The sequence below is a fragment of the Brevundimonas sp. genome (assembly GCF_027484365.1).
Classification (GTDB): domain Bacteria; phylum Pseudomonadota; class Alphaproteobacteria; order Caulobacterales; family Caulobacteraceae; genus Brevundimonas.
Genome location: NZ_JAIXTC010000018.1, coordinates 54225 through 110120, shown reverse-complemented (window position 1 = coordinate 110120; position 55896 = coordinate 54225). Strand labels below are relative to the sequence as shown.

55 protein-coding genes (2 of these 55 running past the window's edge) are annotated in these 55896 nt (G+C 67.6%); 27 read left to right on the top strand and 28 right to left on the bottom strand.

Annotated features, from left to right (window positions below; all coding sequences use genetic code 11):
• From Q0044_RS08595 to Q0044_RS08585, 3 genes are all read right to left on the bottom strand, one after another.
• On the bottom strand, nt 1-12 hold the 5' end (the start) of the coding sequence (locus Q0044_RS08595) for a VOC family protein (RefSeq protein WP_298161483.1). Its footprint begins 354 nt before the window's first position; the window shows 12 of its 366 coding nt (coding positions 1-12); it begins with the start codon at nt 10-12; the stop codon falls past the left edge of the window.
• 40 nt (nt 13-52) lie between these two features.
• Complete coding sequence (locus Q0044_RS08590; protein ID WP_524536159.1) at nt 53-1474, bottom strand: Ppx/GppA phosphatase family protein; 1422 nt, start codon at nt 1472-1474, stop codon at nt 53-55.
• A 62-nt stretch (nt 1475-1536) separates the two neighbouring features.
• Nucleotides 1537-3753, bottom strand: a complete 2217-nt coding sequence (locus Q0044_RS08585) for an RNA degradosome polyphosphate kinase (RefSeq protein ID WP_298161481.1) — start codon at nt 3751-3753, stop codon at nt 1537-1539.
• A gap of 101 nt (nt 3754-3854) precedes the next feature.
• Between Q0044_RS08585 and Q0044_RS08580 the strand changes: the two genes are divergently transcribed.
• The gene (locus Q0044_RS08580; protein WP_298161480.1) at nt 3855-4667 is read left to right on the top strand and encodes an IPTL-CTERM sorting domain-containing protein; all 813 of its coding nucleotides are present in this window, start codon (nt 3855-3857) and stop codon (nt 4665-4667) included.
• A gap of 11 nt (nt 4668-4678) precedes the next feature.
• Here Q0044_RS08580 and Q0044_RS08575 read toward each other — a convergent pair whose 3' ends face one another.
• Nucleotides 4679-5353, bottom strand: a complete 675-nt coding sequence (locus Q0044_RS08575) for a P-loop NTPase family protein (protein WP_298161479.1) — start codon at nt 5351-5353, stop codon at nt 4679-4681.
• A gap of 395 nt (nt 5354-5748) precedes the next feature.
• Between Q0044_RS08575 and aspS the strand changes: the two genes are divergently transcribed.
• A complete protein-coding gene (aspS, locus tag Q0044_RS08570; RefSeq protein WP_298161477.1) occupies nt 5749-7575 on the top strand; it encodes an aspartate--tRNA ligase in 1827 nt (608 codons plus the stop codon).
• Nucleotides 7576-7633: 58 nt separating this feature from the next.
• Here aspS and Q0044_RS08565 read toward each other — a convergent pair whose 3' ends face one another.
• From Q0044_RS08565 to Q0044_RS08550, 4 genes are all read right to left on the bottom strand, one after another.
• Complete coding sequence (locus tag Q0044_RS08565) at nt 7634-8545, bottom strand: pentapeptide repeat-containing protein (protein ID WP_298161476.1); 912 nt, start codon at nt 8543-8545, stop codon at nt 7634-7636.
• A 62-nt stretch (nt 8546-8607) separates the two neighbouring features.
• A complete protein-coding gene (locus tag Q0044_RS08560; protein ID WP_298161475.1) occupies nt 8608-9090 on the bottom strand; it encodes a pentapeptide repeat-containing protein in 483 nt (160 codons plus the stop codon).
• A gap of 86 nt (nt 9091-9176) precedes the next feature.
• The gene (locus Q0044_RS08555; RefSeq protein ID WP_298161474.1) at nt 9177-9578 is read right to left on the bottom strand and encodes an acyl-CoA thioesterase; all 402 of its coding nucleotides are present in this window, start codon (nt 9576-9578) and stop codon (nt 9177-9179) included.
• Between the two features lie 6 nt (nt 9579-9584).
• Entirely contained in the window at nt 9585-12353 is a 2769-nt protein-coding gene (locus Q0044_RS08550; RefSeq protein WP_298161473.1) for a TSCPD domain-containing protein, read from the bottom strand.
• 205 nt (nt 12354-12558) lie between these two features.
• Between Q0044_RS08550 and Q0044_RS08545 the strand changes: the two genes are divergently transcribed.
• Nucleotides 12559-12951: an NADH:ubiquinone oxidoreductase subunit NDUFA12 gene (locus Q0044_RS08545; RefSeq protein WP_298161472.1), complete on the top strand. Its 393-nt coding sequence runs from the start codon at nt 12559-12561 to the stop codon at nt 12949-12951.
• On the top strand, nt 12948-13616 hold the full coding sequence (locus Q0044_RS08540; RefSeq protein ID WP_298161471.1) for a DUF2155 domain-containing protein: 669 nt from the start codon (nt 12948-12950) through the stop codon (nt 13614-13616). Before Q0044_RS08545 ends, Q0044_RS08540 begins: the two co-directional genes overlap by 4 nt.
• Here Q0044_RS08540 and aat read toward each other — a convergent pair.
• From aat to Q0044_RS08520, 4 genes are read right to left on the bottom strand one after another with little or no spacing between them, the layout of a single operon-like run.
• The gene (aat, locus tag Q0044_RS08535) at nt 13583-14278 is read right to left on the bottom strand and encodes a leucyl/phenylalanyl-tRNA--protein transferase (RefSeq protein WP_298161470.1); all 696 of its coding nucleotides are present in this window, start codon (nt 14276-14278) and stop codon (nt 13583-13585) included. The genes Q0044_RS08540 and aat overlap by 34 nt on opposite strands.
• Nucleotide 14279: 1 nt before the next feature.
• A complete protein-coding gene (accC, locus tag Q0044_RS08530) occupies nt 14280-15632 on the bottom strand; it encodes an acetyl-CoA carboxylase biotin carboxylase subunit (RefSeq protein ID WP_298161469.1) in 1353 nt (450 codons plus the stop codon).
• 5 nt (nt 15633-15637) lie between these two features.
• Entirely contained in the window at nt 15638-16150 is a 513-nt protein-coding gene (accB, locus tag Q0044_RS08525; protein WP_298161468.1) for an acetyl-CoA carboxylase biotin carboxyl carrier protein, read from the bottom strand.
• A 25-nt stretch (nt 16151-16175) separates the two neighbouring features.
• On the bottom strand, nt 16176-16637 hold the full coding sequence (locus Q0044_RS08520; protein ID WP_298161467.1) for a type II 3-dehydroquinate dehydratase: 462 nt from the start codon (nt 16635-16637) through the stop codon (nt 16176-16178).
• 130 nt (nt 16638-16767) lie between these two features.
• Between Q0044_RS08520 and thiS the strand changes: the two genes are divergently transcribed.
• The 4 genes from thiS (at nt 16768) to Q0044_RS08500 (ending at nt 20149) form a co-directional block, all read left to right on the top strand.
• Nucleotides 16768-16965: a sulfur carrier protein ThiS gene (thiS, locus tag Q0044_RS08515; RefSeq protein WP_298161466.1), complete on the top strand. Its 198-nt coding sequence runs from the start codon at nt 16768-16770 to the stop codon at nt 16963-16965.
• 40 nt (nt 16966-17005) lie between these two features.
• The gene (locus Q0044_RS08510) at nt 17006-17812 is read left to right on the top strand and encodes a thiazole synthase (RefSeq protein WP_298161465.1); all 807 of its coding nucleotides are present in this window, start codon (nt 17006-17008) and stop codon (nt 17810-17812) included.
• A 57-nt stretch (nt 17813-17869) separates the two neighbouring features.
• Nucleotides 17870-18370: a DUF3224 domain-containing protein gene (locus tag Q0044_RS08505; protein ID WP_298161464.1), complete on the top strand. Its 501-nt coding sequence runs from the start codon at nt 17870-17872 to the stop codon at nt 18368-18370.
• 69 nt (nt 18371-18439) lie between these two features.
• Nucleotides 18440-20149 carry a hypothetical protein gene (locus tag Q0044_RS08500; RefSeq protein ID WP_298161462.1) on the top strand — a complete coding sequence of 570 codons (1710 nt, stop codon included), beginning with the start codon at nt 18440-18442 and terminating at the stop codon, nt 20147-20149.
• An 81-nt stretch (nt 20150-20230) separates the two neighbouring features.
• Here the strand turns inward: Q0044_RS08500 and Q0044_RS08495 are convergent, their stop codons facing one another.
• From Q0044_RS08495 to Q0044_RS08480, 4 genes are all read right to left on the bottom strand, one after another.
• On the bottom strand, nt 20231-20410 hold the full coding sequence (locus tag Q0044_RS08495) for a hypothetical protein (protein ID WP_298161461.1): 180 nt from the start codon (nt 20408-20410) through the stop codon (nt 20231-20233).
• Between the two features lie 12 nt (nt 20411-20422).
• Nucleotides 20423-20803: a hypothetical protein gene (locus Q0044_RS08490; RefSeq protein WP_298161460.1), complete on the bottom strand. Its 381-nt coding sequence runs from the start codon at nt 20801-20803 to the stop codon at nt 20423-20425.
• Nucleotides 20804-21032: 229 nt separating this feature from the next.
• Nucleotides 21033-21863 carry an IPTL-CTERM sorting domain-containing protein gene (locus Q0044_RS08485; RefSeq protein ID WP_298161459.1) on the bottom strand — a complete coding sequence of 277 codons (831 nt, stop codon included), beginning with the start codon at nt 21861-21863 and terminating at the stop codon, nt 21033-21035.
• Between the two features lie 334 nt (nt 21864-22197).
• Complete coding sequence (locus Q0044_RS08480; protein ID WP_524536158.1) at nt 22198-22995, bottom strand: hypothetical protein; 798 nt, start codon at nt 22993-22995, stop codon at nt 22198-22200.
• A gap of 105 nt (nt 22996-23100) precedes the next feature.
• On the opposite strand from Q0044_RS08480, the gene Q0044_RS08475 reads away from it, so the two are divergent.
• Nucleotides 23101-24147 (top strand): AraC family transcriptional regulator, encoded by a 1047-nt coding sequence (locus Q0044_RS08475; protein ID WP_298161457.1) that lies wholly within the window; start codon nt 23101-23103, stop codon nt 24145-24147.
• A gap of 22 nt (nt 24148-24169) precedes the next feature.
• Here Q0044_RS08475 and Q0044_RS08470 read toward each other — a convergent pair whose 3' ends face one another.
• The 3 genes from Q0044_RS08470 to Q0044_RS08460 are packed head-to-tail and all read right to left on the bottom strand — an operon-like array spanning nt 24170 to nt 29156.
• A complete protein-coding gene (locus tag Q0044_RS08470) occupies nt 24170-24967 on the bottom strand; it encodes a DsbA family protein (protein ID WP_298161456.1) in 798 nt (265 codons plus the stop codon).
• Between the two features lie 20 nt (nt 24968-24987).
• Complete coding sequence (locus tag Q0044_RS08465; protein ID WP_298161455.1) at nt 24988-26412, bottom strand: M48 family metalloprotease; 1425 nt, start codon at nt 26410-26412, stop codon at nt 24988-24990.
• A gap of 56 nt (nt 26413-26468) precedes the next feature.
• Nucleotides 26469-29156, bottom strand: a complete 2688-nt coding sequence (locus Q0044_RS08460) for an Rne/Rng family ribonuclease (RefSeq protein WP_298161454.1) — start codon at nt 29154-29156, stop codon at nt 26469-26471.
• 523 nt (nt 29157-29679) lie between these two features.
• Between Q0044_RS08460 and Q0044_RS08455 the strand changes: the two genes are divergently transcribed.
• Nucleotides 29680-30906 carry an N-acetylmuramoyl-L-alanine amidase family protein gene (locus Q0044_RS08455; RefSeq protein ID WP_298161453.1) on the top strand — a complete coding sequence of 409 codons (1227 nt, stop codon included), beginning with the start codon at nt 29680-29682 and terminating at the stop codon, nt 30904-30906.
• Here the strand turns inward: Q0044_RS08455 and Q0044_RS08450 are convergent, their stop codons facing one another.
• On the bottom strand, nt 30907-31452 hold the full coding sequence (locus Q0044_RS08450) for a hypothetical protein (protein WP_298161452.1): 546 nt from the start codon (nt 31450-31452) through the stop codon (nt 30907-30909).
• Nucleotides 31453-32426: 974 nt separating this feature from the next.
• Between Q0044_RS08450 and Q0044_RS08445 the strand changes: the two genes are divergently transcribed.
• Both Q0044_RS08445 and prfB read left to right on the top strand, forming a co-directional pair.
• Nucleotides 32427-34826, top strand: a complete 2400-nt coding sequence (locus tag Q0044_RS08445) for a penicillin-binding protein 1A (RefSeq protein ID WP_298161701.1) — start codon at nt 32427-32429, stop codon at nt 34824-34826.
• 138 nt (nt 34827-34964) lie between these two features.
• Nucleotides 34965-36087, top strand: a protein-coding gene (prfB, locus tag Q0044_RS08440; protein ID WP_298161450.1) for a peptide chain release factor 2 whose coding sequence is annotated in 2 segments (ribosomal slippage) — nt 34965-35033 and nt 35035-36087 — 1122 coding nt in all. Because the reading frame shifts where the segments join, the coding sequence is not laid out codon by codon here.
• Nucleotides 36088-36154: 67 nt separating this feature from the next.
• Here prfB and Q0044_RS08435 read toward each other — a convergent pair.
• From Q0044_RS08435 to tyrS, 4 genes are all read right to left on the bottom strand, one after another.
• Nucleotides 36155-36739 carry a bactofilin family protein gene (locus tag Q0044_RS08435; RefSeq protein WP_298161449.1) on the bottom strand — a complete coding sequence of 195 codons (585 nt, stop codon included), beginning with the start codon at nt 36737-36739 and terminating at the stop codon, nt 36155-36157.
• The gene (locus Q0044_RS08430) at nt 36729-37880 is read right to left on the bottom strand and encodes a M23 family metallopeptidase (protein ID WP_298161448.1); all 1152 of its coding nucleotides are present in this window, start codon (nt 37878-37880) and stop codon (nt 36729-36731) included. The genes Q0044_RS08435 and Q0044_RS08430 overlap by 11 nt, the downstream gene beginning before the upstream one ends.
• 198 nt (nt 37881-38078) lie before the next feature.
• The gene (locus tag Q0044_RS08425) at nt 38079-38534 is read right to left on the bottom strand and encodes a peroxiredoxin (protein ID WP_298161447.1); all 456 of its coding nucleotides are present in this window, start codon (nt 38532-38534) and stop codon (nt 38079-38081) included.
• 14 nt (nt 38535-38548) lie between these two features.
• On the bottom strand, nt 38549-39817 hold the full coding sequence (tyrS, locus tag Q0044_RS08420) for a tyrosine--tRNA ligase (protein WP_298161446.1): 1269 nt from the start codon (nt 39815-39817) through the stop codon (nt 38549-38551).
• Between the two features lie 192 nt (nt 39818-40009).
• Between tyrS and Q0044_RS08415 the strand changes: the two genes are divergently transcribed.
• Nucleotides 40010-40657, top strand: coding sequence for a DOMON-like domain-containing protein (locus tag Q0044_RS08415; protein WP_298161445.1), 648 nt, complete (start codon nt 40010-40012; stop codon nt 40655-40657).
• Nucleotides 40654-41853: an exo-beta-N-acetylmuramidase NamZ family protein gene (locus Q0044_RS08410; protein WP_298161443.1), complete on the top strand. Its 1200-nt coding sequence runs from the start codon at nt 40654-40656 to the stop codon at nt 41851-41853. Before Q0044_RS08415 ends, Q0044_RS08410 begins: the two co-directional genes overlap by 4 nt.
• On the opposite strand, the gene Q0044_RS08405 is transcribed toward Q0044_RS08410, so the two are convergent.
• Complete coding sequence (locus Q0044_RS08405; protein ID WP_298161442.1) at nt 41850-42500, bottom strand: alpha/beta hydrolase; 651 nt, start codon at nt 42498-42500, stop codon at nt 41850-41852. The two genes, Q0044_RS08410 and Q0044_RS08405, sit on opposite strands and share 4 nt — an antisense overlap.
• 158 nt (nt 42501-42658) lie before the next feature.
• On the opposite strand from Q0044_RS08405, the gene Q0044_RS08400 reads away from it, so the two are divergent.
• The 13 genes from Q0044_RS08400 to Q0044_RS08340 are packed head-to-tail and all read left to right on the top strand — an operon-like array spanning nt 42659 to nt 52698.
• On the top strand, nt 42659-43129 hold the full coding sequence (locus Q0044_RS08400; protein ID WP_298161441.1) for an Rrf2 family transcriptional regulator: 471 nt from the start codon (nt 42659-42661) through the stop codon (nt 43127-43129).
• Nucleotides 43126-44268: a cysteine desulfurase family protein gene (locus Q0044_RS08395; RefSeq protein WP_298161440.1), complete on the top strand. Its 1143-nt coding sequence runs from the start codon at nt 43126-43128 to the stop codon at nt 44266-44268. The genes Q0044_RS08400 and Q0044_RS08395 overlap by 4 nt, the downstream gene beginning before the upstream one ends.
• Nucleotides 44269-44272: 4 nt before the next feature.
• Nucleotides 44273-45739 carry a Fe-S cluster assembly protein SufB gene (gene sufB, locus Q0044_RS08390; RefSeq protein ID WP_298161439.1) on the top strand — a complete coding sequence of 489 codons (1467 nt, stop codon included), beginning with the start codon at nt 44273-44275 and terminating at the stop codon, nt 45737-45739.
• Nucleotides 45740-45768: 29 nt separating this feature from the next.
• A complete protein-coding gene (locus tag Q0044_RS08385) occupies nt 45769-46047 on the top strand; it encodes a hypothetical protein (RefSeq protein ID WP_298161438.1) in 279 nt (92 codons plus the stop codon).
• Between the two features lies 1 nt (nt 46048).
• Nucleotides 46049-46798, top strand: a complete 750-nt coding sequence (gene sufC / locus Q0044_RS08380) for a Fe-S cluster assembly ATPase SufC (protein WP_298161700.1) — start codon at nt 46049-46051, stop codon at nt 46796-46798.
• Nucleotides 46795-47808 carry a Fe-S cluster assembly protein SufD gene (gene sufD, locus Q0044_RS08375; protein WP_298161437.1) on the top strand — a complete coding sequence of 338 codons (1014 nt, stop codon included), beginning with the start codon at nt 46795-46797 and terminating at the stop codon, nt 47806-47808. The genes sufC and sufD overlap by 4 nt, the downstream gene beginning before the upstream one ends.
• On the top strand, nt 47787-49040 hold the full coding sequence (locus Q0044_RS08370; protein ID WP_298161436.1) for an aminotransferase class V-fold PLP-dependent enzyme: 1254 nt from the start codon (nt 47787-47789) through the stop codon (nt 49038-49040). Before sufD ends, Q0044_RS08370 begins: the two co-directional genes overlap by 22 nt.
• Before the next feature lie 5 nt (nt 49041-49045).
• On the top strand, nt 49046-49432 hold the full coding sequence (locus tag Q0044_RS08365; RefSeq protein ID WP_298161699.1) for an SUF system Fe-S cluster assembly protein: 387 nt from the start codon (nt 49046-49048) through the stop codon (nt 49430-49432).
• A gap of 7 nt (nt 49433-49439) precedes the next feature.
• Nucleotides 49440-49838 carry a HesB/IscA family protein gene (locus tag Q0044_RS08360; RefSeq protein WP_298161435.1) on the top strand — a complete coding sequence of 133 codons (399 nt, stop codon included), beginning with the start codon at nt 49440-49442 and terminating at the stop codon, nt 49836-49838.
• Between the two features lies 1 nt (nt 49839).
• Nucleotides 49840-50835: a methionine ABC transporter ATP-binding protein gene (locus Q0044_RS08355; RefSeq protein WP_298161434.1), complete on the top strand. Its 996-nt coding sequence runs from the start codon at nt 49840-49842 to the stop codon at nt 50833-50835.
• Entirely contained in the window at nt 50835-51497 is a 663-nt protein-coding gene (locus Q0044_RS08350) for a methionine ABC transporter permease (protein WP_298161433.1), read from the top strand. Before Q0044_RS08355 ends, Q0044_RS08350 begins: the two co-directional genes overlap by 1 nt.
• 24 nt (nt 51498-51521) lie before the next feature.
• A complete protein-coding gene (locus Q0044_RS08345) occupies nt 51522-52325 on the top strand; it encodes a MetQ/NlpA family ABC transporter substrate-binding protein (protein WP_298161432.1) in 804 nt (267 codons plus the stop codon).
• 4 nt (nt 52326-52329) lie between these two features.
• Entirely contained in the window at nt 52330-52698 is a 369-nt protein-coding gene (locus tag Q0044_RS08340) for a TfoX/Sxy family protein (RefSeq protein ID WP_298161431.1), read from the top strand.
• Here Q0044_RS08340 and Q0044_RS08335 read toward each other — a convergent pair.
• The 3 genes from Q0044_RS08335 to Q0044_RS08325 all read right to left on the bottom strand — a co-directional run.
• On the bottom strand, nt 52688-53473 hold the full coding sequence (locus Q0044_RS08335) for a lysophospholipid acyltransferase family protein (protein WP_298161430.1): 786 nt from the start codon (nt 53471-53473) through the stop codon (nt 52688-52690). The genes Q0044_RS08340 and Q0044_RS08335 overlap by 11 nt on opposite strands.
• 64 nt (nt 53474-53537) lie before the next feature.
• Complete coding sequence (locus tag Q0044_RS08330) at nt 53538-54593, bottom strand: GGDEF domain-containing protein (protein ID WP_298161428.1); 1056 nt, start codon at nt 54591-54593, stop codon at nt 53538-53540.
• Between the two features lie 114 nt (nt 54594-54707).
• Nucleotides 54708-55896: the 3' portion of a DEAD/DEAH box helicase gene (locus tag Q0044_RS08325; RefSeq protein WP_298161427.1), read on the bottom strand. 386 nt of this gene lie beyond the right edge of the window; the window shows 1189 of its 1575 coding nt (coding positions 387-1575); its start codon lies beyond the right edge, outside the window; the stop codon is at nt 54708-54710.

Sequence of the window (55896 nt, the reverse complement as noted above, 5' to 3'; positions counted from 1 at the left end):
GGTGACAGCCATGGTCGCCTCCCTGTGACGGCGCACGATGGGCGCGGTCGTGTCAGATTTCCAGCTTCAGTCCCATCGCCTCGGCCAGGGCCTTGGCGCGGCGCCGCGTCTGCTCGCCCAGCAGGACGTCGGCATAGCCCGGCGAAGCCGTCAGCTTCAGGATGCCGTTCGTCACCGTGACCGAGGCGTTCGCCAGCAACTGCGGCGAACGCCCCGACAGGTCGCAGCCCAGCCGCATGGCCAGACCCAGGGCCCGGGCGCTGGCGCGGGCGTCATCGCTCAGCAGCCGGTCGACGACCGCGGGGGCAGGGGTGGACGACCCGCCACCGTAGCGGCCGTTCAGTGCGCACGCGAGCCAGACCCGCTCGGCATGGGTCTGGCCGGGGATCGGCGCGCGCAGAACCTGGTCGAACACCAGTTCCAGCCGGTGATCGGGATGCAACCGTGCGCCCAGGTCGGCCAGCCGGCAGGCGGCGGCGGCGAGAACCGCATCGCGTTCGCGGCCGAAGGCCTCGGGCAGGGCGGCGATGACATCGCCCAGCCAGGCGTTCAGGGCGGCGGGCATGGACGGCGAGATGCCCTGACGCGCGCCCAGGGCGGCGGCCCCGGCGATCAGCGGATCCGCAGGCGGCTCATCCCGGTCGAGGGTCTCGTAGAGCAGGCCCTCGCGCAGACCCCAGGCGGAGAAGGTGATGGTCTTCAGCCCGAGGGTGTCGATCAGCCCCTCGAGCACGAGGGCGGCGTAGGGCAGGGTTTCCGCGCGGCGTTTGGACACTCCGGGCAGACGGTCGAGGGATGTCCTCGACTGCTGCGCCACCAGACGGGACACCGCACGGGCGTCGTCGGCGCTCATGGCGTACTGGTGGACGATGTGCAGCGGATAGTCGCTCATCGCCATGTGCAGCTGGGCCAGCGAGCGCCAGCCGCCTCCGACCGCGTGCAGTTCACTGGCGGAGAACCGTCTGGCGGCCGGCTTCAGGCGGTCTGCGATCGCGGCGCGCAACCGTCCCGCGTCGAATCCCGAAGGGTCCGCCAGGCTGAACGGCCCGAGGGGCAGGGTAATGCCGGATGACGCCGTCCTTTCCCCGACCTTGATCAGTTCCAGGCTCGATCCGCCCATGTCGGCGGCGACCCCTGTCGAGCGCGGCTCTCCGGCCAGCACGCCGAGCGCGGCGTATCCGGCCTCTTCTTCCCCGGTCAGGACGCGGACGCGCAGGCCCGTGGTGGCGGCGACCCGGTCGCAGAAATCCGGACCGTCCCGGGCTTCGCGCACGGCGGCGGTGGCGGCGACGAAGGTATAGGCCGGCCGAACGCCTTCCAGCACGGCGGCGAAACGACGAAGCGCCGTCATCGCCATCTCCACCCCCGACGGCGAGAGCCTGCCGGTTTCGGGCAGGTCGCGGCCCAGCCCGGCCAGCACTTTCTCGTTGAACACGGTCCAGATGGCGCGGCCTTCCAGCCGGTACAGCACCATGCGGACGGAGTTGGAGCCGATGTCGATCACCGCGGCCTCGCGCGGCGTCGTGTAGAGTTCGTTCACTGACCGGGCCGATCGTAACGCAGCGCTTCCGGCCGGGTCTTCACCTTGCGGCCCCGGCCGGACAGGCTGGGGTTGGTCATGAAATACTTGTGGGCCGAGAAGGGCCGTGCCGGATCGGCGGGCGTGACCCGCGTGTAGCCTCCGTCGGCCCCCAGGACCCAGCTCTGGGCGTCGTCCTTCAGGTTGGCGACCATGATCTGATCCAGCACCTGGTCGTGAACGGTGGCGTTGAAGACCGGGGTCATGATCTCGACCCGGCGATCCAGATTGCGGGTCATCCAGTCGGCGGAACTGATGAAGACCTTGGCCTTGTCGTGCGGCAGATCTTTTCCGTTGGCGAAACAGATGATCCGGCTGTGCTCGAGGAAACGGCCGACGATCGACTTGACCCGGATGTTCTCCGACAGACCCGGCACGCCGGGTCGCAGACAGCAGATGCCGCGCACGACCAGTTCGATCCGCACGCCCCACTGGCTGGCCCGGTACAGGGCGTCGATGATCTCGGGATCGACGAGGGCGTTCAGCTTGACCCAGATCGCCGCCGGCTTGCCCTTGGCCGCCGCCGACATCTCCTTGCCGATCAGTTCGATCAGGGTGGACTTCATGTTCAGGGGGGAGACGACCAGCGCCTCCAGATCTTCGGGCTGGGCGTAGCCGGTGATGTAGTTGAACACCCGCGACGCATCCCGGGCCAGGACGGGATCGGAGGAGAACAGGCTCAGGTCGGTGTAAATCTTGGCGGTGATCGGGTGATAATTGCCCGTTCCGAAGTGGCAGTAGGTCTTCAGTCCGTCGCCCTCGCGGCGCACGACGACGCTGAGCTTGGCGTGGGTCTTGTATTCGACGAAGCCGAAGACGACGTGGACCCCGGCCCGCTCCATGGCGCGAGCCCAGCGCAGGTTGGCCTCCTCGTCGAACCGGGCCTTGATCTCGACGAGGGCGACGACGTTCTTGCCGTTCTCGGCCGCCTCGATCAGGGCGGCCACGATCGGACTGTCCTTGGACGTGCGATACAGGGTCTGTTTGATGGCGATGACGTTCGGGTCGCGGGCCGCCTGACGCAGGAACTGCACCACCACGTCGAAGCTCTCGAACGGGTGGTGGATCAGGATGTCCTTCTCGCGCACTGCGGCGAAGACGTCCCCGCCCTGGTCGCGCACCCGTTCGGGATAGCGGGGCTCATAGCCGGGGAATTTCAGGTCCGGATGGCCCGACGGGATGAGTTCGCCCAGCTGCGCCAGGCCGAGCATGCCGTCGACCAGAACCACGTCCTGGGGCGCGGCCTCCAGTTCGCCGACGATGAACTCGCGCAGGTCGTCGGGCATGGACGCCTCGATCTTGACTCGCACGACCGAGCCCAGGCGACGCTGCTTCAGCGCCTCCTCGAACTCGAGGACCAGGTCCTCGGCCTCTTCCTCGATCTCGATGTCCGAATCGCGGATCAGACGCAGCACGCCCTTCTCCAGCACCTCGTGACCGGGGAACAGGTGCTCGATGAACAGCAGCAGGACGTTCTCGAGCGAGATGAACCGCCTGCGCCCCTTCACCGAGCGCCCGTCGCCGGTCAGCTCCCAGAAGCGCCGCACCTGGGTCGGGACGGGGACCAGGGCATAGAGGGTCTTGTTGTCCCGCTCGCGGCGCAGTTTCAGCGCGAGGGAGAAGCCGAGGTTGGGCAGGAAGGGGAAGGGGTGGGCCGGATCGATGGCCAGGGGGGTCAGGACGGCGAACAGCTGGTTCAGGAACTCGGGCTCCAGCCGTTCCTTGTCGGTCTTGGTGATCTTCCCCGCGTGGACGACCTCGATCCCCGCGCCGACCAGTTCCTTGCGCAGCTGGCGCCAGCGCCCCTGCTGTTCGGCCATCAGTTCGCCGGCGGCGATGTTCAGCTTTTCCAGCTGTTCGGCGGCAGTCAGGCCGTCGGCGGACAGGACCCGGACACGCTCGCGCACCTGGCCTTTCAGACCGGCGACCCGGGTCATGAAGAACTCGTCGAGGTTATTGGCCGAGATCGACAGGAACCTCAGCCGTTCCAGCAGGGGGTGGCTGGGGTTCGCGGCTTCTTCGAGAACCCGGGCGTTGAAGGCCAGCCAGCTGATCTCGCGATTGAAGAACCGCGTGGGCGAGGCCATCAGATCCTCGTCCAGATGAAGCTGGGGCGCACGGGAGGAGGGGACTTCCTCACCCCGGGTGGCGTCGGATATGGCGGCGTCGGACATGGGCCGGTTGTGGGACGCGTTTGTTACGGCTGCAAGCGTGAAGGACAAGCGTCACCGTATTGACTCCGGCACTGCGCTCCCGAAGATAAGGCAAGGGGCGGGTGTTCGAGCCGCCGTGGGGACAGACCATGAAATTGATCTTGAAGACGGCGCTGACTGCAGCGTCGTTCGGCGTGTGCGTGCTCGCTTCGACGGCCCAGGCCCAGAATCTGGTTACCAATGGAAGCTTTACCGGCGGCCTCACTGGCTGGACGCCCGCCGCCGCGACGACCAACGTCGCAACCGGCACCTGTAGCTTCAACGGAGCCGCCCAACCCGGAACCGAAACCGCATCGGGATCGGCGGGGTTTACAACGGCGAACGCAGAACTCGCTCTCGGAAGCGTCATCCTGACCAGCGCAGGGTCTCGCAGTTGCGTGCTTTATCAGGACATCGCCATCCCGGTCGGCGCGACGACCCTGACACTGTCAGGTGATTTTGGAACAAGGGCGGGTGGCGCAGGCGTTGTGTCGACAAGCGACCGTGCGATGTGGGTGGGTGTCTATCCAACGACCTCCGTTCCGAACTATCAGCAAGCCCCGCTGTCGGGCACCAACCGCATCATTGTCAGCGGCGCCAATAACACCGCTCTGACTCCCGCCGCGATCGCCTCTTTCTCCGTGGCTCCTTATGCGGGCACGACGATCCGGCTGGCGATCATCAACGCGATGCAATCCCCTGGCTCGGGCGGCCTGGCTCCTGTGGCGAACGGCTATTCTGTCGCAGGCGCCAGCAATGTCCAGGCGGTCGTGGCCGTGTCTCCGCCTGCGCCGGTTCCCACCCTGTCCGAATGGGCGATGATCCTGCTGGGGATGACGCTGGCGGGCGCCGCAGCCTGGCAGATATCGCGCAAACAGGTCGTCAGGACGGCCTGATCCGTACGCGGTTACTCGAACAGCTCGTCCGTCGCGTCCAGGACCTGACGGGCGAGCGCCCGCGAAATCGGTCGATGCTCGGCATCCAGCCGCTCGACGATACGCGCCACAGCCTCCGCTGACCGATCAATGCGGCGAACCAGATAGTCGATCACTCCGTCTCCCGGGGTGATGCTGCGCTCGGCGAACCGGGCCGCGAGGATGGCCGACAGGACTGCGTCGTCCGGAGCCTCCAAGGCCACGACCCGGACGGCGTCGAGCCGCGAGCGCAGATCGGGCACGGCGACCTGCCAGCGCCGGGGTGAGGGGCGCGACACCAACAGAAGGGCGCCGCCGTCCTGCTGGGCCAGGTTGATCAGGTGAAACAGGGTCTCGTCGTCGGCCTCCTGGGCGATGTCGAGCAGGACCGGTCGACCTTCCAGCTCCAGCGGATCGGCCAGGGCGGCCTCCGACCCGTTCAGGGGGATGGCCCCGACCCGTTCGGCCCAGACGGCGGCGAGGTGGCTCTTGCCGCAGCCGGCGGGCCCGCAGATCGCCATGACCTGGCCCGCGCTGTCCGGCCAGACGGCGAGGGCGTCGACGGCATAGGCGTTGGAGGCCGAGCGCACGAAGGCCGCCGCGCCCTGGGGCGCTTCCCGGGTCAGGGGCAGCCTGAGCTGTTCGCGAAGGGGACGGCGCGCCGACATGGGATCACCATAGCAGATCGGCCGGATTGTCCTGATACGGGATCATGATCCGACGTGGACAGACGAACCGGCCCTGTGGACCGCTGCGACCGCTTCTGACGTCGAGCGAATAAAGTCATTCGACCTGGAAAACGTCTCCACGACCCGCCAGACGGGTCTCGACCTGTTCCGAACGCGCCTGGGTTTCGCATGGCGCTACACTCGAGGGGCGTCCAGGCGGCGGCGTGTTTCCCAAGGGCGGTGCGAACGCTTCGGACGCTTCGGACGCTTCGGACTGGGTTTTGGAGTCCGCAGACCCCGCCGATCCGGCCGCGACCTTGACTTTCCGGGGCGCGGATGCGCCTTACGCCGCTTCCAATTCCCGCCGTTTCGCGGCCGATTCAGACGATTTCACCATGCACGCCTATCGCTCCCACACCTGCGGCGCCCTCCGGTCTTCGGACGCAGGCTCCAATGTGCGCCTGTCTGGCTGGGTGCACCGCAAGCGCGACCACGGCGGTCTGCTGTTCATCGACCTGCGCGACCACTACGGCCTGACCCAGCTGGTCTTCCATCCGGAGACCCCGGGCTTCGCCGCAGTCGAGCGCGTGCGCGCCGAGAGCGTGATCCGCGTCGACGGCGAAGTGGTCGCCCGCGACGCCTCCGTCGTGAACCCGAACCTGCCGACCGGCGAGATCGAACTGCGCGTCACCGGCGTGGAGATCCTGTCCGAGGCCGCCGAACTGCCGCTGCCCGTCTTCGGCGAGCCGGAATACCCCGAGGAAATTCGCCTCAAGCACCGCTACCTCGATCTGCGCCGCGAGACCCTGCACAAGAACATCGTGCTGCGCTCGAAGGTCATCTCCTCGATCCGTCGCCGCATGGTCGACCAGGGCTTCCTGGAGTACCAGACCCCGATCCTGACGGCCTCGTCGCCGGAAGGCGCGCGCGACTTCCTGGTGCCGTCACGTCTGCACCCGGGCAAGTTCTACGCCCTGCCGCAGGCCCCGCAGCAGTTCAAACAGCTGCTCATGGTCTCGGGCTTCGACCGCTACTTCCAGATCGCCCCCTGTTTCCGCGACGAAGACCTGCGCGCCGACCGGTCGCTGGAATTCTACCAGCTCGACGTCGAGATGAGCTTCGTCACGCAAGAGGATGTTTTCGCCGCAATCGAACCCGTCATGCATGGCGTGTTCGAAGAGTTCGCCGACGGCAAGCCTGTGTCGCCGATCGCGGGAACCCACACCTTCACCAACGACTTCGGCCAGACCCTGGAACACACCGGGTTCGAGCGTCTGACCTACGAACAGTCGATGAAGTGGTACGGCACCGACAAGCCGGACACCCGCAACCCGATCAAGATGCAGGACGTCTCGGAGCATTTCCGCGACGGCGGCTTCGGCCTGTTCAACAAGATCCTCGGCGCCGATGCGAAGAACGCCGTCTGGGCCATTCCGGCCCCGACCGGCGGAAGCCGCGCCTTCTGCGACCGCATGAATTCCTGGGCCCAGGGCGAGGGCCAGCCGGGCCTCGGCTATATCTTCTGGTCAGACGATAACAACGCCTGGGGCGGGCCGATCGCCAAGAACCTCGGCGAGGCCACTGATGCCCTGATGGCCGCCCTCGGCCTCGGAAAAGGCGACGCCGCCTTCTTCGCCGCCGGCCTGCCGTCGGTCTTCGCGAAGTTCGCCGGCCTGGCGCGCACCCGCGTGGCCACCGAGCTGAAACTGGTCGACGAGGAGCAGTTCAAGTTCTGCTGGATCGTCGACTTCCCGATGTTCGAATGGTCGGAGGAAGAGAAGAAGGTCGACTTCTCCCACAACCCGTTCTCGATGCCGCAGGGCGGGCTGGAGGCTCTGGAGACCCAGGATCCCCTGACCATCCGCGCCTATCAGTACGACATCGTCTGCAACGGCTACGAGCTGTGCTCGGGCGCGATCCGGAACCACAAGGCCGAGATCATGCTCAAGGCCTTCGAAATCGCCGGCTACGACGCCTCGGTCGTTGAGGACCAGTTCGGCGGCATGCTGAACGCCTTCCGCTACGGCGCGCCGCCGCACGGCGGCCTGGCTCCCGGAATCGACCGCATCGTCATGCTGCTGGCCAATCAGGTCGCCATCCGCGAGGTCATCGCCTTCCCGCTGAACCAGCAGGGTCAGGATCTGCTGATGAGCGCGCCCGCCGATGCGCTGGAGCGCCAGTACAAGGAACTGCACATCCGCCCCAGTCTTCCTCTGAAGTAAGCCTTCCGCTCAGGTAACCCTGCCGTTCAAGGAGCGGCAGGAAGGCCGATCGTCGTGGTCAGTGGCGGTCGGCGCTGGCGATGTCCCGCCGCGGCGAGGGTGCGGCCGGCGGCGCGGGCGGAGCCGGGGGTGACGGCATCCGGACCATCCCCCGTGAGCCGCAGGAGCGGACGCTGAGTCCGCGCGGCAGACGGGTCGAGGAATCGCCGCAGGCCTGCGAGATCTGGGTCTGGGTCAGGCCCCGGGCGCCGGACAGGTCGGCACCCCGGATATCGGTCCGGCGCAGCGAGGCGTCGGTGAAGACGGCCCGCCCGAAGCTCGCCTGGGACAGGCGGGCACCGTCCAGCTGGGCGCTGCTCAGGTTGGCCGCGCCGAAGTCGCCGCCGGCCATGTTGGCGGCGTTCAGTTCGGCGTTGGCGAAGGAGGCTCCGCGCGCGCTGACGTTCGCCAGGGTCGTGCCGAACAACTCGGCGCCGGACAGATTGGCCCCGGTAAGGACCGCGCCGTTCATGTTGGCGCCCATCAGTTCAGCACCTGACAGATTGGCCCGACTGAGATCCGCGCGACTGAAGACCGCACCCTGGGCTTCCGCGCCGTTGATGTTGGCGTCGCGAAAAGCCGCCCCGGTGAAGTTCGATCCCACGAGTTCGGCGCCGGCCATGTTGGCGCGGCTGAAATCGCTTCCGGAGAAGTTGGAGCCGACCAGTTCGGCGCCGCGCAGGTCCGCGCCGACCAGGGTCGCGCTGGTGAAGGTGGCTCCGGTGAAGGTGGCGCCGGCGAGGTTGCGGCCCGACAGTTCGCAGCGGTTGCAGGATCCGCCCAGCGAGATCATCCGCGTCACGTCGCGATCCTGGATCGACAGGCTGACCTCTGCCGTAGCCGGCGCTGCGAGCGCCGAGAGGCCCGCGAACAGCGCCAGCGCGGGCAGGGCGACGGAGAGGCGGCGGGAAATGAACACGATCTGTTTCACGCCCTCTAGATGATCCCTGGGCAACCGAAACCCTACTTAAATCGCGGTAAGAATGAAGGTCTTCAGCAGGCGGGAATGCGCAGGCTTCCGGGCAGGATGGTCGACGTGTCGCCGCAGGCGCGGTTGAGCTGACTCTGGGTCAGGCCCGTTGCGCGCGACAGCTGGGCTCCCGAGAAGTTGGCCCCGGTTAGGGTCGCGCCGGAAAAGCTGGAACCCTCGAGATAGGCGCCGACGAAGCTCGCGTTGGTCAGGTCGGCCCGGCTGAAATTCGAACTGGAGAAGACACCGCCATAGGCCTCGACGTCGCGCAGGTCGGCGCCGGAGAACCGGGTCCGGTTCATCACCGAGAGACTGAGATCGGCCTGACGCAGGCGCGACCCGCTCAGGTTCAGGCCTCGCGCCTCCAGCCCCGAGAAATCGCCCTGGAACAGGTTGCAGCCGGAACAGCTGGCGCCGCCGCGCACGCGGGCGATCTGGCCGGCGTTCTGGGCGAAGGCGGGGGTGACCAGAAGGACAAGGGCGGCAGCGAGGATCAGGCGTTTCACGGCGGTCGTACTCCGAAGCCGGCGGGCCGGCGGCAGTCGTCTCTTCATCTCTACTGCACAGGAGCTTACGATCTGCTGAACCCAGCTCAGTCGGGTGTGACGACGCGGGCGAGCATGGCGCGATAGCCCTCGGACAGGGGTTCGGACCGTCCTTCGAGAGCCCGGACGTAGGTCAGCGACACCTCGGTCAGGAGCTGGCCGTCGCGCAGGATGTCGACGCGCAGGTCGTAGCTGGAGCGGCCGATCCGCGAAACGGAGACCCGGATGTCCAGGAGGTCGTCGAAGCGGGCCGATGCGCGAAAGCTGGCGCGCGCATCGACGACATAGCTCTGGCCCATGTCGGGATGGTCGCCGTTCATCACACCGGCGGCGCGGAAAAACTCGGTCGCGGCCACATCGGCGTAGACGAAATAATTGGGGTTGAAGACCACGCCCTGGGCGTCGACCTCGCCCCAACGAACGCGAAGGGGGCAGCTGAAGGCGGTCACCAGGCCTTATCCCCGCATCTGGGGCGCGATCCCGCAGGTGTCGCAGATCCAGGCCCCGCCGCGTTGCTGAAGCGTGAAGTCACCGCAGGCGGGGCAGGCGTCAGCCTCGCCGTGATCACCGCTTCGGCCCGGCGTTTCGGCCTTCCGACCGAACGGCAGGACCACGAGATTGTCCGGCGTTGCGCCCCGGGCAAATCCCTTGGAGATGAAGCGGGCGGCGGGGACCAGTTCGTCGGCCTTGCCCGAACCGAGACCGTCGGCGTCCAGCGGCTCCGCGTCGGCGTTGGCCAGTTCGTGGCGGTCCAGGTAGGACACGCCGAGTTCGCGGAAGATGTAGTCTAGGATCGAGGTCGCGGATCCGATGGAGTCGTTGCCCGTGACCCGCCCCGCCGGCTCGAAACGCGTCAGCAGGAAGGCGTCCACGAACTCGTCCAGCGGCACTCCGTATTGCAGGCCGATAGAGATCGCGATGGCGAAATTGTTCATCAGGCTGCGGAAGGCGGCGCCTTCCTTGTGCATGTCGATGAAGATCTCGCCGAGTTCGCCGTCCTCGTACTCGCCCGTGTGGATATAGACCTTGTGGCCGCCGACAGCGGCCTTCTGGATATAGCCCTTGCGGCGGTCGGGCAGTTTGCGGCGGGTGCGGACCCGTTCGATGACCCGTTCGACAACCCGTTCTGTCGGTGCCGGCCTGGGCTGGGGCGGGGGCTCCGGCGCGCGACGGGCGGGTTCGAAGTCCGGTAGATGAAGCAGGGGCTGGTTGGAGGCCTGACGGCGAGACAGCCGGATTGCCCGACGACCCTCAGACGCGGCCTGGGCCAGCAGGGCCATCGCGGCGCCGATCCCCGCCCGGCTGGGCAGCTCGACCGAGGTCATGTCCGCGACGTCGCTGAACATCTCGGCGGCACGGACCAGGTTTGCGGAGGCAAGGTCCAGGTCGGTGAGAATGGCCTTCAGACGGACCGGTGCGCTGGGCCAGTCGGACAGGTCGCGGCGGCCGAACACATGGTCCGTCGCGGCGGCGATCTCTTCCGGGGTGGCCAATAGCGCCAGCAAACCGCCGTGGCCCACGGTCTCCTGATCGAAGCCGAGGACATCGCGGATGAATCCGGCCTCCAGGGCGGGCGGGGCGAAGGCCTCGTCCAGTCTTTCGACATGAGCCAGAGCCGCCTCGACCGCCTCCAGCTCCACCTCGGTGAAGCCCTTCGCTGCGAGTTCGGCATGACCGAGCGCGGGTGAGTCGATCAACGTGCGTCGGCCCAGAAGCCAGCGTTCGGCGCCCTCCACATCGCCGCCCTGGGCGGTGATCGCGGCAGCGAGGTTCGGGTGCAGACGGCGGACCATATCGCCGTCGCGGGTCTGGAAGACCTCGATTCCGGAAAGCGGAGCAACGCCGAGTCGCAGGTCCCGCTCGGCGTCGGCCCCCAGTGTGGCGATCAGGCATTGCCGTCGACCCGAAGTGCTCGCCGCGGCATGGGCCTGTGCCGTTCGCAGTGCGGCCGCTTGCCCAAGCTCGCTGGTCAGGTCGGAGAGCCGAGCCTCGCGCCGCTCCAACGCGGCCAGGACGGTTTCGGCTGCGACGGGCCAGTCGGCTGCAGGACGCAGCGTTTCGGCCAGTTCGCTCGACGCAAGAGAGGCCGCCGCAGCAAAGAGGCCGGATGCGGCTGTGAATTCGGTCTCGCTGATCGCGCCATCGGCTTCGGCGATCAGCCAGTCGAGACCGTTTGTCAGGGTGAGAACCACCGGACGCACGGCGTGACGCCGGCGCGCGAGCCGTCCGTCCGGGGCGAAGCCGCAGGCCACCTCGATCTCCAGCGCCGTCGTCCACAGTCGGGCGAGGCGGTCGAGGGCCTCGACCATGTCGGGCAGGGCGGCGGCCACGGCCGGAAGGGCGATGGCGCAGCCGGGCGCGATGGCGAGATCCGCAGCGGCTTCGGCATCACGCACGGAAAAGGCGACGATGAGGTCGTCGGCCAGGCATCCGTCGGCGGCGGCCCGAAGAGGGGCGTCCATCGGCGAGGCGGGATCGGCAACGGCAACCACCCGAATCTGCTTCAGCGGCTCCGGTTCCGGCGCGGAGAAGACCCGTCCGGCGATGGCGTCCAGGATCGCGGTGTCATCCGCGCCGGCCCGACGCGCGGCCAGGGCGGCGCGGCCCAGAGCCGGGTTGGCGGCAGGGTCGGCGCACACCGAGGCCGGGCCTTCACAGCGCCTGACGGCGTCTGTCACTGCGCGCAGGGTTCGGGTGACGCCCGACAGGGCATGGGCGGTCACACGCGCCGTGCGGCGCCGCGCGGTATCGCTTTCGAATCGGGCGCGGACACCCGCGTCGCCGAGGTCGAAGACGGTTGCGTTGCGCGAGGGGCCGGGCTGGTCTTCGGCAGCGGGCGGCGTCCGGGCGCCTTCCAGCAAGACTGACGACGGCGCGGCGAGACCCAGAAGAACGCTGGCGACCAGTTCCGAGGCGAAGGTCTCTGCGTCCGATGTGGACGGAAACACCCCGGTCGAGCGTCCCCAGGCCGCGAGACGGGCGGCCCACCGATCGAGGGCCCCGTCCAGCACGGGCGGCCCAGCAGACGCCGTGCGCGACGGTGCGCCTTCGAGACGAGGCCAGTCCTCAGGGGACTGGTCGTGCCAGTCCAGCCACGCCTCCACGCGCGCATCGCTCCAGCCGGCCGGCGCCATCACACGGATCACACGGTCCGCCCGCTCGATCTCGCGCGCTTCGCACACGACGGAGGCGGAGAGGTCGGTCAGGAAGGGGGTGAAGCGCATACGCAGGCCCGGACAGGATCGTTTCGACAGCCTAGGGCGCTCCGGGCCATCGCCGCAATAGATGTAGCGGTCCATCCAGGGGTTACCCCCAAGATGTTGCTGAAGTCGATTTGGGCTGGACGCTGGACGTGGACGCGGCCGGTTTCTATGATCGGACGACTGGATCGGGCCTCCCGCCGATCCGAATCTGGACTGGAAACGCCTCGTGCTCGGCAGAATATTCGGTTGGACGTCCGGCGCGACGATCGGCACCCTCTTCACAATCGCCAAACGCGCCGACCTGATCGGGACCGACGAGCACGGCAACCGCTACTACCAGTCGCGGGACAACATCAGCTACGACGGCCGCAAACGCCGGTGGGTCGTCTATGAGGGCTATGCCGAGGCCTCCAAGGTGACGCCGGACTGGCACGGTTGGCTGCATTACACCTTCGATGAGCCGCCGACCGAGGCGCCGCTGCCCCGCCGTCGCTGGGAACTGGATCACCGTCCGAACATGACCGGCACGCCGCTGGCCTGGCATCCGCAGGGCTCGTTGCTGTCCGAAGGCGTGCGACCAGCGGCGACAGGCGACTATGAGGCCTGGAAGCCCGAATGAGCCGCGCCCGCATCCTGCTGGTGAGTACGGCGGTCGTCGGGCTGGCCCTTTCGGGCGGCGTCGTCGCCGGAGGCTGGCAGAACGCGCCGGCCCAGGACGCGACCCCGGCATCCGGCCCGATCGGCGACGCCCTGAGGACCGAGCCGATGCAGGAGGCTGCTCCGGCCGGCGACCCGGCTCCGGCCACGCCCATCGCTATCACGCCTCCGACACCGGCCATCGAGACCGCTGCGCTGGAGGAGGGTGAGGTCCCGGACGCCGAGGCTGACGATGAAGCCAAGGACGATGAGGACGGCGAATCCGAAGAGGACAAGGCCAAACGCCTCGCCGCTGACACGCCGGTCCCGCGCCAGCGTCGTCGCGTCGCCATCATCGAGGCGATCGACAAGATCACTGCGGAAAGCATGCGGTTCGAGGTCGAGGTCGGCGGACGTCCGGTGCGGTTCAACCAGGCGCTGATCTTCACCGCACGTGCCTGCGAGGTCTCGGCCGAGAACGAACTGGTCGAGGACGCCATCGCCTATATCGATGTGACGCTGCAGCCGAAGGCGGCGGGCGCCTCGCCGCGTCAGATCTTCCGGGGCTGGATGTTCTCATCGACTCCGGCGCTCAGCGGCCTCCAGCACCCGATCTATGACGCCTGGGTCGTGGGCTGCAAGGCGTAGGTCACCGCTTCCGCGCCTGACAGCGGGCGGGCGAGAACGGCCTGGTCGGGTATCGATTCAAGCGCGCTCGCCAGCTGCGTCAGATAGGCGCGCTGCGGGATTTCCAGCAGCCCGAACTGGTCCAGATGCGGCGCGCGGAACTGGGCGTCGAGCAGGCGCCAGCCGCCGAGCCTCAGACGGGCCACCAGGTGCACGAGAGCGACCTTGGACGCATCGGTCGCCCGGCTGAACATGCTCTCTCCGAAGAAGGCGCCGCCGAGGGTGACGCCATACAGGCCGCCGACCAGCACTTCGTCCCGCCAGCATTCGATGCTGTGGGCCTGACCCCGCATGTAAAGATCCCGATACAGGCCCATGATCGGAGCGTTGATCCAGGTCGCCTCTCGACCCGGACCAGAGGCGGCGCAGGCGTCCAGGACGGCGTCGAACGCCGTGTCCACACGCACGACGAACGGCTCGTTCCGGATCGTGCGGCGCAGGCGGGCGGGGATGTGGAAGGCGTCCAGCGGGAGGACACCCCGTTGCTCAGGTTCAACCAGATAGACGCGCGGGTCGTTCCGGTCCTCGCCCATCGGAAAAACCCCGTGGGCGTAGCACTGCAACAGGGCGTGGGCGTCGAACGGGTCCGGCGGCGAAAAGGCGCTGGCCGCTGGATCGGTCACGTCAGCCGTCGGACTTCTGACGCTTCGCCCAGTTCTCCAGCCAGTGGATGTCGTAGTCGCCCGACAGGATATCCGGCTCAAGCAGGAGTTTCTGGAACAGCGGGATGGTGGTGTCGATGCCGCCGATGACCATCTCGTTCAGACTGCGCTTCAGCCGGGCCACGCACTCGGCGCGGTCGCGGCCGTGGACGATCAGCTTGCCGATCAGGCTGTCGTAGTAGGGCGGGATCGAATAGCCGGCGTAGATGGCGCTATCAAGCCGCACGCCCAGCCCGCCGGGGGCGTGGAAGTCGGTGACCGTCCCCGGGGACGGGGCAAAGGTTTCGGAGTTTTCGGCGTTGATGCGGACCTCGATGGCGTGACCTTCGAAGTGGATGTCGTCCTGGGTGAAGGACAGCGGCAGGCCGGCCGCGATGCGGATCTGTTCGCGGACCAGATCGACGCCGGTGACAGCCTCGGTGACCGGGTGCTCGACCTGCAGGCGGGTGTTCATCTCGATGAAGAAGAACTCGCCGTCCTCCCACAGGAACTCGATGGTGCCGACGCCGAGGTAGCCGATCTTGCCGATCGCCTTGTTGACCGTCTCGCCGATGGCGACGCGCTCCGCGGCCGAAAGGGCCGGCGAGGGGGCTTCTTCCAGCACCTTCTGGTGACGACGCTGGAGCGAGCAGTCGCGCTCGCCGAGGTGGACGACATTGCCGTGGCTGTCGGCGACGACCTGGATCTCGATGTGGCGCGGCTTCTGGAGGTAGCGTTCCATATAGACCGCGCCATTGCCGAACGCGGCCTTGGCCTCGGTCTGGGCGGTCTGGACCGCTTCAACCAGGTCGTCGGCGGTCAGGGCGACCTTCATGCCGCGCCCGCCGCCGCCCGCCGCCGCCTTGACGATCAGGGGGAAGCCGATGGCCTTTGAGGCCTCGATGGCGGCCTCGATGGTCTCGACCTCGCCGGCCGAGCCGGGGACGCAGGGGATGCCGGCTTCCAGCACCGTCTGCTTGGCGCTGATCTTGTCGCCCATGATCCGGATGTGCTCGGCCTTGGGACCGATGAAGGTCATGCCGTGGGCTTCGACGATCTCGGCGAAGCGGGCGTTCTCCGACAGGAAGCCGTACCCCGGGTGGATCGCCTGGGCACCGGTGATCTCGGCCGCCGCGATGATCGAGGGGATGTTCAGATAGGATTTGGCGGCCGGCGCCGGGCCGATGCAGACGCTTTCGTCGGCCAGCCGCACCCACATGGCACCGCGATCGGCCTCGGAGTGCACGGCGACCGTGGAGATGCCCATCTCCTTGCACGCCCGGTGAATGCGAAGCGCGATTTCGCCGCGGTTGGCGATCAGGACCTTGGTAAACACTGGGCTCAGGCCTCGAGAACGACGAGGGCTTCGCCGAACTCGACGGGCTGGGCGTCGCCGACGAGGATTTCCTGCACGACGCCGTCGCGCGGAGCCTGGATCGGGTTCATTGTCTTCATGGCCTCGACGATCAGGAGGGTCTGGCCCTTCTTGACCTTGTCCCCGGCCTTGGCGAAGGGCGGGGCCTCGGGCGAGGCCTGCAGATACACAGTGCCGACCATGGGCGACTTCACCGTCTCGCCCGACCTTGCGACGATGGTGGCGGGGTCGGAGGGCATCGACACAGGCGCTGACGCGGCGGCCGGTGCCGGGGCCGCCTGCGGAGCATAGGCCGGCGCGGGCGCATACTGCGTCACAGGGGCGGCGGTGATCTCGCGGGCGACACGGATCCGCAGTTCGCCGCGTTCGACCTCGATCTCGGTCAGCGAGGTGTCGTTGAGGATGTCGGCCAGCTGGCGAACCAGTGTGGTGTCGATCTCCACCGAGGGCTCGTTATCCAGTTTCTTGTCGGTCGCCATGAGAGCTATGCCTTGTGGTCTGGTTTCAACGGGCGGGCATTGCGGAGCGTTCCCGCGCCAGCCGGAGGGCGGCCCTGACGGCCAGTTCATAGGAATGGGCACCGAAGCCCGAGACGATGCCGGTGGCGGCGAGAGAGACGTAGGAATGACGCCGGAATTCCTCGCGCGCCGCCGGGTTCGAAAGATGGCACTCGACTACCGGAATGGTGAGGACCTTCAGGGCGTCCAGAAGGGCCACCGACGTATGGCTGTAGGCCGCCGGGTTGATGACGAGGGCCACGGCCGCCGTGCGGGCCTCCTGGATCCAGTCGACCAGTTCGCCTTCGTGATTCGACTGACGGAAGACCACAGTCGCGCCTTCCGCGGCCGCCTCGCAGAGGGCCTGGACGTCGGCCAGGGTCTCTCGCCCATAGATATGCGCCTCCCGCACCCCCAGGAGGTTGAGGTTGGGGCCGTTCAGGACGTAGAGGACGGGGGTTTCGGGCATTCGCTCCGGACGAGTTGGCGGCGGGCCAATGGATGTGGTCGGCACCGCTTCGGTGGGCGGGCCTTTTAGCGGAACGGCGTCGCTCGTCAAAGCCGAGGTTACGCCGCACAGGTCAGGTTGACGTAACGACATGCGCATCCAAGTCAACGGAGATACGCGGGAGGTGGCCGCGCGGACCGTCCTGGCCCTGGTCGAGGAACTGGGATTCGACGTCCGCAAGGTCGCCGTGGAGCGGAACCTGGCCATCGTACCGCGGTCGCTGCATGCCGGGACTGTGCTGGAAGACGGCGACCGGATCGAGCTGGTCCAGTTCGTCGGCGGCGGCTGAACGGGTTCCGTTTCCGGGCGCACAAGCCTAGATGAAGGCGATGAACGCTCCCTTCGTCGCCCCGACCGTAGCCACTCCGATCGACAGCTGGACCGTCGCCGGCCGCACCTTCAACTCGCGCCTGATCGTCGGCACCGGCAAATACGCCGACTACGCCCAGAACGCGGCCGCAGCCGAGGCGGCGGGCGCCGAGATCGTCACCGTGGCCCTGCGCCGGGTGAACCTCTCGGATCCGTCCCAGCCCATGCTGGTCGACTATCTCAAGCCTGACCGGTTCACCTTCCTGCCCAACACCGCCGGCTGTTTCACCGGCGAGGATGCGGTGCGGACCCTGCGACTGGCGCGCGAGGCGGGCGGCTGGGATCTGGTCAAGCTGGAGGTGCTGTCGAACTCTGCGCACCTGTATCCCGACATGATCGAGACGCTCCGGGCACTGGACCTGCTGGTCAAGGACGGGTTCGACGTCATGGTCTACTGCACCGACGACGTCGTGATGGCGAAGCGGCTGGAGGATGCAGGGGCGGCGGCGATCATGCCGGCGGCCGCGCCGATCGGATCGGGGCTGGGGCTGCAGAACGCCGTCAATGTGCGGCTGATCGTGGAACAGGCCGGCGTGCCTGTGCTGGTCGACGCAGGCGTGGGCACGGCCTCGGACGCGACCGTGGCCATGGAGCTGGGGTGCGACGCCGTCCTGACCAACACCGCCATCGCCGGGGCCAAAGACCCTATCCGCATGGCGCGGGCGATGAAGCATGCGGTCATCGCCGGGCGCGAGGCCTATCTGGCCGGGCGAATGGCGAAGAAGATGTACGCCGACCCGTCCTCGCCGCTGGCCGGCCTGATCTGAGCTTGACGGAACCGCGCCCCGGAGACAGGATGTTCCTGTAATGTTCCGGAGCGACCGATGCGGACCCTGACTGTTCGAGGCTATGTCGCCGTGGCGGTGCTCGGCCTGCTGATCGCGCTCGGGGTCATGGTCGCCGGAAGCGTCAAAGCCCAGGAGACCGTCGTGCATCACGCCACAGGAATGTTCGAAGTCTCGGTCACGCCCGCCGATCCGGAGGTGGTCGAGGCGGGGCTGGGCCTGTCCCGATACACGCTCGCCAAGACCTTCAGCGGCGGAATGACCGGCAGCGCGACCGGCCAGATGCTGGCGGGCGGGGTCTCGGCCGAGGAGGGGACCTATGTCGCGCTGGAGCGGTTCGTGGGCACGCTCGACGGCCGGGAGGGCGCCTTCCTGCTGGCCCATCGCGGCGACATGAATGCGGGGGGATACACCCTGTCGATCACCGTCGTGCCGGGATCGGGGACGGGTGAGCTGGCGGGGATCCGCGGGGACTTCGCCCTGATCCTCGAAGGCGGGGCGCACCGCTACGACCTGGGCTACAGCCTGCCCAACCCCTGAGACGGTCGGGGCGCTTGGAACCGCCCCTCGACTGGTGCAGGATCGTCGCCTCGGATCGAGGGGAAGACGATGCGACTGAAGCTGCTGACGTTCACCGCCCTGGCCCTCTGTCTGGCGGGACCCGCCGCCGTCGCCGACGCGACCTCGGCCTCCGCCGATGCGGAGGCGAGCGCCTCCCTGCTGCAGAACCCGCGGGGCTGCGGCCGGGTCGGGTCGGCGCTGGACGCCGCGCCGGAAGGCTCGATGGTCCTGGTGCCCGGCTTCGGCGAGGTCGCGAGCTGGACCGTCGATACGATGAACCCGGAGGCCCAGGCCTGGTTCGACCACGGGGTGCGGCTGCGCTGGGCCTTCGAGCACAAGGAATCGGTGCGCGCCTTCCGCCGGGCACGGGCCATCGATCCCGACTGCGGGATGTGCGCCTGGGGCGAGGCCTGGGCGACCGGTCCCAACCTCAACGGCGGCGGCACGGATGACGACTCCCTGCGGGCCGGGTTGAGGCTGGCCCAGCTGGCGCGGCGCGAGGCGCGGGGCGCGACCCCGGTCCAGCGTCAGATGATCGACGCCCTGATCCAGCGCTATTCCGGCGCCAAGGCCAGCCAGGGCGTGCGCTTCGCCCGGGCCATGGACCGGATCGCCCGACGCAATCCCGACAGCCCCCTGATCGCCGCCATCACGGCCGATGCCTGGATGCTGCAGGCCGACGAATGGTGGGATGAAGACGGCGCGCCCAAGGACCGGGGCATCAGCCGGGCGATGGAGATCCTCGAGGCGTCGCTGGCGAAGGCCCCCGACGACCCCGGCACCATCCACCTCTACATCCACCTGACCGAGTGGTCCGACGACCCGCACAAGGCCATTCCCTATGGTGAGAAACTGGCTCGGCTGGCGCCCTCGGCCAGCCATCTGGTGCATATGCCGTCGCACACCTTCTACCGGGTGGGCCGCTATCGGGACGCGATGAGGTCCAATGTCGAGGCCGTGGCGCTCGACAAGCGCTACGACGAACTGGCCGCGCCTCCGGGTGGGATCACGGGGATGCCGCTGCACGCCCACAACATCCATTTCGGCATGGGCGGGGCCCTGATGGCCGGCGGGGCGGAGGAGGGGCTGAAGCTGGCCGAGGGCTTCCTCGCCACCTATCCCGACATCCCGGCCGACAACCAGTGGCGTCAGCTGATGGCCAATGACGCCTATGCGATCTTCGGCCGTTTCGGCTCACCCGCCCAGGTCGCGGCCCTGGCCGAGCCGCCTGAAAGCAAGCCCCTGCTCCGCGCGAGCTGGCACTACGGCCGGGGCGAGGCGGCGGCTCGGGCCGGAGATGCAGCGGCCGTGCGGGTCGAGGCCGGGGCCATCAAGGCGATCCGCGAGGGTGACTCCCTCACGGGCGACCAGGCCGACGACATGAAACTGTTCGTCGAGGTCTCCCAGCGGGTGCTGGAAGGGCGGGCCGCCATGCTGGAGGGCAATGCATCGGCCGCCGTCGCCGCCTTCACCCGGGCCGCCGAGATCCAGGGGATGGAGGAGGAGGGCGGCGACCCGCCGATCATCTGGTTCCCGACCCGCAGGAGCCTCGCCGCCGCGATGCTGGCCAACGGCGATGCGGCCGGGGCGAAGGCGAAGATCGAGGAACTTCTGATCGACTGGCCGATGGACCCCTACAGCTATTTCGTCCTCGCCGAGGCCGAACAGGCTCTGGGCAACACCACGGCCGCCGGGGCCGCGCGGGACAAGGCGCGGGTCGAATGGATCGGCGGGGAGATGAGCCTGAAGCTGGCCTGAGGCGAGGCCTCTGTCCGGTTTTGTCCGTCGGTCCGGACGAAAACACCCTGACGAAACGGACGAAACGGACGAAATCCGGGATCAGGTCTCCGGCGCGGCCTCAGCCCCGGCCTCTTCGGCGAGGGTTTCGTCCCGGCCCTCGGCGACGGCCTCGTTGAGGCGGCGCAGATAGGCGGCGCGGACGTGGTCGATGTCGCGGAAGGCCGAGGAATCGCTTTCCAGACGGCAGTCGGCGTTGTTCACCAGCTGGACCAGCCGCATCCACGAGACCGCCTATTGCGGCCGGTCGACGGCGGCGTTCTCTGCCGCCTGGCGGAAGGCGAACCGCCGCAGGGATCGGGCGTTCGGGTTGAACAGGAGGGCGAAGCGGGAGACGGATTCGGCCTCGTCGACCTCCTCCAGCGCCGGATCGATCTCCATCTCCTCGTCCTTGGTGCGCGGCCCGGCCATCCACGGCGGGGGCGGGGCGAGGCGCGACGGCAGGAAGTCTGGCCGCCGCCAGCCCTCGATCGCGGCCCGACGACGGACGCTGCGGTCGGTCGTGCCGTAGCGTTCGGCGATGACGGCGCAACTGACGCCGGCGATGAAATCCTCACGGGCATGGGCCCAGGCTTCGGCGGTGAGGCGGGGCGGTCGGTGTTTGATCTCGGTCATGCCGACAGTGTCCGCCCGTTTCCTATGTAGGCGCGGATAAAGGCTCTCGTCAGAGCCGGGCGTTGAATTCAAAGGGGTCCGGGGAGGATGTGCGGATCACATCGGGGCTGTCGTATACATTGGCTGGCCTGAGAGCGGACGCTTTCAAGGTCGGCTGGGGGTGGATACCAGATATGCAAACGGCCCCGCCGTCGCCAGCGGGGCCGTTCCAAACCAGGGGAGACGCTGCTTATGCGATCGACTGCCGCCGCTGGATGTAGAGCGCTGCGCCACCCGCCAGGATCAGGCCGAACAGGATCATGGCCCATTCAGAGAGCGTCGGGACAGGTGCCGGCGGCGCTGCGCCATCCCCGGCAAAGACCAGCGCGTTCGCCATCAGCTTTGCTCCATCTGTCGAAGCCGTCCAAAAGCCGGACCGAGAGTCGCTCGATGGAGGGAAGAAATTCAGGGAGACGACGGTTCCCGCCCCTACCTGTTTGAAGGCCACAAGCGGTTCTCCGGTGGACCAGCTGGCAACGAGGGTCGAACCCGGGGTGATCGCTCCGCTTGACCGATAACTGTCAAAGCCTCCGTTGAACGTGGTCACGCCTGCGACCGTGGGGTGGGCCAGCAGGGCAATTGTTCCAAGCGTAGCTTCGCCGACCGTGGGTCCACCCCCGGCGATGGCAGTGTCGGTATTCGTAGCCCATGCACCAGCCAGGTGAGCTGTGCTGGTGTCGAACTCGGCGTTAACGACTCCACCACCGGCAAGGAGGTAGGCGTGAAGGTTGTCTCCCAGTGTCGCCCTGCTCAGAACGCTAGCATCATTGTAGACGATGACCGCGCGATAGGTCTGAAGCGTCGCCAGACTGGGTGTGCTTGTCCCGACGTCGATGTTGTCGACGGCGATGAAACGACCGTCCGCCAGAATTTTCGACACCACCTCGGCATTCCACGCCGTGAGACTCGGGGCGCCAAGAACGGCGACACGACCGCCCACCTGCGCCCAGGACGACGACGGCACCAGACCGGCCATGACGACCAGGATAACCGCCAACGCGGCCCGAACAATACCCGGCATTTCCATCCCCCGACGTAGTTCTCAAGCGCGAACGGAACCAGACTCCCCCCGCCCACGCCGTTGACGATAAAGCGGTTTCCCACGGCTCAAAGCTTCAATCGCATTCGAGCGAACGTCGGTCAACGCCCTCGGCCGTACCTAGCGTTCGGTTAACCTGCTGCGAAAAACGTCTTGTATATCAATCAGAAAGGACCTGCAGGGCAATCGTCCCTGGCGTGGCAGTCGGTCATTCGCCTGACGCCCCGATGCGGACATTCGGCACACAAGCTGCAAACGGAGACCATGCCGCTCTGTTTGGAGTCGGACGCAGCGCTCACTGGGGCAGGGCCTGCCGCTAGGCTGCGATCGCGGCCTTCATCCGTCGGCGACGCCAGGCGTCGAAGCGGACCTTGCCCAGCCAGAACAGCATGACCGGCAGAGGCGCCAGGGCGAGGATGGGCAGCAGAACCGAGTCCTGTATGGCCTCGGGAAACACCTGCATCTGCCCGAGGAAGAACGAGCCCGAGGCGATGAACAGCGAAAAGCACATCCGCCACAGGTGCCGGGCGATCCGCGAGACGTTGGACAACTGTTTGCGGATCAGCACATGCAACTCACCCGCCGCCGCGAAGATCCCGGCGATGGTGAAGAGCAGGAAGGCCGGCGGCGGCGAGCCGTCCACCGTGCCGCTGGGGCTGGCTGCGCCCATCCGCATGAAGATCACGCCGGCGGCGGTGATGGAGAGGGCGACGATCAGCCCGATGACCTCCGGGGCGCCGGCCTTCGCGTTCCGCCGTCGAGCCGCCATGGCGCCGCTGACCAGAAGGTAGAGCGCCATGATCCCGGCAACGAAATTGGGCCGCTGTCCGGTTTCAAGGAAGGGCGCGACGCCGGCGCCGATGGCATAGGCCATGAACATCGCCAGAAAGAAGATCGAGCCCGCCGCGCGGTGGACCCGCTGGCCCTTGCGCGAGGCCAGGGCGACGACGCCGGTGACCATCCCGATCGCCCCGCCGCCGATGTGCGCCCACAGCAGGGCGTTGGCGCCCAGATGCATCCAGGCCGGATCGCCAGGCCCGGCCTGCAGCGTGTCGGCCAGGGCGATGGACGGCGGCAGCGCGACGGCGACGACGGCAGACAGGACGGGCAGCATTCGAATTCGCAGGGTCATGGGTCCCTTTCTTGTCGATAGGTCCGGCGGGCGCCATGATCGGGCGTTCCGTGCGCATGATCGTTCGTAACACCGGGGGCCGTGTCGATGTCGAACCTGACGACGTCCGCGGGAGTCGCCGCCGGCCTGATCGCGTTCGCCGTCCAGCGCGGCGCGGATCGCGCGGCGCTCATGGCCCGGGCCGGCCTGCATCCCGCCGACCTGGAGAACCCCGACGCCCGCCTGGCGTTCGGGACCTATGTGGCCCTGATGCGCGGGGCCCAGGACCTCTGCGGCGACCCGGCGCTTGCGCTCCATTTCGGCGAGGCCGTCGACCTGGCGGAGGTGTCGATCGTCGGGCTGATCATGAACGCCTCGGCCACCATGGGGGAGGCGTTCGCCCAGATGCAGCGCTTCGGCCGGCTGACGCTGGAAACCGAGGGGCTCAGCGACGGACCGCGCTTTGTGCTCACCGTGCGCGACGGCCAGCTGTGGATGGTCGACACGCGCGCGGATCCGGACGCCTTCCCCGAACTGAGCGAAGGGGCCTTCGCGCGGCTGGTCTGCGGCCCGCGCCGCTTCCTGCCCGAGCCGCATGTGCTGGAGGTGCAGTTTTCGCACCCGGAGCCGGCCTGGAGGGCCGAGTACGACCGGATCTTCCAGTGCCCGGTATCCTTCTCCAGCGGCTGGAACGCCATGCGGCTGGACCCGCGCATCGCGACCTGGCCCGTGGCGCTTCAGCCGCGCTATGTGTTCGGCGTCCTGACCCGGCGCGCCGACGACCTGCTGCAGGAGCTCGACGACCAGAAGACCGTCCGCGGCCGCGTCGAGGCCGTGCTGTTGCCGCTGCTGCACACCGGCGAGGTCGGCGCCGAGGCCGTCGCCCGCGCCCTGGGCTTCAGCCGCCAGACCCTGTTCCGCAAGCTCAAGGCCGAGGACGTCACCTACGAACAGGTGCTTGACGCCCTGCGCCACCGCATGGCGCTCCGCTACCTCACCGGCGCCCGGGCCTCGGTCAACGAGACGGCCTACCTCGTCGGCTTCTCCGAAGCCGCAGCCTTCTCCCGCGCCTTCAAGCGGTGGACCGGCAAGAGCCCCCGCGAGGTCCAGCCGGCAAGGGTGGCCGCTCCCGGCGACCTCCCGCCCTCCGGCTAGAGGTCGCCGAACGCCGGTCAGCCTATCCCGCCTTCGTCGCCGCGATCGCTGCGGCGACTTCCTGCGGGTTGATGGTCGCCGTGGTCTTGCCGTTGATCAGGAAGGTCGGGGTACCGACGAGGCCGAGGGTGGCGCCGGTGGTGTGGATGTCGGCCAGAAGGCGGTCGGTGCCGGTGTCGGCGATCACGGCGGCGGCCTGTGCCGTGTCGACGCCGTTGGCGGCGAGGATGCGGTCGACGCCCTCGCGGGTCAGGCCGTTCTCGGCCATCAGGGCCTGGTGGACGGCGAGGTATTTGCCCTGGCGGTGGGCGGCCAGGGCGGCGCGGGCGGCGTAGTTGGAGGTGGTGTCGTCGCCCCGGTCAAGGATGGGCCATTCCTTGAAGACGAAGCGGACGTCGGGGTTGGCGCGGATCAGGGCCAGATAGTCCTCCGACACCGCCTTGCAGCCCGGGCAGCGGTAATCGAAGAACTCGACGACCGTGACCTTCGCATCGGCGGGGCCGAAGGCGGGGTCGCGCGGGTCGGGGGCCATCAGGGCGGCATTGGCGGCGACGGCGGCGTTGATGGTGTCGACACGGGCGTTTTCCGCCTGCGATTCGAACGCGGCCTGGACCTCGGTCATGACCTGGGGGTTGGCGAGCAGATAGGCGCGGACCTTGGCGCCGAAATCACCGCCGGTGACATAGGGGGCGGCGGACAGGCCCAGGGCCACGACCGACACGGCGACGGCGAGGGCGCCGCCCCGGCCGCCGGCGAACCAGGCCAGGGGATCGCGCGTGGGCTTTGCGTCCGGGGACGGGGCAGGGGTTTCGTCGGTCATTCAGGTCTCGGAGGAGCGGATCAGGCGCCCGGCGGGGCGATAACGGTCTGGCGGTCGCGGCGTTGCTGCTGGCGACGGTCGAGGTCGTCGATGTCGTCCATCGTGGCCCCGGAGGCCAGGACGATGTCCATGGCGCGCCGCCATTCGTTGGAGCCGCGCGGGAGCATGTCGCGGGCGCGCAGGGCGAACTGGGTCGCCTGTTCTTCGCCCCCGGCGGCGAAATAGTATTCGGCCGAGGCCAGGCGCGCCTCGCCCTCCTTGCCCTGGGAGGCGTAGGCCTGACCCAGCAGACGCCAGGCGAGGGTGTTGTCCTCCTCGCGGGCGACGGCGCGCTTCAGCTGGTCGACCGCCTCCTCGAGATTGGCGCTGTCGTTGGTCTCGATCAGGGCGTGGGCCAGGTTGATCCGCAGCAGGGGAGCGTCGGGCCTGAGCCGGACCGACTCGCGGTGGGCGTCGATGGCCTCGCCCGGGCGGCCTTCCTCGAACAGGATCTGGCCCTTGAGTTCCCACAGATAGGGGTTTTCGACGTCGGCGGCGATCAGGACGTCGGTGGCGTCGAGGGCGCGCTGGGTCTGTCCGTCGCGATACCAGGCGATGGCGCGGGCATAGCGGGCGGGCAGGGAGGTGTCGCTGTCCAGATAGGTGCGCAGGGTCTGGGTCGGCGGGTCGGTGAAGGCCCGGATCTTGGCCTGAATCAGCTGCAGCTGGGCCATCCGTTCGGGGCTGTCGACGACGTTGTAGTGGGCCGCGGCCTCGACCGGGCGGCGCAGGGCCTCGATCCGCTGGCCGGACAGGGGGTGGCTGCGGAAATAGGGATAGCGACGGGCGTCCGAGAAAACTTCCTGGGCCCGCATGTTCTCGAAGAACTCGACCAGACCGCGGCCGGACTGGCCCGCGGCTTCCAGACCGCGGGCGGCGGTCAGATCGGCCTCGCCCTCCTGGCTCTGCATATAGCGCAGGGCGCCGAGGGTGCCGAAATACTGGCCGGAGCCGACCAGGGCCATGCCGGCGCCGGGCTCGCCCGCCGCAATGGCCAGGGCGCCCAGGGCCATGGACATGAGGAAGGGCTGCATGCCGGCGGCCTGGGCCCCGTCGCGGAGGGTGTGGCGGTTCTTGATGTGTCCGCCTTCGTGAGCGATCACGCCGAGCAGCTCGCCCGGTGAATCCGCGCGAAGGATGGTGCCGGTGTTGATGCCCATGATCCGCCCGCGCGTGGCGAAGGCGTTCAGCTCGGGGTCGTTGATCAGCAGGACCTCGACCTCGGACGGCTCCAGCCCCATGGCCGTGAACACCGGGTCGGACCATTCGCGGATGATGCCCTCGACCTCGGTGTCGCGGATGGTCGACTGGGCGGAGGCGGGGCCGGCCGCCGCCATCACGAGGACGGCGGCGGACGCGGCGACCCACCCGAGGACGGAGGACGCGACGCGGGTCGGCCGGAACATGGCGAACTCCTTCGACTGGCGCCCCCGCCCCATGGCCCTAACCTAGGCGCTGATCGTCACAAGCGCCACCATCCGCGTTTCGGCTTGGCGGGCGGCGCCGTGATCTGGGCCGGATCGTTGGCGATGATCGCCGAAAGATCGGCCTCGGGCGTGGGCGGAGCGACGTCCTCGGCGGCGACCAGGGTCTCCGGCGCGACGGGTTCCGGCTCGACCTCCGGCTCGACGACCAAGGGAGCCGCTTCGGCTTCAGCCTCGACCAAGGCGATCTCGGGCTCCAGCGGCGGGGCGGCAGCCTCGACGGCGTCCTCGGCGACGGCCTCCGTCCCGACCGCCGAGGCGGCCGTCTTGCGACGGACGCGGCGACGCTGGGGTTCGGATGCGATCACCGGAGCCGGCGCGTCTGAGGCGGCGTCCGGCAGGATCACGGCCATGGGCGCATCGGGATTGCCGTCGGTCGGCATGCCCTCGCCGGTGGCGCGGGCCTCGACCTTCAGATCTTGCGGGGTGGCGCGTTCACCGCGGCCCCGGCCGCGACGGCGGCGACGCGAGCGACCGCCTTCGCGATCGGCGGCCAGTTCGCCCTCGGGCCGTTCGCCAATCCGCTCCTCGACGTCGCGAGCGGGGGCCGCCGCGTCACGCGCCGGTGCTTCCGGACGTTCGGCCCGCGGGGCGGGGTTGATCGGGTCGAACCAGACATAGGGGTCGTCCAGCGACGGCGTGCGCCCCCGGACCCAGAAGAAGGATCCTGCGCCCGCGCCGGCGCCGGCGGTGTCGCCGTCCTCGCGGATGCGGCGTCCGCCGCGACGGCCACGACGGCGGCGGCGGCCGGCCTCGCTGTCGTCATCTTCGGCGGCGAGGCCTTCGGCTTCGGCGTCGGCGGCCACAGGCGCGGCCTCCTCGTCGCGACGACCGCCGCGACGGCGGCGGCCGCGCCCACGACCGCGATCACCATCCGAACGTTCGGCGCGTTCGCGGGGCTCGTCGTCGTCGGCATCCTCGCGATCCAGGGCGTCGTCGTCGTCCTCGTCCGAGATGAACTCGTCCTCGTCGTCGTTGTCGTCTTCGTCCTGCCAGGCGTTGTCGTCGAAGTCGTCGTCGAGATCGGCCAGGGTCACGACCGCCTCGGGCGCGACGAAGTCCTCATTGGTCTCGGTGCGCTCGATGGCGCTCTCGCCCTGACCCATGCGGTCGTCGATCTGGATGATGACGGCCAGACCGCGACGCTCCAGCAGTCGCTGCAGATAGTCGCGCTTGTGGTTCAGGATGTAGAGGGCGACAGCCGAGGAGACCTTGAGGTTGATCGAGCCCGCGCCGTTCTTGCCGGCTTCGATGTCCACGGCGCGCAGCACCATCAGGGCGGCGGATTCGGCCGAGCGGACGCGACCGGCGCCCTGGCAGTGGGGGCAGACCTCCGTGGCGCCTTCCAGCACGCCGAGGCGGCGACGCTGGCGGCTGATCTCCATCAGGCCGAAGCCGGAGATGCGGCCCATCTGGATGCGCGCCCGGTCGAAGCTGAGCTCGTCCTTCAGAATGCGTTCGACGGTCCGGTTGTTCTTGGACTCGTCCATGTCGATGAAGTCGATGACCACCAGGCCGGCGAGGTCGCGCAGGCGCAGCTGGCGGGCAGCCTCGACGGCGGCTTCGCAGTTGGTCTTGAAGGCCGTGGCCTCGACGTTGCGTTCCTTGGTGGCGCGACCCGAGTTGACGTCGATCGCGACGAGGGCCTCGGTCTGGTTGATGACCAGATAGCCGCCCGACTTCAGCGGCACGACCGGCTGGTGGATCTGCGTCAGCAGCTCCTCGATGCCGTTGGCCGCGAACAGGGGGCGGGAGCCCTGGTAGAGGTGCACCTTCTTCGCCTGCGAGGGCATGAGCACCCGCATGAAGTCGCGCGCCTCCTTGAAGCCCTCGACGCCCTCGACCTGGATGCCGTCGAAATCCTTGTCGAACATATCGCGTACGGCGCGGCGGACGAGGTTCTCTTCTTCGTAGATCAGGGACGGGGCGTGGGAGGCGAGGGTGGTCTCGCGGATCGTCTCCCAGAGGCGCAGCAGATATTCGTAGTCCCGCTTGATCTCGGCCTTGGTGCGCTTGGCGCCGGCCGTGCGGATGATCAGCCCCATGCCGCGCGGCACGTCGAGGGCGGCCGCGGCGGCCTTCAGACGCTTGCGGTCGCTGGCCTGGGTGATCTTGCGGGAGATGCCGCCGCCCTTGCCGGTGTTGGGCATCAGGACGCAGTAGCGGCCGGCCAGGGACAGCCAGGTGGTCAGGGCCGCGCCCTTGCCGCCGCGCTCGTCCTTGACGACCTGGATCAGCAGGATCTGGCGACGCTTGATGACGTCCTGGATCTTGTAGCGACGCATCAGGCGCCGCTTCAGCCGTTCCTCTTCGGCCATGCCGCCTTCGGAATCGCCGTCGTCGGAGTCACGGGCGTGCTCGTCGTCGTGGTCGTCCTCGGCCGAATGGGCCTCGGCCATGATCGCGTCGCGGTCGGCGGCCGGGATCTGGTAGTAGTCGGGGTGGATTTCGTTGAAGGCCAGGAAGCCGTGGCGATTGCCGCCGTACTCGACGAAGGCGGCCTGAAGGCTGGGCTCTACGCGGGTGACCTTGGCGAGATAGATATTGCCGCGAAGCTGGCGTTTGGTTTTCGACTCGAAGTCGAATTCCTCAACCTGGCGGCCGTCCACGATCGCGACGCGGGTTTCTTCCGCGTGCGCTGCATCGATAAGCATCGTCTTTGACATTGAAGGTATCTCTCTGGCGCGCTCGGCCGTTGCCGGGGGAGGCAACGGCGGCTCGCCGAACGGGGTAAGAGGCGGACGCGTGCGTCATCCGGTCGTCGCGGCGATGGCCGAAGACGACTGCGACCGGCCCGAAGGGGGCTGTCGGTTCACGGGAGAGGCAGGCGGGAATGCCCATGGGTTATGGTCGGTCCTGGACCCGCGCCGACAGGCGTCGCAAGGTCCGGTTCTGAACAGGCCCGGCTTGTTCGATCGTTGGGCCAGTCAGTCAGTGACCACGGTCAGAGACGGGGGGCGACACGATCCGCGAAGGCGGGAAGTCGGCGCCGCGCCGGGGCCTCGCCAAACCGACTAAGCGGCGGCGCGATCGTTCGCGGACGAATACAAGCATAAGCATCAAGTCCCGGAATGGAAAGGCAGTGCGCCGCTTTAGGCAGCGAATGCGCGGAAAGCGCCGCCGCTTAACCCAATCCAAACCGGGCTCTGCCACCATGGGGCCAACGATAAAGGTGGGTCCGCCGTCAGAATGACCGGTCGCAAGTATTTCAACCTGTCCGGATGGGGCCCGCGCGAGTGGGCCATGACGGCGCTCGCCGTGCTGGTGCTCGCTGTCGTGCTGCTGATTTCAACGCGCGGACTGGCCGCCGGCGCGACCGGCGACGTGCGCGGTCTGCGGTTCGGCGGCGATGTGCAGCGGACGCGGATCGTCATCGATCTGGACCGCTCCGCCCGCGGAGAGGTGATCGAGAGCGGGGATCGCGGCTCGGTCGTTCTGACCCTCGCCGGGGTCGGCGCAGGACGCGGCGTGGACGGCGCGGGTTCGGGACTGGTGCGGGACTGGCGAGTCAGTCCGTCGGGGACGGCGTCGCGGGTGCACCTGGCCCTGGCCCGGACGGCGCGGATCGAGCGCCGCTTCCTGCTGCCGCCCGGAGACGGCGTCGCCTACTATCGTTACGTCATCGATATCGCCGCGACCGGTTCGGCTCCACTGCCGGCGGGTGAGCGCCAGGCCGCGCGGCCCGAACAGCGCCGGACCGAGCGACCGCTGATCGTCATCGATGCCGGGCACGGCGGTCGGGATCCGGGGGCCCGGGGCGCGCATCGCAGCGAGAGCGAGGTCACCCTGGCCGCAGCGCTCGCCCTGCGTGATGAGCTCAACCGGACAGGCCGCTATCGCGTCATGCTGACGCGCGAGACCAATGTCTATGTCGATCTGTACCGTCGCGTGCGGATCGCCCGCCAGGCGGACGCGGACCTGTTCATCTCCCTGCACGCCGATGCGGGCGCCGACCCGGCCACGCGTGGGGCGTCTGTCTATACCCTGTCCGAACAGGGGGCGACGCGGGCGGTCCGCGAGGTCACCCGCAGCGACGACTGGCACCGCGACCTGCATCTGCCCGGGCGCGACCCGTCGGTGGATCGCATCCTGCTCGACATGACCCAGCGCGCGACCCAGAACCGCTCGGCCCAGTTCGCCCGGGTGCTGCTGACCCATCTGGAGGCGGCAGACCATCCGCTGCTGCGCCGCAGCCACCGTGATGCGGGTCTGGCCGTGCTTCTGGCCCCCGACGTGCCGGCGGTCCTGCTTGAGATGGGCTTCATCACCAATCCGGACGATGAGCGCGCCCTCGGCGACGCGGCGCAGCGCCGCCGGCTGGTCCGGGCCGTGTCCGAAGGGATTGACCGATATTTCCGCGAGCCGGCGGGCACGATGCAGATCGCTGCGAACAACGCCGGCGCTGGCGGAATGTAGTCAGCCGTTCGTGATGGAGGTGTGCCCGCCAGCGAAACGACCACGATGCATTGATCTCAGGATGCGCTGAAGGTCATTCGCGGCAGCGACAAATGCTCTACAGGCGTCATCACGACTGAACATTAGTGCCTCGTCCATTCCGCCGGGGCTTCGCAAGCCAACGTGACCATAACGCATGACAGGTAGCTCGCGATTGTCTTTGAAGCGCCGGTCCCGAGTCCCGTTTTTGTTAGATTTCGCCCAAACCTTTCCGATCATCTGAGCATCATTCGGAATGCTGCCTTCTTCCGTGAACCGAGATGTCTCGTAAGATATTTCCATCTCCGTCAGGTCGATGATCGCGAAGTCTGCGCCCGCGCTGCTAACGACTAAGACGAACCCGGGGTAAAAGTATGCGTGGGCCCTCCCTTTCTGAACTACAATGGCCATCGGAAGATCGTTTGTGTCGACCAGGGTGTCTGCTCGTCGTCCAAGGCTCGCCGCAGTCCGATCAATGACGGTCCCGGCGACGCTTCGTGCTCGCACCCGGTCAATCTGCTGCGTCATCTCAAGAGTCCACGATTTGTGGCTTCCACACAGCTGATCAAAAGCCTCCAGCATTCGCCGATGTGGGCCGGCAACCTCCGTCTCCATATCGAAACTTATGGAGACGCGCGAAGCTGTCAGATTACTGTTCAAGTGGCTGACCTCGGAGCGCCTAAGGGCGACCGCTGAGTCAGTCTTGGCCCGAACGGACTTTGAAACCGCCGCCGCCAGGGTGACCCAGGCGAGCGCTCGAGTTGTCCAACTAAGCGCGAGCTGCCGTTTCGCCTTCTTGGTGTCGGACCGTATCTCACGCTCCCGCTCACGGGTGGCCAGTAGCAGATCCTTGAATCGATCTAGGCCGCTCGACGTCATTGTTCCTAGGTCCCCGCCTCCGAAGTCTTTCCGAGTTCCGGGGATCAGGTAGGGCTCGGTCGGAAGAGAACCGGAATAACGAGGATCGCCTATGGAACGCATCGATGATCTGGCCCCTGACAAGCCTTGATCTGCCCCACCTGCATCCCAGTTTATTGTCGTCGAAAGGCCTTGCCGCCGGACAGCGATCCGAACCGGTGGAACCACCGTGAGTTGGTTGCGAAACCGAGATGCCATCGGCCCAGTCCAATCTCTTTGCCTTGGTTGGTAGTCTGACAACCTAGGCGCGCGCGAGCGGTTTCCAAAGCTCGAATGTCGTCTTTGACCCTGATCTGTCGCCGCTTGGATGGCGGGATGTTTCCGTGTCTCCATATTCGCCGGGTATAACTGCCGGTCATCGATCCTGAAGCAACGGACGGTTACTAGACCGTGGTCCGAGGTTCCGTCCGACTATCTGCACTGGATGGCGAGCCAGACGGATATGGACGCAGACGCCGTGGGCGCGGCGCGCGCCGAACTCGAACGGCGAAAAGTCAGCTAGCCCCGTCGGACGGCGCGGGCTACATCGGGCCGAGCGCGTAGTCGGAGAAGTCTTGGTGAAGGTTGCCGAACGGTGGTTCGTGATGGCGGGCATCGGCCTTTTGGGCGCGATCGCGCTCGCAGGGCTGATCGTGGCGGTCTACGCCGCCTGGCTGTTCCATGACCTTCCCGATGCGTCGGAGCTGGCCGACTATCGGCCGCCGACCGCCACGCGCGTCTATGCCGGCGACGGCACCCTGATCGGCGAGTTCTCGGACGAGCGGCGCATCTATGTGCCCTACGAGCAGATTCCGACGCCGGTCGTGCAGGCCTTCCTGGCGGCGGAGGACCGCAACTTCTTCCAGCACGGCGGCATCGACGTGTCGGGGCTGGGCCGGGCCATGTTCAAGAACGTCTTCAACTTCGCCACGGGGCGCAGGCTGGAAGGCGGTTCGACCATCACCCAGCAGGTCGCCAAGAACGTTCTGCTGACCAATGAATCGACCATCGGCCGCAAGCTGAAGGAAGCCATCCTGTCCAGCCGCCTCGAGGCGACGCTGTCCAAGGAACAGATCCTCGAACTGTATCTGAACGAGATCTTCCTGGGCTACCGCTCCTATGGCGTGGCCTCGGCCGCCTACAACTATTTCGGCAAGTCACTGATGCAGCTGACGCCGGACGAGGCGGCCTTCCTGGCGGCCCTGCCCAAGGGGCCGAACAACTATCATCCGAAGCGCCACCCCGAAGCGGCCAAGGGCCGTCGCGACTGGGTGCTGGGCGAGATGGTCCAGAACCAGTTCATCACCCAGGCCCAGTATCAGGAAGCGATCGCCCGTCCCCTGACCACCCGGGCCGCGCCGCGGCGCGCCGAATACCAGGACGCCGACTTCTTCGTCGAGGAGGCGCGCCGTCAGGCGGCCGCCAACCCCGAGTTCGGCGCCCAGCTGAACGCCGGCGGCTTCTATATGCGCACGACGCTCGATCCGTCGCTGCAGACGGCGGCGCGGGACGCCCTGATGCGGGGGCTTGAAAACTACGACCGTCGCCACGGCTGGCGCGGGGCGTGGGGCACGACCGACTTCGCCCCGGGCTGGCAGGCTGTGGCCCTGCGGCAGACGGCCCCGCCGGAGCGCCGGGAATGGCGCGCCGCTGCGGTCGAAAGCGTTTCGGGCAACACTGTGCAGATCCGCACGGCGCGTGACGACACGACCGGGACCCTGATCGCCTCCGACGCCGCCTGGGCCAACGCCAACCGGCCGCTGAAGCGCGGCGATCTGATCTTCGTCGAACCGCGCAACGGCCAGTTCGCCCTGAAGCAGGTTCCGGCCGTCAACGGCGCCATGGTGGCCATCGAGCCGCAATCCGGACGCGTGCTGGCGATGGTCGGCGGCTACTCCTACGCCCTGTCGAGCTTCAACCGCGCGACCCAGGCGCGGCGCCAGCCGGGGTCCTCGTTCAAGCCCTTCGTCTATGCCGCCGCGCTGGAGGGCGATTTCACGCCCGCCTCGATCGTGGTCGACGGACCGATCAGCTTCGCCGGCGGGGCGAACGGACGACGCTGGACCCCCGAGAACTACAGCCGTCGCTACTACGGCCCCTCGACCCTGCGTCGCGGGCTGGAGCTGTCGCGGAACGTGATGACCGTGCGCCTCGCCAATACGATCGGCATGGACCGGGTGGTCGAACTGTCCGAGCGTATGGGCGTCGCCGACGACCTGCAGCCCAATCTGTCGGTGTCGCTGGGGGCGGGAGAGGTCACGGCCTATCACCTGACCGCCGCCTACGCCGCCTTCGTCAACGGGGGGCGGCGCGTCGATCCCTATCTGATCGAATACGTCCAGGACCGGGACGGAGAGACCATCTATCGCGCCGATCAGCGCCGTTGCCGTGACTGCGGACGCGCCTTCTCCGGCCAGGCCTCGCCCTTCCTCGAGCCGCGCGGCACCCAGGTGATCGACCCGATCACCGCCTATCAGATCTCGTCCATGCTGGAGGGCGTGATCCAGCGCGGTACGGCCGCCAGTGCCCGCGGCCTCGGCCGTTGGGTCGGCGGCAAGACCGGCACGACCAACGAGTATCGTTCGGCCTGGTTCGTGGGCTTCACCACCGACATCGTGGTCGGGGTCTATATCGGCTTCGACGACAACCGGTCCCTGGGGTCCGGGGAGGCCGGGGCCTCGGCCGCGGTGCCGATCTTCGTGGACTTCATGGAGGACGCCCTGCGCGAGCGCCCGGCCCGGCCGTTCGTTCGCCCGCGCGGCGCCATCTTCCGCACCATCAACGGCATCGAGGAAGCCTTCCGACCCGGCACCGAGCGTCGCCGCGAGGAGGAGGCCCGGGAGACCGGACCCGCCGTGCCCGAGGGCCCGCAGAGCTACAATGACGTCATTCGTCGCGAACAGGAAGCCGCCGCCGGGATCACGCCCGGACCCTCGGCTCCCCCGCCGACCGCGCCGCCCGCGCCCAAGCAGGAACCGGCGGCGGACCTCGACGGGTTGTTCTAGGAAGCGAGGCAGTAGGCAGTAGGCAGTGGGGGCGCGGTCGTCGCCGCGGACAGGAATCCCCTTCGATTGCCGGCTGCCTATTGCCTACTGCCTCTCCCGACCTCTATCTCCGCGCCTTCGCACCGTAAGGATTTGCATATGAGACCGGATGTCGAGGCCATGAAGGCCGACATCGAGCAGAGCGTCGCTCTGCTCAGGAGGCGTCTTTGACTGGGATGTCGCCAACCGAAAGCTCGATGAGCTGAACGCACGGGTCGAGGACCCGACGCTCTGGGACAAGCCCGACGAGGCCCAGGCCGTGAGCCGCGAGCGCTCGCAGCTGGAAGCCAAAATCAACACCGTCAAGGCCATGGAGCGCGAGCTCGAGGACGGCGTCATGCTGTCCGAAATGGCCGAGGAGGAGGGCGACGAGGCGACTCTTGACGAAGCGCGCGCTCAGCTGAAGGCCATTAAGGAACGCGCCGCCCGGGCCGAACTGGAAGCCCTGCTGTCCGGCGAGGCCGACGGCAACGACGCCTATCTGGAGGTCAACTCCGGCGCAGGCGGCACGGAGAGCTGTGACTGGGCTGGAATGTTGCTGCGGATGTATTCGCGCTGGGCCCGGGCGCACGGCTATGAGGTCGAGATCGAGGCGTCGGAAGACGGCGACCAGGCCGGGATCAAATCGGCGACCATCCTCGTCACCGGACCCAATGCCTATGGCTGGCTCAAGTCGGAATCGGGCGTGCACCGGCTGGTGCGGATCAGTCCCTATGATGCGGCGGCCAAGCGGCACACGTCGTTCGCCTCGGTGGGGGTCTCGCCGGTCGTCGACGACACGATCGAGATCGACATCAATCCGTCGGACGTGCGCACCGACACCTATCGGGCTTCGGGGTCGGGTGGTCAGCACATCAACAAGACGGACTCGGCCGTGCGCCTGACGCACATTCCGACGAACACTGTGGTGGCGTGTCAGGCCGGGCGGTCACAACACCAGAACCGCGAACAGGCCTGGAAGATGCTGCGCGGGCGTCTGTACGAACTGGAGCTGCAGCGGCGGGAGGCCGCTGCCCAGGCCATGGCGGACGCCAAGACCGACATCGGCTGGGGGCACCAGATCCGCAGCTACGTCCTGCAGCCCTATCAGATGGTCAAGGATCTGCGGACCGAGGTCGAGACCTCGGACACCCAGGGCGTGCTCGACGGCGACCTCGACGCCTTCATGGGCGCGGCGCTGGCGCAGAGGGTCGGCGAGACCCGCGGCTCCACAGTCGACTAGCTGAACGCCCAAAAGAAGAGGGCGGCTCCCGCGAAGGAGCCGCCCTTTTGCTATGGCGGAACCTGGATCAGACCGACTTGAGGTCGATGATCTGGGGTTTGTCCTCGGCCGGAGGGGGCGCGGGGATGGCCGGGGCGGCCGGGGCTTCGAATTCCGAGGCGGCGACCGGGCGCGGGGCGGGGGCGACGGGCGCCGGGGCTTCGCGGCGGCTTTGCAGGACGCGGCCCTGGAAATAGGCGCCGATGTCGATGGACAGCTGTTCGGCCGTGATGTCGCCGTCGACATAGGCGGTCGAGACGAGCTTGACCTGCTTTCCGGTGACCCCGCCGACGATACGGCCGCGAACCTCGAGGTAGTCGGCGGTGACGTTGCCTTCGATCGCGCCGGTCTCGCCGACGATCAGGCGGCCGACGCGGACGTCGCCCTTGACCGAGCCGTCGACCTGGAGGTCGCCGGCGCCGGAGACATTGCCTTCGAACTGAAGGTCCGACGAGAGGGTCGACAGACCCCGCGACGAGGCGATCGGCGAGGGGACGGGCGCCGGTGCGACGCCGCGGTTCATGCCGGCCGAAGGCAGGTCCGGCAGCGGCGGGATCGGCGGCGTGTTCGAGGCACGGTCCGGCGTGGCGGGGGATTTGGTCTTATTGAACAATCTGGTCTCCTGCTCGGAAGAAGCGGGCGGGGTTCTGGGGGCGGCCGTCCATCCACACTTCATAGTGCAGGTGAACGCCGGTGGAGCGTCCTGTGGTGCCCATGGCGCCGATCCTCTGGCCCAGCGCGATACGCTGGCCAGGCTGGACGGCCATGGCGTTCAGATGGGCGAAGCGGGTCTTGAAGCCGCGCCCGTGGTCTATCTCAACGGTGTTGCCATACCCTGAACGCACACCGGCGAAAGACACGATTCCGGGAGCGGTGGCATAGATCGGCGTGTTCAGGGGGGCGGCGAAATCCTGTCCCTGATGGACCGCCGGACGCCCGTTGAACGGGTCGAACCGAACGCCGAAACCCGAGGTGGTGCGAGCCTGGGTCGGGCGGTCGAACGGCAGGTGTTCGGCGGCGTCGGAAAGGTTGCGCATCTCCGACAGATGGTCGGCGGCGTGGCGGATGCGGACCGCGAAGGGCTCGTCCACATCCAGGATGGTGGCCAGGGCCTTGGGATCGCGGGCCTCGACCAGAGGTCCGCCGAGGGCGGATCCGGAGGCGGCGCCATAGGCGGCCGGGTTGAGGCCGGCGAGGCGGAAGGCCAGGCGCAGACGCTCGGCGCGGGTCTGGGCGAAGTCGCCGGCGCGTTCGATCAGCCGCTCCTGGTCCATCCGAACCGCGACGATGCGCTGGACCGGACGGGCTTCGGCGGCGCTGAGGGCCGGGGCGGGCGCGAGGGCGGCCTCGGCCCCGTCGACGCCGTGGAACATGCCCATGACATTCGTCAGGGCCGCGTGCCGCCGCTCGACCATACGGGCCATCTCGTCGAGCCCGCCCGTCGTGGCGGACATGCGGACGACGGCCGTTTCGAGGCGGGCCTGGAGGTCGGCATTCAGTCGCTCGGAGGCGGCCCGGGCCTGAACGACCTCGGCATCTGCCCGCGAGCGGGCGACCATGTCGAAGATGAAGCCGCCCGAGGCGACCAGGGTCCAGGCGGCGGCTGCGACGGCGACGCTCGCCATCATCATCTGTTTGCCGCTGGTCAGGACATAGCCGCGGATGTCATCCGGATTCGAGCGCAGAAAGACATGCCGCTCGGGAAACCATCGCTCGACCAGAGAGGGCCGGACTACACCCTTATCTTCATGCATTCGAACACGCCCCCACGTTCCGGGAAGCGTTATCCGTGAAGTGTTGCCTGACGGCAATACCGTTCACGCAATGTTAACCACGTTGCCCGTCTCAGGCGGCGAAAACGAATCTATGCAGGCCCAGATTCGCGTGAGGGGCGTATTCCGCTAGACTGTCGAACGGCCCGGCTAGACTTCGCCGGGCCGTCCGCAGGCGGATCAAACCTCTTTGACCGCCGCCAGAACCGCCTCGGCGTGGCCCTTGACACGGACCTGACGCCAGACCTTGCGGACCACGCCAGCGCCGTCGATCAGGAAGGTGGCCCGCTCGATGCCCATGTAGGTCTTGCCGTACATGCTCTTCTCAACCCAGACGCCGTAGGCCTCGGTGACGCCCGTCTCCTCGTCGGAGGCCAGGGTGACCTTCAGATCGTATTTGGCTTTGAAGCGGTCGAGCTTCTTCACCGGGTCCTTCGAGACGCCGATGACGGTCACGCCGGCGGCGGCGAAGGCGTCAGCGTGTTCAGAGAAGTCCTTCGCCTCATTGGTGCAGCCCGGCGTGTCGGCCTTGGGGTAGAAATACAGGACCGTGGGACCGGACAGCGTCGCGCGTCCGCCCCCGTCGGCGGGCATGTCGAAGGCTGGGGCTTTGGAGCCCTCGGTGATTTCGGTCATGGGTCTCTTCTCCGTCAGACGGGGCGAACGAGCAGCAACTTCTTCTTGCCGGCCGCCAGTTTCAGGACGCCGTCGGCATTGACGTCCGAGGCCTCGATAAGGCGTGCGCCGTCGGCGATCGCCTCGTCATTCAGTCGCAGGCCCCCGCCCTGGGCCAGACGACGGGCCTCGCCATTGGAGGCGGTCAGCCCCGCGCGGGTGGCGACGGCGGCCAGCATGGCGCCGATGACTTCGGCCGAGGGCAGTTCGACGGTCGGCAGGTCAGCGGACAGCGTGCCCTGTTCGAACGCGCCTTCCGCCGCCGCGCGAGCCGTGGTGGCGGCGTCCGCACCGTGCAGCATCGTCGTGGCGGCATCGGCCAGCGCCTTCTTGGCGTCGTTGATCGCTGCGCCTTCCAGCGCCTCGAAGCGGGCGATCTCGTCCAGCGGCATGTCGGTGAACAGACGCATGAAGCGTCCGACGTCCGCGTCCTCGGCATTCCGCCAGAACTGCCAGTAGTCATAGGGGCTCAGCTGTTCGGCGTTGAGCCAGACGGCGCCCTGGGCCGTCTTGCCCATCTTGCCGCCCGAGGCCGTGGTCAGGAGCGGCGTGGTCAGGCCGAAGGCGGCCTTCTGGTCCACGCGGCGCACCAGGTCGACGCCCGAGACGATATTGCCCCACTGGTCCGACCCGCCCATCTGCAGGGTGACGTTCTGGCGGCGGTTCAGCTCCAGGAAGTCCACCGACTGCATCAGCATGTAGTTGAACTCGAGGAAGGTCATCGGCTGCTCGCGCTCGAGTCGCAGCTTGACCGAGTCGAACGCCAGCATCCGGTTGACCGTGAAATGGGTCCCGTAGTCGCGCAGGAATTCGATGTAGCCGTATTTCGACAGCCACTGGTCGTTGTCGATCATGACAGCGTCGGTGGGCCTGTCGCCGAAGGTCAGGAATTTCTCGAACACGGTCCTGATGGAGGCGATGTTCGACTGGATCGTCGCATCGGTCAGTTGCGGGCGCGAGGCGTCCTTGCCCGTCGGGTCGCCCACCTTGGTGGTGCCGCCGCCCATGATGACGACGGGCCGGCCGCCGGCATGCTGCAACCGGCGCAGCATCATGATCTGGATCAGGCTGCCGACATGCAGCGACGGCGCCGTGGCGTCGAAGCCGATGTAGCCGGAGACGACCCCGGCCTTCGCCGCCGCATCCAGCTCGGCCGGATGGGTGATCTGATGGATGTATCCGCGCGCCTGAAGCGTCTGCAGGAAGTCGGACTGGAAGATGGGGTCTTCAGAAGAATTGGGCATGGTCGGCTCCGTTAGCAGGGAGGCCGGCGCTCTGTCTCGGGTGTCGCGCCGGCAAAATGCGGCGCAGGGGTTCGCGGCCGCTCGATCAGGTCGAGAGGCGGTAATACAGGCCGGGCAGGGCGCGGGTGGCGAACATGGGCCGTTCGTAGCGCCGGGCGTTGACCGGCGTCAACCAGCCGCTATCGGTTCAGGATGCGCGCCACGCTGATCCCGTACCCCGACAGTGCGTCCAGCCCGATCGAGCGGATCGAGGTAGAGTTCGACTTCGAGGGCCGACCATCGGCGCTTGTCACCTTCCGCCTGTTCGGCGACACCGACCGCATAGCCATTCACGCACCGTCGGCATCGGTCGCTCGTGCGAAGGCACGCGATCAGTGGCGGCTCGGCTTGTTTCTGATCCCCAAATCGCTTCTACGGCTGCCATTGCCTTGGAGGTGGATGCCTGCGCCTACGCCGGTCGGGCGAGCCGACGGCCTTTGGCAACACACCTGCCTGGAGGTTTTCGCGGCGAGGCCTGACGGCTGCTACGCGGAGTTCAATTTGTCACCGTCAAATGAGTGGGCGGCCTACTTCTTTGATGGCTACAGAGACGGCATGCGCCCTCTCAAAGAGGCCAGCGTTCAGGTGCACGCTTTCGAGCGTTCTGATGGCGAGTTGAAGTTGCGCGCCTCGGTGTACTGGCAGGGCTGGATGGCGACGGCTGGCCTTGGTTTTTCCGCCGTGATCGAAGACGTCGATGGCAAGAAGACCTATTGGGCCTTGGCGCATCCGTCAGATAAGCCCGACTTCCATCATCCAGATTCGTTCGCAATTCCCATGTCGACACCGGAGAACCCATGAAATTCGGCATCGACCGTCTGCTCTCCGAGCCCGAGCTTCAGGCCGCGCTGAAGGGGCGGCGGGTGGCCCTGGTGGCCCATCCGGCCTCGGTGTCGGCCGACCTGACCCATTCGATCGACGCCCTGATCGCAGCAGGCGTCAACATAAGCGCCGCCTTCGGCCCCCAGCACGGGATGAAGGGTGACCTGCAGGACAATATGATGGAGAGCCCGGACGAGACCGATCCGGTCCACGGCTTCCCCGTCTTCAGCCTGTATGGCGAGGTGCGCCGGCCCACGTCCGAGATGATGGGCACGTTCGACGTGGTGCTGATCGACCTGCAGGACCTGGGCTGCCGCATCTACACCTTCATCACGACCCTGCTCTACGTGCTGGAAGCCGCGGCCGAACACGGGAAGGAGGTCTGGGTGCTGGATCGGCCCAATCCCGCCGGGCGGCCCGTCGAGGGCACGACCCTGGTCTCGGGCTGGGAGAGCTTCGTCGGGGCCGGGCCGATGCCGATGCGGCACGGCATGACCCTGGGCGAGCTGGGCCACTGGTTCATCGACCACTTCAGGCTGAAGGTCGACTATCGGGTGATCGAGATGCAGGGCTATGACCCGGAGGCGGGGCCGGGGTTCGGCTGGCCGCTGGGGGAACGGGCCTGGATCAACCCCAGCCCCAATGCGCCCAACCTGTCGATGGCGCGCGCCTATCCGGGCACGGTGATGGTCGAGGGCGCGACCCTGTCGGAAGGGCGGGGCACGACACGCCCGCTGGAGCTGTTCGGGGCACCCGACATCGACGCCCGCGCCGTGATCGCCGGAATGCAGGTTTTCGCCCCGGAGTGGGTGAAGGGTTGCGTCCTGCGTGACATGTGGTTCGAGCCGACCTTCCACAAACATGTCGGCCGGCTGTGCTCAGGCGTGCAGATCCACGTGGAGGGCCCGCACTACGACCACGCCGCCTTCCGGCCCTGGCGGGTCCAGGCCCTGGGCTTCAAGGCGATCCGGCGGCTTTATCCGGACTACGACCTGTGGCGCGACTTCCCGTACGAATACGCCTTCGGCAAGCTGCCGATCGACGTGATCAACGGTGGGCCATCTCTGCGGGAGTGGGTCGATGACGCGAGCGCGACCGCGGCCGATCTGGATGCGATCGCCGTACCTGACGAAGCGGCCTGGATCGAGGCGCGCAGGCCGTTCCTGATCTATTAGGCCGGCTTTTCTTCCAGCCGCTTGTCCAGATACAGGCCCACGCGGCGGTCGACGGCGTCGATATGGTCCTGCCAGAAGTGGCTCGCGCCGTCTTCCAGCTCATAGTCGATGACGATGCCCTTCTGGGTGCGCAGCTTGTTGACCACGCGCTCGACCTCGACCGGCGGCACGATGGTGTCGGCCGTCCCGTGCAGGAAGAGGCCCGAGGCCGGGCAGGGGGCCAGGAAGCTGAAGTCGTACATGTTCGACGGCGGCGAAACCGAGATGAAGCCGTCGGTCTCCGGGCGACGCATCAGCAGCTGCATGCCGATATAGGCGCCGAACTGATAGCCGCCGACCCAGGTCTGGGTGGCGGCAGGGTTGTTCGACTGCAGCCAGTCCAGGGCCGTGGCCGCGTCGGCCAGCTCGCCGATGCCTGAGTCGAACTCGCCCTGGGACTTGCCGACGCCGCGCGAATTGTAGCGCAGGGTGGCAAAGCCGCGCTTCTGGAACAGCTGGTAGAGGGTGACCGTCACCGGGTTGTTCATATGCCCGCCCGCCTTGGGGTGCGGGTGCAGGATCAGGGCGATGGGCGCATTGGCGCGCTTGCCGGGGGAGTAGCGGCCTTCGATGCGGCCGGAGGCGCCGGGCAGGATGACTTCAGGCATGGGGCTCTGGAATCCGTTCAATTCTGTCGTTTCGGGCCCGCCGAATACTTGACCACAGGGGTAGGACTTTCTAAGTCCCGTCTGCGTTCGGCCGCCTCGCGAAGCGGCGGGTCATAGCACAAGACCCCTGAAAAGCGCGCGATTTTTGAGGATGGGCGATGCGACTGTCGACCAAGGGACGATACGCCGTGATGGCGATGGCCGATCTGGCCCGGCACGGCCGGTCAGACGCCGGCGAGGGCCGCGCCGTGTCCCTGGCCGAGATCGCAACGCGGCAAGAGATTTCATTGAGTTATCTGGAACAGCTGTTCGCCCGTCTGAGAAAGAGCGGGCTGGTGAGCAGCGTGCGCGGTCCGGGCGGCGGCTATCGTCTGGCCAAGCCGGCCCGCGAAACCGTGGTGTCCGAAATCGTCCTGGCGGTCGATGAGCCGATCCGGGCGGTGCGCTGCGCGGCCCACGGCACGCCGCGGGGCTGTATGCTGGGCGGCGAACGCTGCATCACCCACAATCTGTGGGAGGACCTCGGCGACGAGATCCATCGCTATCTGTCGAGCGTGTCCCTCGAGGACGTGATCCTGAACCGCACCAGCCGTCGGCCCGCGTCGAGCGAAGTCGGGGTGGCGGCATGAGCGGCGTCTATCTGGACTACAACGCCTCGGCCCTCGTTCGCCCGGAAGTGCTGGCGATCATGACCGAGGCCCTGGCCGACAACGGCAATCCGTCGGCGGTCCATGCGGCCGGGCGGCGCGCCCGTGCCCGGGTCGAGACGGCGCGTGCGAAGGTCGCCGGACTGGTGGGCGCCGATCCTACGGCCGTCATCTTCACATCCGGCGGCACCGAGGCCAATGCCCAGGCGCTGCAGAGCGCCCTGGCGGCCGGGTGCGAGCGACTGATCGTCTGCGCCACGGAACATCCCTGCGTGATCGAGGCGGCCATGGCCTCGGGCAAGCCGGTCAAGCCGCTGCCGGTCGACGACCGCGGCGTCATCGACCTGGTCAAGCTGGGGCAACTGCTGAACCAGACCGGCGGCCGGGCCGTCGTCGCCATCCACCACGCCAATAACGAGAGCGGGGTGATCCAGCCGATCGCCGAGGCGGCGCGGATGTTGCGGGCGGCCAAGGGCTGGCTGCACGTCGACGCCATCCAGTCGGCGGGCAAGATCCCGGTCGACATGCGCGCCCTGGGCGCCGACAGCCTGACCCTGTCAGCGCACAAGCTGGGCGGGCCGCAGGGCGTGGGCGCCCTGGTGCTGGGCGAGGGCGCCTCGGCGGTTCGCATCATTCACGGCGCCGGTCAGGAGCGCGGCCTGCGCGCCGGGACCGAGAATGTGCCGGGCATCGCGGGCTTCGGCGTCGCGGCCGACTGCGCCGCGCGGGACCTGCCGCTGGCCGGGGCGCACCAGGCCTGGCGCGACGCGGCCGAGGCTGCGGTCGAGGCGGCCGGCGCGACCATCCTGGGCAAGGGTGCGCCGCGTCTGCCCAACACAGTGTTCCTGTCCGTGCCCGGCTGGGACAGCCCGCAACAGCTGATCGTGCTCGATCTCGATGGCGTCATGGTTTCGGCCGGCAGCGCCTGCTCGTCCGGCAAGACCAAGCCCAGCCGAGCCATCGTGGCCATGGGCCGGATGGATCTGGCGACCGGCGGCGTGCGCGTCTCCGGCGGATGGGGCACCACCCAAGACGATTGGTCACGCTTCGCTACGGCGTGGACCAAGGCATACGACACATATCGCGCGCGCCAGTCCGCCCGCGCGAAGGAAACCGCGTAAGATCATGGCCGCCGTTCAGGAAACCATCGACGCCGTCGCCGCGCTGGAAAAGTACGAGCACGGCTTCACCTCCGACATCGAGACGGAATACGCCCCGCGCGGGCTGAACGCCGACATCGTCCGCTTCATCTCCGAGAAGAAGGGCGAGCCGGAGTGGATGCTGGAATGGCGTCTGGCCGCCTATGAGCGCTGGCTGGCGATGGAGGAGCCGACCTGGGCCTCGGTGAAATACGAGCCGGTCGACTATCAGTCGCTGTTCTATTACGCGGCGCCCAAGAAGAAGGACGGGCCCAAGTCCCTGGACGAGGTCGATCCGGAAATCCTCGAAATCTACAAGAAGCTGGGCATCCCCCTGAGCGAACAGGCGGTACTGGCGGGTGTCGAGGGCGCACCGCGCTACGCCGTGGACGCGGTGTTCGACAGCGTCAGCGTGGTCACCACCTTCAAGGCCGAGCTGGCCAAGGTCGGCGTAATTTTCATGCCGATTTCCGAGGCCTTGCGGGAATATCCTGATCTGGTGCGGCAATATCTGGGATCGGTCGTGCCGGTCTCGGACAACTATTTCGCGGCCCTGAACAGCGCGGTCTTCTCCGACGGGTCGTTCGTCTACATCCCGCCGGGCGTGAAATGCCCGATGGAGCTGTCGACCTATTTCCGCATCAATGCGAGCCAGACCGGCCAGTTCGAACGCACCCTGATTATCGCCGACAAGGGCAGCTACGTCTCCTATCTGGAGGGCTGCACCGCCCCGATGCGCGACGAGAACCAGCTGCATGCGGCCGTCGTTGAACTGGTGGCGCTGGACGATGCCGAGATCAAATATTCGACGGTCCAGAACTGGTACCCCGGCGACGCCGAGGGCAAGGGCGGCATCTACAACTTCGTCACCAAGCGCGCCGACTGCCGCGGAGACCGGTCGAAGGTCAGCTGGACCCAGGTCGAGACCGGGTCTGCCGTGACGTGGAAATACCCGTCGTGCGTCCTGCGCGGTGAAGAAAGCTCGGGCGAATTCTATTCGATCGCCATCACCAACGGACATCAGCAGGCCGACACCGGCACCAAGATGATCCATCTGGGCAAGAACTCGAAGAGCCGGATCATCGCCAAGGCGGTCTCTGCGGGGAAATCGGATTCGACCTATCGCGGCCTGGTCTCGGTGCATCCCAAGGCGACGGGGGTGCGCAACTTCACCCAGTGCGACAGCCTGCTGATCGGCAAGGAGTGCGGCTCCCACACCGTCCCCTATATCGAGGCCCGCAACGGTTCGGCCCAGCTGGAGCACGAGGCGACGACGACGCGGTTGAGCGACGACCAGCTGTTCTACGCCCAGCAGCGCGGCCTGTCGCAGGAGGAGGCGGTGGCCCTGCTGGTCAACGGCTTCGTCCGCGACGTGATGCAGAAGTTGCCGATGGAGTTCGCCGTCGAGGCGCAGAAGCTGGTGGCGATTAGTCTGGAAGGGAGCGTGGGGTGAGCTCGGGGTCCGACGTACGAGCCACGTTCGTGCAGCAGGCTCGCTTCATGCCTAGAAGCGTCGCGGGCCTTGCATCCATCGTCGGTTACCTTGTTGTGATTGCTGCCTTTGTCGTGCTGATCAACCAAGATTTTGGCTGGCTCTGGCCGTCGGTCGCATTGGCAGCAGGCGTGTCCCTGACTTGGATTGCGAGCGCCGCAGTTCAGAGAAAGTTTGAAAGAGAAGCGAGCGCGGCGGGTTTCAACACCGCCGAGGTTCGCGCCATCGAAGACGAAGCCGAGCGGCTGAATGACGAAGAATATCCCTGACATGCTCTCCATCTCCAATCTCCACGTCTCCGTCGGCGACAAGCCGATCCTCAAGGGGCTGACGCTCGACGTTCCCGCCGGCGAGGTGCACGCCATCATGGGGCCGAACGGGGCCGGCAAGTCGACGCTGGGCTATGCCCTGTCGGGACGGCCCGGGTATGAGGCGACCGAGGGCTCCGTCGAATGGAAGGACGAGGACCTGCTCGATCTCGACCCGGCGGCGCGGGCGGCCAAAGGCGTCTTTCTGTCGTTCCAGTACCCGATCGAGATCCCCGGCGTTCCGGCCCTGACCTTCGTGCGCACGGCGCTGAACGCCCAGAAGCGCGCGCGGGGGGAGGAGGAGGTCTCGGCCCCGGCCTTCCTGAAACAGGTCCGCGAAGCCTCGAAGGCGCTGAAGATGGACTTCGACATGCTGAAGCGGCCGCTCAACGTCGGCTTCTCCGGCGGTGAGAAGAAGCGGATGGAGATCCTGCAAATGGCACTGCTGGAGCCGTCGCTGCTGATCCTCGACGAGACCGATTCCGGGCTCGACATCGACGCCCTGCGGATCGTGTCGGAGGGGGTGAACGCCCTGCGTTCGCCCGACCGCGCCATGCTGGTGATCACCCACTATCAGCGGCTGCTCGACTATATCAAACCCGACCGGGTCCATGTGCTGGCCGCCGGCCGAATCGTCGCCTCGGGCGGGCCGGCATTGGCGCTGCAGCTGGAGGCGGAAGGGTACGACAAATACCTTCCGCAGGCGGCATGACCGCCGTCGATCTTCGCGATCCCTCGACCTTCCCGTCGCGGCGGGTCGAGGCGTGGAAATACACCGACCTGCGCCGCGTGCTGCGCGAGACGCCGCCGCCGTCGCCGGCGGTCGAGATCGCTCCGGGCGGGCCGTTCGCCGAGCTCGGCGGCGAGGAGATCGCCTTCGCCAACGGTCGGGCCGTCGGGGCCGACGCCTTCGTCGCCTCGGGCGAGCAGACGCTGCGGCTGCGGTTCGTGTCCGACGCGACCGGAACGGGGCACAGCGCCTCCGTGCGGATCGCGGTCAGGCCCGGCGCGCGGCTCACCCTGCTGGAAAGCCATGAAGGCGCCGGCGCAGGATATGTCGCCAACTCTTGGATCGAGCTGGATGTTCCGGCCGGGGCCACGGTGACGCGGGTCGTGCTTGTCGACGAGCCTGCCGACGCGATCTCGATCGCCGTGGCCCAGGTGAAGACGGCGCCCGGCGCGGTCTATCGCCAGACGACGATCACGGCCGGCGCGAAGCTGCAGCGGCAGGAGACCCATCTGGCCCACGGCGGCGAGGCCACGGCGGTGACGCTGGACGGCCTCTACGCCCTGTCCGGCGAGCGCCACACCGACCTGACCAGCGTTGTGCGTCACAACGGCCTGAACGGCGTCACCTCCCAGCTGACCAAGGGCGTCGTGCGCGACACCGCGCGCGGCGTCTTCCAGGGCAAGATCGTCGTCGAGCGCGGGGCTGACGGGACGGACGCGCGGATGGGCCACCACGCCCTGATCCTGGGCGAACGGGCCGAGGTGGATGCCAAGCCGGAACTCGAAATCTATGCCGACGACGTGCAGTGCGCCCACGGCAATACGGTCGGCAATCTGGACGAAAGCGCCCTGTTCTACATGCAGCAGCGCGGCATTCCGGCGGACGAGGCGAGGGCGCTTCTGACCCAGGCCTTCCTGTTCGAGGTCGTCGACCGCATCGCGCATGACGGCGCGAGAGAGGTGGTGAGGTCATGGCTGACGGCCAAGCTCTGAACGTCCAGTCTGTAATCCGCTTCGACCCCTACGCCGCCCGGGCGCAGTTCCCGATCCTGTCGCGGACGGTCAACGGCAAGCCGCTGGTCTATCTCGACTCGGCCGCCTCGGCGCAGAAGCCGCGCGCGGTCATCGACGCCCTGACGGCAGCGATGGAGGGCTCTTATTCGAACGTCCACCGCGGCCTGCACACCCTGGCCAATGAGACAACCGAGGCCTTCGAGGCCGCGCGGGAGACGGTCGCCCGCTTCCTGAACGCCGAGAGCCCCGACCAGATCATCTGGACCAAGGGTGGGACCGAGGCCTTCAATCTGGTCGCGGCGGGGCTGGCCCAGAGCCTGAAGCCCGGCGACGAGATCGTCACGACCCAGATGGAGCACCACGCCAACATCGTGCCGTGGTCGATGCTGCGCGACCGGCTGGGCGTCGTGCTGAAATGGGCGCCGGTGCTGGACGACGGGTCGCTGGACATGGCTGGACTGGCCGCACTGATCGGACCACGCACGAAGCTGGTCGCCGTCACCCATATGTCGAACGTGCTGGGCACGGTGAACGATATGAAGGCGGTGGCCGATCTGGCCCATGCGGCGGGGGCTCTGGTCCTGGTCGACGGCTGCCAAGGGGCGGTCCACTGCAGCCCTGACGTCCAGGCCCTGGACTGCGACTTCTACGTCTTCACCGGCCACAAGCTTTACGGCCCGACCGGCATCGGCGGGCTCTACGGCAAGCGCGCCGCGCTCGAGGCCTTGCCGCCGTACCAGGGCGGGGGCGAAATGATCGCAACGGTCAGCGAGGAGGCCGTCACCTATTCCGGCATTCCCCACCGGTTCGAGGCGGGAACGCCGCCGATCCTTGAGGTCATCGGACTGGGGGCTGCGCTGGAGTGGTTCATGGCCTGCGACCGCACAGCGATCGCGGCGCACGAGACCGCCCTGTACGACCATGTCGTCGCGCGGCTGTCCGGCCTGAACTGGCTGCGGATCGTCGGCGAAGCGCCGGGCAAGGGGGCGATCCTGACCTTCACGGTCGAGGGCGCCCACGCCCACGATGTGGCCCAGATCCTGGACCGGTACGGCGTCGCCGTGCGCGCCGGACTGCATTGCGCCGAGCCCCTGTCCCGGCGATTTGGGATCACGTCGAGCGCGCGGGCCAGCTTCGCCCTATATAACACCACAGAGGATGCAGATGCCTTCGTGGACGCGCTGATCAAGGCGCGGGAGTTCTTTGTGTGAGCGAGATGGACGGAAAGATCAGCAGCAGCGAGACCTTCGCCGAGACCTGGGCGGAGCCGCAGACGGCCGCCCTGCCGCAGGCCGAACTGGACCGGCTGACCGACGAACTGATCGCGGCGCTGAAGACCGTCTACGACCCGGAAATCCCGGTCGACATCTATGAGCTGGGCCTGATCTACAAGGTGGACCTGTCCGACGATAAGGACGTCCTGATCGACATGACCCTGACGGCGCCCGGTTGCCCGGTGGCCGGCGAAATGCCGGGCTGGATCGAGGACGCGGTGATGAAGGTCGAGGGCATCCGGTCGGCGCGCGCCAACCTGGTGTTCGACCCGCCGTGGGACGCCTCCAAGATGAGCGACGAGGCGAAACTCGCCCTGAACATGTTCTGAGGACGCGATGACAGACCTTCAGACCGCCGCACGCCCCCGCCGTCCACGCCCCAAGGTCGTGACCCTGACCGACGCTGCCGCTGAGCGCGTGCGCGAGATCATGGCTAATGCCGGGAAGACCTACGTCGGCCTGCGCGTCGGGGTGAAGAACGGCGGTTGCGCCGGGCAGGAATACACCTTCGCCTATGCGGAGGAGGTCGGTGCGCTGGACGAGGTCGTCGAGGACAAGGGTGTCACCATCCTGATCGAGCCCAAGGCGATCCTGTTCCTGATCGGGTCGGAGATCGACTACGAGACGACGAAGCTGGCGTCCAAATTCGTGTTCCGGAACCCGAACCAGACAGACGCCTGCGGCTGCGGCGAGAGCGTCACCATCATCCCGGCGAAAGCCCTCGAGGCCGACTGACATGATCCGGCTGGAAGGGGTGACCAAGCGCTATCGCAGCGCGGCGGGCGAGCGCGTGGCGCTGGACGCTGTCGACCTGTCTGTGGCCAGGGGGCAGGTGTTCGGGGTCGTCGGCCGCTCGGGCGCGGGCAAGTCGACCCTGATCCGCACCATCAACCGGCTGGAGACGCCGGACGCCGGCAAGGTCTTCGTCGGCGACCGGGAGATCACGGCGATGACGCCGGCCGAGCTGCGCGCCGCGCGCCGCCGGATCGGCATGATCTTCCAGCATTTCAACCTGCTGAACGCGAAGACCATCGCCGAGAATGTCGCCTTTCCCCTTCGGCTCGAGGGCCGCCCGGCGGCGGAGATCGAGCGGCGGACCGCGGACCTGCTGGACCAGCTGGGTCTCGGCGAGCATGCCAAGAAGCATCCGGCCCAGCTGTCGGGCGGTCAGAAGCAGAGGGTCGGCATCGCCCGGGCCCTGGCCTGCGGCCCCGATGTCCTCCTGTGCGACGAGGCGACCAGCGCCCTTGACCCCGAGACGACCGACGAAATTCTCGGCCTGCTCGACGGCCTGAACCGCGACCTCGGCCTGACCATCGTCCTGATCACCCACCAGATGGAGGTGGTCCGCCGGGTCTGCGACCGGGTGGCGGTGCTCAAGGACGGGCGGCTGGTGGAGGAGGGGGCGACGGCCGACGTCTTCCTGCACCCGCAATCGCCGGTGACCCGCGCCATGCTGGCCGAGGGCGAGGGCGGCGAGACCCATGACGCCTCGGTCGTGCCGGCGGGCGGGCGGTTGGCGAAACTGACCTTCCGCGGCGGATCGACCTATGAGCCCGAACTCAGCCGCGTCGCCCGGACGACCGGCGTCGACTATTCGATCCTGTCCGGGCGGATCAGCCGTATCCGGGGCGAGCCCTATGGCCAGATGGTCGTGGCCTTCACCGGCGGAGACGCCGAGGCGGCGGTGGCGCAGCTGACGGCGCGCGGCGTCGTGGTGGAGGGGCTGTGATGGACTTCTTCGTCAACATCGACTGGCCCGAGATCCTGCGGGCGACGCGCGACACCCTGCTGATGCTGGGCGGGGCCATGGTCCTGACCGTGGTGTTCGGCGTGCCGCTGGGCGTGCTGCTCTATCTGTCGGGCAAGGGCCGGCTGGCGGCCAATCCGGTGCTGAACGGCCTGCTGTCGCTCGTGGTCAACATCCTGCGATCCGTGCCCTTCATCATCCTGCTGATCGTCATGCTGCCGGTCACGGTGCTGCTGGTCGGGACGTCGCTGGGCGTCGCGGGCGCCATCCCGCCCCTGGTCGTCGGCGCCGCCCCCTTCTATGCGCGCCTGGTCGAGACGGCCCTGCGCGAGGTCGACAAGGGCGTGGTCGAGGCGACCCAGGCCATGGGCGGATCGACCTTCCAGATCGTCACCCGCGCCCTCCTGCCCGAGGCCATGCCCGGCATCATCGCCGGAGCCACGGTCACGGCGATCGCGCTCGTCAGCTATACGGCCATGGCCGGCGTGGTCGGGGCGGGCGGGCTGGGCGACCTCGCCATCCGCTTTGGCTATCAGCGCTTCCAGACCGACGTCATGGTGGTGACCGTAGTTCTGCTGCTGGTGCTGGTACAAATTCTGCAGATGATCGGCGACCGTCTGGTCGCTAGGGTCTCGCACCGCTGACTTCGGACTGACTGAGAGACCTCCATGCTTCGACGCACCCTGATCCTCGCCGCCGCGACCCTGGCCCTGGCCGCCTGCGGACAGGGCGCCGAGAAGGTCGCCGACGGATCGGCGCCGCTGATCGTGGGCGCGACGGCCGTGCCGCACGCCGAGATCCTGGAGTTCCTCAAGCCGACGCTGGCGGCCGAAGGGTTCCCGATCGAGATCAAGGTCTTCAATGACTATGTTCAGCCGAACACCCAGCTGGCCGAGCGCCGCATCGACGCCAACTATTTTCAGACCAAACCCTATCTCGACGAGTTCAATACCGCGCGCGGGTCCGATCTGATCACCGTCGCCGGCGTCCACGTCGAGCCTCTGGGCGCCTATTCTCGCAAGCATGAGACCCTGGCCGCTATTCCGAACGGCGCCGATGTCGCCCTGCCGAACGACGCCTCCAACACCGGACGCTCGCTCCTGCTGCTGCAGTCGGCGGGCCTGATCACCTTGCGCGATCCGGCCAATCCCCTGCAGACTGTGCGGGATATCGTCGGCAACCCGAAGAACCTGACTTTCCGCGAGATCGAGGCGGCGACCCTGCCGCGCGTTCTGGACCAGGTCGATCTGGCCGTGATCAACACCAATTATGCGCTTGACGCCGGACTGAAGCCGAAGACCGACGCCCTGGCGCTGGAGGGCGGCGACAGCCCCTATGTGAACTATCTGGTCGCCCGCCCGGACAATCAGAACGATCCCCGCATCCAGGCCCTGGCGCGCGCCCTGCGGAGCCAGGCGGTGAAGGACTTCATCGCGCAGAAGTACGACGGCGCCGTCGTCCCGGCGGCCTGACCGGATGGCCTACGATCCCGACTTCGGCGAATGGGTGCGGGAGCATTTCGCGGCTCTCGGGCCGATCGAGATCAAGCGGATGTTCGGCGCGGGGGCTGCCTATGCCCACGGCCTGATCTTCGCCCTGCTCGACGACGGGACAGTCTGGCTGAAGGTCGACGAGCTCAACGCTCCGCTGTTGCAGGCCGCCGGATCGCGCCAGTTCACCTTTCCGACCAAGGACGGGGAGACCATGACCATGGCCTACTGGTCCTTGCCGGAGACTGCCCTCGACGATCCGGAGGAGGCCGTCGGCTGGGCGCGCCAGTCGATCGATGCGGCGCTGCGAAAGGCGGCGGCGAAGAAGCCGCGCAAACCGAAGGTCAAACCGTAGCGGCTGCCCTGGCCGCGCGAGCGACCTCATCCGGCGTCGGGACCCGGACGTTCGGGATGACCGGACCGCCGCGCGCCTCGGCGATCAGTTCGGCGGTGCGGTCCTCGACTACGGCTTCGAGGCGCTCAAGGAACGCCTCCTTGTCCAGCCCGGTCGGGATCGGATCAAGGAACTCGAGCGTCGCCGTCCCTGGATGCTTCTCATAGGCTTCCTGCGGCCAGAACAGGCCGAGGTTGGAGGCCAGGGGCACGACCGGCATGTCGAAGTCGCGATACATGTGCCAGACCCCCGAGCGGTAGCGGAACTTCTCGCCGACCCTGGCCAGATTGCCCTCGGGGTAGATCAGGATCTTCCGGCCCTCGGCGTGTGCGGTGGCCCCGCTCTGCTTGAGCGAATCGCGCGCTTCTCGGCCGCCGCAGTTGTTGACGACGATGGCCCCGAGCTTGCGCAACACCGTGCCCAGCAGCGGGAATTTTTCCAGGTGGTCGCCCGTGACGAAGGCAAGGTCGTCGAACTGGTCATAGGTGGCGAAACCGTCGCCCCAGCTCTGGTGTTTGGAAGCGATGATGAAGGCGCCGGTCGGCAGGCGCTCCCGTCCGTGCACCTCGATCCGGATACCGGCCAGGATCCGCATGGCCTGAACCATGCGCTTCACATAGCGGCGGATGACCCAGGCGGTCGCGTTACGGCCAGGCGCGAGCGCGGCAAAGGCGGCTGTCAGCCCATAGGTGATCGACAGAAACCAGTAGGCGACATTGAACGCAAAACTTCGCATCTGGTCAGCCTAGCAGAGTGGGTTGTCGTGCCACCAGATTGGCGACCTGCCTTGACCGGTTTGATCAGGCCGCTTCTTCGAGGCGTTCGCCGTTGGTGACCTTGTTCCGGCCGGTGCGCTTCGAGGCGTAGAGGGCCTCGTCGGCGCGGTCCAGCAAGGACGATCCACTCTCTCCGGGGCGGCGCTGGGCGAGGCCGGCGGAAATGGTCACGGCACCGAGTTCGTCGTTGGTCGAGCGGCGGCGCAGGGCGCGGGTGCCGATTTCTTCGCGGATGGTGTTGAGCGCGGCCTCGACGACCGGGGCGCTCTCGGACGGGAAGATGATGGCGAACTCCTCGCCGCCGTAGCGGGCGGCAACACGGGGCGCCTTTGAAAGGCGTCCGATCACGCTGGCGACGTATCGCAGGACCTGATCGCCTGTCTGGTGACCCCAGGTGTCGTTGAAGCGCTTGAAATGGTCGATGTCGATCACCGCCAGACTCAGCGTCTGGCGCTTCCGTTCGGCCTCGTCACAGGCGCGGAGCAGTTCCTCGTCGAAGGCCTTCCGGTTCGCAAGGTTCGTCAGCGCGTCCGTCATCGCGTCGCGGCGGACCTGCTCGAGGTGCTCACGCAGGCGAGCCACCTCCTTCGTGGAGTTTTCCAGGCGCTTTTCGAGGGTGGCGTTCTCGGCCTGGACCTGGGTCGTGGCCTTGGTCAGGGTGGAGACGACGCCGAGCAGGGTGCCCGGTTCCGACGCCCCTTCCAGATCGGCGGAGGCGCCGGCCAGGGTCTCGCCATAGGCGGCCTGGGAGCGCTGCGCCTTGGCGATGGCGTCGGAGACGGTCGACAGTTCACGGTTCAGGACGGCGCCGGCGTCCCGGATTTCCTCTGAAAGCCGCCCGCGAGGAAGGTACTCAGCGGCCAGCATCTCGGCCGTGCCTTCGGTGAAGGCATCGCCGACGGCCAGAAGTCGCGTCATCTCCTGGCCCAGCGCGCCGTCGGGGTCGCCCAGATAGTGGATCCAGAGTTCGAAATTGAGCGGTGTCGGCCACACGCCGGCACGCTCCATTTCCTCGACCGCCTTGCGGGCGAGGCCGAAGGCTTCCGGCCCCCGAAGCGTGGTCTGGACCTGTGTGGACATTCTGTTTTCCCGACCGGCGTTTTTCAGGAGACGCTCTACTGGCCGAAGCCTAGGTCGGCGTTCCGTAACACCGGGTTAAGCGGGGCCTAAAGATCGGAAAAACGGACGCCGAATTCAGCTCCGACGCGTCGTCGGGCGACGGAGAAACGCGGGGATGTCTCCCCCGAAGCCGGCGCCTTCGCGCGCCGGCGGCGCGTCGCGTTCGGTCCGGCCGCCGGGACGGCGATCAGCCTGGCGCAGGCGGGGTTCGGCGGCGGGTTTCGCGACGTCGTCCGTCACGACGGACGCCGTGACTTCAGGAGTCGGAGCGACTTCGGCCTGAACGGCATCGACAGGCTTGCTCGAGCGGCGGCTGCGGGTGCGACGGGCGGGCTGTGCGGCGTCGCTCTCGGCTGACGGCGCTGCCGGGGCGAGTGCCGGCGCCGACTCGACGACAGTGGTTTCCGGCGCCGGCCGTTCGCTGCGGCTGCGGCCCCGGGCCGGACGGCCTTCGCTGCGCGCTTCCGGCTTGCTGTCCGAGCGGCGGGCGGCGCCCCCCGACCCGGAAATGTTCGACCAGTCGATGTCGAGCACCAGCTCTTCCGGCTGCATCTTGATCAGCTTCATGACCTTGTCGAGCGACTTGTCGTCGGCCGGGGTCACGATCATGAACGCCTGTCCCAGCTTGCCGGCGCGTCCAGTGCGGCCGATGCGGTGCACGTAGTCGTCGGCGTGGTGCGAGACGTCGTAGTTGAAGACGTGGCTCACGTCCGGGATGTCCAGACCACGGGCGGCGACGTCGGACGCCACCAGAATCTTCAACGCGCCGGAGCGGAAGTCCGCGAGGGTCTTCATTCGCAGCGACTGGTCGAGGTCCCCGTGGATCGGCGCGGCGTCGAAGCCATGCTGTTTCAGCGACTTGGCGACGACATCGACCTCGGACTTCCGGTTACAGAAGACGATGCCGTTCCGGACGTCGGCCCGCTCCATCAGGGCGCGCAGAGCGGCGCGTTTGGCCTTGGGATCGGAGGTGGGGATACGGACCAGGTACTGTGTGATGGTCTCGGCCGTCATGGCCGGGCGCGAGGCCTCGATCCGGGTCGGATCCTTGAGGAAGGCCTGGGTCAGACGGGTGATCTCCGGCGGCATGGTGGCCGAGAAGAACAAGGTCTGGCGCCTGGGCGGCGTCAGTTTGAAGATGCGCTCGATATCCGGGATGAAGCCCATGTCGAGCATGCGGTCCGCCTCGTCCACGACCATCAGCTCCACGCCCGTCAGCAGCATCTTGCCGCGCTCGAACAGGTCGAGCAGACGGCCGGGCGTG

Coding starts and splice junctions, on each gene's coding strand:
- tyrS (WP_298161446.1), bottom strand. CDS start 39,817: ATGCCCAATTCTTCTGAAGACCCCATCTTCCAGTCCGACTTCCTGCAG.
- Q0044_RS08340 (WP_298161431.1), top strand. CDS start 52,330: ATGGCCTACGATCCCGACTTCGGCGAATGGGTGCGGGAGCATTTCGCG.
- Q0044_RS08480 (WP_524536158.1), bottom strand. CDS start 22,995: ATGCTGCCCGTCCTGTCTGCCGTCGTCGCCGTCGCGCTGCCGCCGTCC.
- Q0044_RS08465 (WP_298161455.1), bottom strand. CDS start 26,412: ATGTTCCGGCCGACCCGCGTCGCGTCCTCCGTCCTCGGGTGGGTCGCC.
- sufD (WP_298161437.1), top strand. CDS start 46,795: ATGACCGCCGTCGATCTTCGCGATCCCTCGACCTTCCCGTCGCGGCGG.
- Q0044_RS08470 (WP_298161456.1), bottom strand. CDS start 24,967: ATGACCGACGAAACCCCTGCCCCGTCCCCGGACGCAAAGCCCACGCGC.
- thiS (WP_298161466.1), top strand. CDS start 16,768: ATGCGCATCCAAGTCAACGGAGATACGCGGGAGGTGGCCGCGCGGACC.
- Q0044_RS08500 (WP_298161462.1), top strand. CDS start 18,440: ATGCGACTGAAGCTGCTGACGTTCACCGCCCTGGCCCTCTGTCTGGCG.
- Q0044_RS08410 (WP_298161443.1), top strand. CDS start 40,654: ATGAAATTCGGCATCGACCGTCTGCTCTCCGAGCCCGAGCTTCAGGCC.
- Q0044_RS08590 (WP_524536159.1), bottom strand. CDS start 1,474: ATGGTGCTGTACCGGCTGGAAGGCCGCGCCATCTGGACCGTGTTCAAC.
- Q0044_RS08550 (WP_298161473.1), bottom strand. CDS start 12,353: ATGCGCTTCACCCCCTTCCTGACCGACCTCTCCGCCTCCGTCGTGTGC.
- Q0044_RS08345 (WP_298161432.1), top strand. CDS start 51,522: ATGCTTCGACGCACCCTGATCCTCGCCGCCGCGACCCTGGCCCTGGCC.
- Q0044_RS08585 (WP_298161481.1), bottom strand. CDS start 3,753: ATGTCCGACGCCGCCATATCCGACGCCACCCGGGGTGAGGAAGTCCCC.
- Q0044_RS08510 (WP_298161465.1), top strand. CDS start 17,006: ATGAACGCTCCCTTCGTCGCCCCGACCGTAGCCACTCCGATCGACAGC.
- Q0044_RS08485 (WP_298161459.1), bottom strand. CDS start 21,863: ATGCCGGGTATTGTTCGGGCCGCGTTGGCGGTTATCCTGGTCGTCATG.
- Q0044_RS08540 (WP_298161471.1), top strand. CDS start 12,948: ATGAGCCGCGCCCGCATCCTGCTGGTGAGTACGGCGGTCGTCGGGCTG.
- Q0044_RS08425 (WP_298161447.1), bottom strand. CDS start 38,534: ATGACCGAAATCACCGAGGGCTCCAAAGCCCCAGCCTTCGACATGCCC.
- Q0044_RS08450 (WP_298161452.1), bottom strand. CDS start 31,452: ATGACGCAGCAGATTGACCGGGTGCGAGCACGAAGCGTCGCCGGGACC.
- Q0044_RS08575 (WP_298161479.1), bottom strand. CDS start 5,353: ATGTCGGCGCGCCGTCCCCTTCGCGAACAGCTCAGGCTGCCCCTGACC.
- Q0044_RS08415 (WP_298161445.1), top strand. CDS start 40,010: ATGCGCGCCACGCTGATCCCGTACCCCGACAGTGCGTCCAGCCCGATC.
- sufC (WP_298161700.1), top strand. CDS start 46,049: ATGCTCTCCATCTCCAATCTCCACGTCTCCGTCGGCGACAAGCCGATC.
- Q0044_RS08330 (WP_298161428.1), bottom strand. CDS start 54,593: ATGTCCACACAGGTCCAGACCACGCTTCGGGGGCCGGAAGCCTTCGGC.
- aspS (WP_298161477.1), top strand. CDS start 5,749: ATGCACGCCTATCGCTCCCACACCTGCGGCGCCCTCCGGTCTTCGGAC.
- Q0044_RS08430 (WP_298161448.1), bottom strand. CDS start 37,880: ATGCATGAAGATAAGGGTGTAGTCCGGCCCTCTCTGGTCGAGCGATGG.
- accB (WP_298161468.1), bottom strand. CDS start 16,150: ATGGCGACCGACAAGAAACTGGATAACGAGCCCTCGGTGGAGATCGAC.
- Q0044_RS08350 (WP_298161433.1), top strand. CDS start 50,835: ATGGACTTCTTCGTCAACATCGACTGGCCCGAGATCCTGCGGGCGACG.
- Q0044_RS08495 (WP_298161461.1), bottom strand. CDS start 20,410: ATGCGGCTGGTCCAGCTGGTGAACAACGCCGACTGCCGTCTGGAAAGC.
- Q0044_RS08405 (WP_298161442.1), bottom strand. CDS start 42,500: ATGCCTGAAGTCATCCTGCCCGGCGCCTCCGGCCGCATCGAAGGCCGC.
- Q0044_RS08355 (WP_298161434.1), top strand. CDS start 49,840: ATGATCCGGCTGGAAGGGGTGACCAAGCGCTATCGCAGCGCGGCGGGC.
- Q0044_RS08365 (WP_298161699.1), top strand. CDS start 49,046: ATGGACGGAAAGATCAGCAGCAGCGAGACCTTCGCCGAGACCTGGGCG.
- Q0044_RS08455 (WP_298161453.1), top strand. CDS start 29,680: ATGACCGGTCGCAAGTATTTCAACCTGTCCGGATGGGGCCCGCGCGAG.
- Q0044_RS08490 (WP_298161460.1), bottom strand. CDS start 20,803: ATGACCGAGATCAAACACCGACCGCCCCGCCTCACCGCCGAAGCCTGG.
- sufB (WP_298161439.1), top strand. CDS start 44,273: ATGGCCGCCGTTCAGGAAACCATCGACGCCGTCGCCGCGCTGGAAAAG.
- Q0044_RS08400 (WP_298161441.1), top strand. CDS start 42,659: ATGCGACTGTCGACCAAGGGACGATACGCCGTGATGGCGATGGCCGAT.
- Q0044_RS08395 (WP_298161440.1), top strand. CDS start 43,126: ATGAGCGGCGTCTATCTGGACTACAACGCCTCGGCCCTCGTTCGCCCG.
- Q0044_RS08475 (WP_298161457.1), top strand. CDS start 23,101: ATGTCGAACCTGACGACGTCCGCGGGAGTCGCCGCCGGCCTGATCGCG.
- Q0044_RS08505 (WP_298161464.1), top strand. CDS start 17,870: ATGCGGACCCTGACTGTTCGAGGCTATGTCGCCGTGGCGGTGCTCGGC.
- Q0044_RS08360 (WP_298161435.1), top strand. CDS start 49,440: ATGACAGACCTTCAGACCGCCGCACGCCCCCGCCGTCCACGCCCCAAG.
- Q0044_RS08445 (WP_298161701.1), top strand. CDS start 32,427: ATGGCGGGCATCGGCCTTTTGGGCGCGATCGCGCTCGCAGGGCTGATC.
- Q0044_RS08370 (WP_298161436.1), top strand. CDS start 47,787: ATGGCTGACGGCCAAGCTCTGAACGTCCAGTCTGTAATCCGCTTCGAC.
- Q0044_RS08335 (WP_298161430.1), bottom strand. CDS start 53,473: ATGCGAAGTTTTGCGTTCAATGTCGCCTACTGGTTTCTGTCGATCACC.
- Q0044_RS08460 (WP_298161454.1), bottom strand. CDS start 29,156: ATGTCAAAGACGATGCTTATCGATGCAGCGCACGCGGAAGAAACCCGC.
- Q0044_RS08520 (WP_298161467.1), bottom strand. CDS start 16,637: ATGCCCGAAACCCCCGTCCTCTACGTCCTGAACGGCCCCAACCTCAAC.